Below are 55,630 nucleotides of genomic sequence, written 5' to 3' on the forward strand. Positions count from 1 at the left end.
CACCCTGGCGGCCACGGCCCTGACCTTCGTGGCGGTGGCGCGCCGGATGGCGCCGCGCGACGACCCGCGATGAAGGGGGATTTCGCCGTCTGGGTCTATCTCTCGCACACGCCGCTGCTGTGGCTGACCGTGACGCTGCTCGCCTACGGCGTGGCCGAGCGGGTCGCGCTGGCCACCGACCGGCACCCCCTCGCCAACCCGGTGCTCGTCGCCATCGTCCTCACGGCCACGGTGCTGTGGCTGACCGGCACGCCCTACGCGACCTACTTCGAGGGTGCGCAGTTCGTCCACTTCCTGCTCGGGCCGGCGACCGTCGCCCTGGCGATTCCCCTCTACGAGTACCGGGCCACGGTGATGCGCGCCCTGGTGCCGATGCTGGCCGCCCTCGTGGTCGGYTCGCTCGTGGGGATCGTCTCGGCGATGAGTCTTGGGCTCATGCTCGGCATCCCCCGCGACGTGGTGGTGGCGATGAGCCCGAAGTCGGTGACCACGGGCGTCGCCATGGGCATCGTCGAGACCTTGGGAGGCGATCCGACCCTGGCCGCCGTGCTCGTCATGCTCACCGGCATGACCGGCGGCATCCTGGTGACGCCACTGATGAACCGCCTGCGGATCGAGGACCGGCGCGCCCGCGGCTTTGCGGCGGGNCTCGTCATGCTCACCGGCATGACCGGCGGCATCCTGGTGACGCCACTGATGAACCGCCTGCGGATCGAGGACCGGCGCGCCCGCGGCTTTGCGGCGGGCCTGGCCGCCCACGGCGTCGGCACCGCCCGCGCCTTCCAGGTCAGCGCCGTGGCCGGCACCTTCGCCGGCATCGCGCTCGGCCTCAACGCCTTCCTCACCGCGATCCTGGTGCCGGTGGCCCACGGCGTCGGCACCGCCCGCGCCTTCCAGGTCAGCGCCGTGGCCGGCACCTTCGCCGGCATCGCGCTCGGCCTCAACGCCTTCCTCACCGCGATCCTGGTGCCGGTGGCGGTGGGGTTCTTGCGCTGATCCCTTGTCGACGCCGATCTAGCGCGCCGCCCGCCACCCTGCGGCCTTCGCCTCATCCCCGGTGCAAAACATCCGCTCGCCTGCCCGGTCGTTGACGCGCGTCCAATCGTAATCACGCGATCCGGGCAAGTGATAGATCCGCTGGCCGCCAGCCGAGATGTTGCCCTTGATCGTGCAGCCGCTCTTGCCGGTCGGGGGCGTAACGGTCTCTGGCCGGGTATCCTCTCCACCAGCGCGGTGGGCGCGGCGCCACTCGGATGGGTCCTGGAACGTGCCGGCCCATATGCCGGTCCGTAGCGCCTTTGCCGTCAGCTCGGCATTCACATAGTCCTCGGCATAGCGCCGGTACGCGATCGCGTGGCCTTCTCGGACCATCCAGGCGTTCAGATCCTCAGCATCTGCTCGGCACAGAGCCACCACGCGGCCGTAGCGGTCGGTGTCCCGGGGCTCACAGGTCACCATACGCTTACCGATGTGATCGGCCAGGGCCAACGCCGCGGCCTGACCGCAGCGGTAGTCCTTGCTGGTTGCGTCCTTGCAGGTCTGAGCGCTCTCGGGTGCGTCGATACCGTGAAGGCGGATACGCGTTTCGCGGATCACCAGCGTGTCACCGTCGGTGACGCTGGCCCGGCCAACGATCGGGTTGGCCACGGCTGGTGACGCGAGGAGCAGGGCAAAGGAGAAGATCCATGGACGCATTCCGCCGTTCTACCCCGCCACGCCGACCGCCGGCTATTGCTCCAATTCGACATTCTGCTCCACAACGGCACTTTCAACGAAGGTTCCGAGCTGCTGCGCCATGGAGTTGTACAGATTGCTGTTGTTTGATCCATCGCTGAGGGTCAGCACAAATGATACATCTTGCTCACCCAACTCATGGTGGCTGGCCGCGTCGAACTGGAAGAGGTCACGGGCGAACACACGAGCATGTAGGCTCATTGTGTCACCGCTGAACGTAATGCCGCCGCGCTTGCTAAAATCTCGGATATGGCGGCGGACCGGATGCCACTTGGCCAAGTCAGCCCTAGCCTCACGCTCGGGCGCTCGGTCCTCGCGCATCGAGCCTAGAAGATTGCTAGTTCCCCCTGCGCGAGTGGTGTATTGCACAGAAGCCTGCAAACGCGTCGCGAAGTAGTTAGGCCCCCCGCTAATAGAGACGATTGGATCAAGGATTGCAGTCAGACGACCCTTGCCAACGAGTTTGCCGTCCCGGATCAACTCAGGCGGGATCGGTATACCTCGCCAATAGTAATTGAAGCCTGGACGCATTTTGGCGCGCCACGCGAGAGTCACGGAACCGGGTGCGCAAGTCCAGGGAAGATGGTCGTGGTGAGGAGTCCCCCAGCCGAGCGCCGCGTGATGCTCCTCAAGCTCGGTCAAGTTGATAATCAGCGCCCGTACGAGGTCGGGCGTCGGATCGCGGAGATTGGCGAAGGTATGCGCCGCGAGAGAGGACACCAGAGGTGCGGCGAAGCTGCTGCCCATCTGCTGTCCGCCGCCAATCATGCGAAGGTTGGAGAACCACGACAGGTCTGGCTTAAGCATCCCTTCCGGCCCAGGGCCGCGCAAAGAGACAGAGCAAGCACCGCCCAGCACCCCGTCGCCTGCGTGTGCCCGGCCTCCAACCGTTAGTGCCGCCTCGCAATCGGCTGGGGCGCATAATTGATCCGTGCCGCCGGCCCGTCGATTACCAATGGAGATCACCGGCAAAATGTTGTGTTCGCGAGCGATTACTCGGATCTCGTCACCGAGGAAGCTCACTAGGTCGGCATCCGCTTCGGGCTCGACCGCATTGAGCGAGATGTTCCAGACCCGTGTCTCGGGATGTGCCCGTGCGACAGCATGCAGGTAGTCGACAAGTCGTGCGAAATCCGCCGGGTAGTTCGCACCCGAACGGGGAAGCGCGCGCACTGTGCCGATGCGGCAGTCAAGTTGCGGCAGGTTTAAGCGATTGTTCCAGGCATAGCCGTGGACCACGAGAGAGCTGACACGGTTGCCGTGCGCGTGATCGGCTTGAACCGGTGGGACGAGGTCGGGCGCTCGCCAAGCTTCTAGGCCAGCGTAGCTCTGTGCTGTCATCCCGCCATCGATTACCGCGACGATCGGTTGGGCTGCTGCATTTGGTACCGGTGGCGTCGGCTCAGCACCGATGCCGGGTGACGTTGCCTCTATGCGCGGCACGGGGTCGATGCGGAACGACGAACCGGACAGCACGATGGCCTGGAGCGCATCCCGGCTTGGCACCGTCACCACACCTCGGGCATGACCAGCTCCACGGTAGCGACGCACGGTCCGAGCAAGATTGGTTTCGTCTCTCCGGACGCTCACAATCGCCTCAGCTCCGTCCCTACGCGCAAGCGGAAATTCCACTGCTGAGAAGGTGGGAACTACGGCTCTCTCGCTCTCGAACCGCATTAGGGTCTGGACTACCGACGCCCGTGCGCTCTCATCGCGGAATGGTAGCAGCCACAGGACGAAAGCTTTGCCTCCGTCAACTTCGGTAGCTCGATCCCAAAGCGCCCCAATCTCTCTGCCGCGGAGCAGCTCGTCGGCGCCGTAAGGGCGGATGTCGCGCACCCGAGAGATAGCGACTCGCGCATCAACAGCCGAGGCCTGCCGGATATGGCGGGCGAGGGCCTGTAGGTGTGCAACTTCCGCCTCGACGAGGTAGCCGTTGCGAGCGGGTGCGACGAGCTGCACATGGTGGCCGTCCGCGAACAGGGGGCGCGGCGTCCAGCTTGGCGCGAACGAGTCCTCGAACATCTCGACTGCCAGATGGATACGCCCAGCGTGCGCGGCCGGAGCGCCGCTGCCCGCGATGGCTTCAAGCTTGTCAGCCAGGACGCGGCGTTGCGTGCTCAGTCGCTCTTGGACGACATGGGCTTCGCTTGCCCCTCGGCCCTGGACGGTCTCCGGCACCGCTTCCTTGCGGAGCGTTAGGACCGGATTGAGGGCAGGGCGTTCGCGGCGTTCCTCAGGCGGCACGACCCGTCTCCTTCAGGTAGGCGCCTACGGTTTGGCGCGTGACGCCTAGAAGCCGTGCGATGTCGATCGCTTTCACTGCGGCACCGCTTAGATGCAGTGCGAGTTCTTTTCGGTGGTCTGCTGGCACGCCTAGTCGGGTTGGCAGGGTGAGCTGACCCTTGCGTGATTGAAGAACGGCCCACACCACGGATCCCGCATCCACCGAACCTCCGGCAAGCGCCGCGTGCCTTCGCGCTGATAGTGCAATGTTCTGTATATCAGCCCCGCTCAAGCCCTCGGCGACCGCTGCCAGCGCCTGCGTGAGCTGCTCTGCGACCACATTCCCCTCAAACAGAAAATGGCGCCATAGATCCGCCCGTGCGCTGGCATCAGGAAGACCCAAGTCGACTTTGTAGGGGAAGCGCCGCCAGATAGCTGGGTCGAGAAGCTGAGGGTGATTCGTCGCGGCGAGTACCACTGCCCGATCGTCAAGGGAATCCAATCCTTGGATGACCGTGTTGACGACGCGCTTTAGCTCGCCCAGCTCGTGGCGATCATCACGGACCTTAGCGACTGCGTCCATCTCGTCGATGAACAACACGGCCTCGCGAGCCGGAACGAAGTCGAAGATGCTGCGGATGTTCTTGGCCGTGTCCCCGAGGAGAGATGAAATCACCGAGTCCAGCCGCACCGTGTAGAGCGGGCGACCGAGCTGCGCAGCGACGTGGCCGGCGAGAAGCGTCTTGCCCGTACCAGGCGGCCCAGCCAGCAGCATCGACAGGCGTGTAGAGAGCCCTTTGGATGACAAGAGGTCGGCGTTGCGCACGTCCTCCAAGAAGCTCGTGACTACCGCGCCGTTCGTATCGCTCAGGAATACAGGAGTGGTCGGCCAAGGCTGCTCCTCGATCAACGGAAGTCGCGACTTTCCATCGACGGGTAGGCTCTCCGCATAGCCGGAGGCGCGTAGCGGCACGCCCTTGCGGCGGATCAGTGCGCGCAACGCACGCGCAGCGTTCTCGTCATCAAGTTCTCCGGCGATCTTGCTTCCAGCGCGGCGTACGCGCGTGTAGTCGGCCGCAAGCGCAGCATCGACCAGTTCCAGAAGATCGTCTTGGGAAACAGTCGGCATGATTTTTTGCTTGGCACCTAGTTGATGCCCAAATGTGTGCCGACCTTCGAATTATGTCAAGAACGAAACGTGATTTGTCAGGCTGTTCCGCAAAAATGAGGGTGGAGGCAGCGGATTTGTCAGGCGGCAGGTCTTTCTTAAGGCTGGACGCAACGCTGCGGCATAGACCCGAACAGGGTTGCGACGCCTGAAAGCATCGTGTCGTTGGGGTGGTCGGTGCAGCAGGCCCGGATCGACCCAGCTATCAAATCGGCGTTCAGCCTCGCCAGGTCGCGGCCAGGGTTGTCTTGGAAAAACTCAGGAGAAGGTTAGCGCCGCTCATGAACCCGGCCGCCCATGAGATTGCCCTCGACCTACCGGCCGGCTCATTCAGCAGCGTGGCAACGTCCCAGCATGGTGTCGTTCCGACGCCCGTGACGCTGTAGGTTCCGGCCAAGATCGGCGACGGCAGCGTTGAGAAGGCGAAGCATGGGCCAGTCCAGCGTGGTCAAGAATTGACCCTCGCGGCCCTGGCACATCGACGCAAGCCATCTGCGCCACGCACCGAACGACACCGTTATGTGAGCCGTCGGTGTGAGACGAGATAAAACTTCGAGCTAAGTTACTGAAGTTGTTGGCGCGCCCACGGGGAATCGAACCCCGGTCTGATCCGTGAGAGGGACCTGTCCTAACCGCTAGACGATGGGCGCGGGGTCGGGGCCTGGGCCCCGACGCTTGTTCCGGCGCGAGACGACTTGCGTCCGGAGGGCGTTGCTATAGCGAGGGCGGCGGGCGGGAGCAAGGCCCCGGGGGGCGAGAAAAACGCGCCCCGCGCGGTTTCGTGGCCCGGCCTCGTGGAGCGAAGGGAGCAACGGTGCAGGATTCAGAGATCCGGCGTGTGACGCTGGATGCGGACGCCCCCCCGGAACGCCTCGACCGGGTTTTGGCGAGGGCGCTGCCGGACCTGTCGCGTGTCAGGCTCCAAGACCTGGTCAAGTCGGGGCAGGTGCGCCGCGAGGGCGTCGTGATCGTCGATCCCTCGATCCGGGTCGGGCGCGGATCGTCCTTCGAGGTGGTCGTCCCGCCCGCGGTGGCGGCAGAGCCGCTGGCCGAGAGCGTCGCCTTCGCCATCGTCCACGAGGACGACGACCTCATCGTCGTCGACAAGCCGGCCGGCCTCGTGGTCCACCCCGCCCCGGGGCACGAGGGCGGTACGCTCGTCAACGGCCTGATCGCCCACTGCGGGGCGAGCCTGTCTGGCATCGGCGGCGTCCGGCGTCCGGGCATCGTCCACCGCCTCGACAAGGATACGAGCGGCCTCCTGGTGGTCGCCAAGAACGACCGGGCCCATCACGGGCTCACCGCGCAATTCGCCGACCACGGCCGCACAGGACCCTTGGAGCGGGCCTATCTCGCCTTCGTCTGGGGCGCACCGGAACCGCGCAGCGGGACGATCGACGCGCCCCTGGCACGCAGCCAGCGCAACCGCGAGAAGATCGCGGTGGTCCGGCCGGAGGTGGGACGCGAGGCGATCACCCACTACCGGGTCGAGCGCATCCTCGGCTCGGCGGCCCCCGTCGCCCTGGTGCGCTGCGAACTCGAGACCGGGCGCACCCACCAGATCCGGGTGCATCTCAGCCATCGCGGACATCCACTCCTGGGCGATGCGGTCTATGGCGGTGCCTTCAAGACCAAGGCCGCACGGCTCGGACCCGGGGCGCGGGCGGCGCTGGTCGACCTCGGGCGGCAGGCGCTGCACGCCACGCTGCTGGGGTTCGCGCATCCGCGCACCGGGCAGACCCTGCGTTTCGAAAGCCCGCTCCCGCCCGACCTCGCGGCCCTCGCCGCGGCCCTGGAGGCCGATAGGTGAGGCGCCGTGGCGCCACGGCAACGGTCAAGTCCGTTCGTCGCGTCGGTGCGAAACGGCACTCGCAGGCGCGGCCATTCGTGCCACCTTCGGCCCGAGTCCGTTTCCGCGCGTTATCGCTTCGGTTCGACTCGTGAACCGGCTACCGGCCCGATCCGTTACCCACTAGAGATGGGGGCGCAGGTCGCCGGCTCAATGGGAGCGGTGTCGCGCTCCCTGAAATCCGCCCGTATCGGGGGATCGTCGAAGGAGGATTGAGACCATGGCAGGCGCATTGCCCGTGCTCGCCAACGAAGGCGGCCTATCGCGCTACCTCGACGAGATCCGCAAGTTCCCGATGCTGGAGCCGAACGAAGAGTTCACCCTGGCCAAGGACTGGCGCGAGAAAGGCGATCGCGAGGCGGCCCATCGCCTCGTGACCTCGCACCTTCGGCTCGTCGCCAAGATCGCCATGGGCTACCGCGGCTACGGCCTGCCCATCGGCGAAGTGGTGTCCGAAGGCAACGTCGGCCTCATGCAGGCGGTTAAGCGGTTCGAGCCCGACAAGGGCTTCCGCCTGGCGACCTATGCCATGTGGTGGATCAAGGCGGCGATCCAGGAGTACATCCTGCGGTCCTGGTCCCTCGTGAAGATGGGCACCACGGCCAACCAGAAGAAGCTGTTCTTCAACCTGCGCAAGGCCAAGGGCAAGATCTCGGCCCTCGACGAGGGCGACCTCAAGCCGGATCAGGTGGCGCAGATCGCCGTCAAGCTCGGTGTCCCCGAGCAAGACGTGATCGACATGAATCGTCGCCTGTCGGGAGACACCTCCCTCAACGCGCCCCTGCGCGAGGAGGGCGAGGGCGAATGGCAGGACTGGCTGGTGGACACCACGCCGAGCCAGGAGACGGTGCTGGCCCGCGAGCAGGAGGGGCAGAACCGTCTGTCCGCCCTGCGCGACGCCCTCTCGGTGCTCAATCCGCGCGAGCGGCGCATCTTCGAGGCTCGCCGTCTGGCCGACGACCCGATCACGCTCGAAGACCTCTCCGGAGAGTTCGGCGTATCCCGGGAGCGGGTGCGCCAGATCGAGGTGAGGGCGTTCGAGAAGATCCAGGAAGCGGTCAAGCGCAACCTCGCCAGCCGCGAGGCACCCCGGGCCGACGCGCACGCCTGAGCCGACGTTTCCGTGCCGGGTCCGGGTGTGACGGTCACACCCGGACCGGTCGCTCAGGGTGATTACCCCGTCAGCGACGCCACTGGTTGAAGGCGTTCTGGATCACCTGGATGCCGGACGATCCCTTCTCGAAGGTGATCACCGCACGCGGCCCGGCCGAGAACTTCAACGCGAGATCGAACCAGCCCTTGTGAAGCAGCAGGTCGGTGTTGCGCTCGACGTCGTTGCGCAGCGACGACAGCCCGATCAGGAACAGGTTCTCGCGGACCTTGACCGGCAGACCCGACAGGGGCGAACCGCGGGCGTTCTCCTCGTCCTTGGCCTGGATCAGGCCGACATCCTGCACCGCCCGCGCCGACCCGGCCGGACCGGTGTTCGTGAAAGCCAGCTCGATCGTATGCGAGGCCGGCAGCGTCGCATCGAGGTTGCGCCGCATCGTCATCGCAAGGCTCAGGCCCGCGTCCGGAAAATCGATGGTGGCGCGGACGGCGGTCTCGAGCGGCTGGCCCTGCTCGCCGTTCACGACATCCAGGCGCCAGACGGCCCTCCCCTGGGTGACCGCGGGCGCCGCGCTCGGGTTGTCGCGGTTCTCCTCGATCAGCACCGCGCGTTGCGCCACCGCGACCTCCGGCTGGGTCGGCAGGGCGGGCGGTCCCGAATTGGCGGCGGGCGCGGTGGCGGGGCGCTCGACGGGTGCGGCCTCGCCGCCGATGCGGTCGGCGAACTTCGTGTCGGCCCCGTCGGCGGGGGCACCCTGGCTGTCGCCGGCCACGGGCTGGAGATCGCTCGGGCGGTCCCGCAGCAGGTAGGCCGCCGTGGCGATCAGCCCGATGACGATGGCGAGGACGCTGCCGACGAAGACGTTGCGCAGCAGGCGGGCATTGCTGCGCCGGGGCGCGACCACGTCGATGCGCGGCCGCTGCCGGCCGTTTGCGGCATCGGCGGGCAGGGTCCCGGCCTCGCTCTCCTCGTCGAGACGGGCGGCGGGGTCGATGGCCGCGGCCGCTTCGTTCCGGGGCGCGTCGACCGGGGCAGGCTGCGGCGGCGTCCCGTCCGTATCGCGAATCGGCTCGACGGCGACCGGTGGCTTGAGGGCGCGCGGCGGCAGCGGGATGACGGGGGCCACAGCCGGGGGCAGGACCGACGGTTCCGGCAGGACCGGATCGGCCGGCGGCAGGACAGGAGCCGGCGGCTCGGGCGGCAACGGCTCCGGCATCGGATCGTCGGCGGGGACCGGAGCGGCAGGAGCGATCGCCACCTCGCCGTAGTCGACCTCGAGCCGCTCGATGGCGGCCTCCAGGGCCGACCGCTCACGGTCGATGTCAACCTCCGAGAGCGGCGGTACGATGGAACGGAGCTGGCCGATCAGGGCCCCGCGCGCGCGGTCGTACACGGCCTTGCGCAGGTCCGCGGAACGGTCGGGCAGGGCGTCGAGCGCGCGCGCCAGCAACGGGTAGTAGTCGGCCATCGTGCGTTTTCGTCCGCTTCTCCCGCGGCCACGCGAACGGGTGTGTCGCGGGGCCGGCCTTCAGCTCGTCGATGGAGCATCGGATCGTGGCCGGACCGAACGCCAGGGTCCGGGCCGGTGGTCCTAGTCAGGTTCGCGTCGGCACGCCGCCGCTTCACCCTGCCCGTCGTCTTCATGAGCCGCAGGTTTTCGAAGTGAACCCGGCGACCGCTTTTGCGAAACCCGCTCCGCGATGCGGCTAATCCTCGAAGGGATTGTGCATCAGGATGGTGTCGTTCCGCTCGGGCGAGGTCGACAGAAGGGCGACGGGCGCGCCGATCAGCTCCTCGATGCGACGGACGTATTTGATGGCCTGTGCCGGCAGGTCGGCCCAGGAGCGCGCGCCGGCGGTGGTGCCCGACCAGCCCTCGACGGTCTCGTAGATCGGCTCGACCTGGGCCTGCGCCGCCTGGTTGGCGGGAAGGTGGTCGAGGATCTCGGAGCCGAGGCGATAGCCGGTGCAGACCTTGATGCTCTCGAACCCGTCGAGGATGTCGAGCTTGGTCAGGGCGATGCCGTCGATGCCCGACGTCTTCACCGTCTGGCGCACCAGTACCGCATCGAACCAGCCGCAGCGACGCTTGCGCCCGGTGTTCACCCCGAACTCGCGGCCCTTGGTGCCGATGGTCTCGCCGATCTCGTCGAACAATTCCGTGGGGAACGGGCCTTCGCCGACGCGGGTGGTGTAGGCCTTGGCGATGCCGAGCACGTAGCCGATCGCGGAGGGACCCATGCCCGAGCCCGTCGCCGCCTGGGCCGCCACGATGTTGGACGAGGTGACGAAGGGATAGGTTCCGTGGTCGACGTCGAGGAGCGCACCCTGCGCGCCCTCGAACAGGATGCGCTTGCCCGCGCGGCGCTGCTCGTCGAGGAGCGACCACACGGCGGAGGCATAGGGAAGGATGGTCGGCGCGATGGCCTTCAGCTCGGCGAGCAGCCCCTCGGCATCGACCTCGTCGATCCCGAGGCCCCGGCGCAGGGCGTTGTGATGCGCCAGGACCCGTTCGATCTTGCCGGCAAGCGTCGATTCGTCGGCGAGGTCGACGACGCGGATCGCGCGCCGCCCGACCTTGTCCTCGTAGGCCGGGCCGATGCCGCGCTTGGTCGTGCCGATCTTGAGGCCGGGCGCCGAGGTCTCGCGGAAGTGGTCGAGCTCGCGATGGAGCGGCAGGATCAGCGTGGCGTTGTCGGCGATGCGCAGGGATTTCGGCGAGATCTCGACGCCCTGGGCCTGCAGCCGGGCGATCTCGTCCACGAGGTGCCAGGGATCGACCACGACGCCGTTGCCGATCACCGAGAGCTTGCCGCCGCGCACGACCCCCGAGGGCAGCAGCGCCAGCTTGTAGGTCACGCCGTCGACCACGAGCGTATGCCCGGCATTGTGGCCGCCCTGGAAGCGGACAACCACGTCGGCCTGCTCGGAGAGCCAGTCGACAATCTTACCCTTGCCTTCGTCGCCCCACTGGGCGCCTACGACGACGACATTCGCCATCCGTGATCAACCTGTCCTGATTCAGCCCACGCGAAAAACCCCGGGCCGGGCCGGGGCTTAATGTCGCCGCTGTCTTGGGCGATCTCATCGTCGATTGCAAGGCGACGCCCGGACCGCCCGGGATGCCCTACTTGGCCCCGCCCCTACTTGGCCTCGCCGTTGCCGGGCAGCTGGCCGGGCTTGATCACGGGCATGCCGCCCGGATCCTTCACCGGCGGCGCGACCGTCATATCGGGGCTGATGCCGGCCGGCGGCTTGATGACGCCGTCGCTCTTTTCGAGCTTGTCGCTCAAGGTCGAACCGGTGGCGTCGCCGGATTCGGGGCGGATCTTGTCGGGGATGGTCTGGTTCGGCGGCGGCAGGGCCGGGTCGGTGTCGCGACCCTTGAGGGGAGCGTCCGGGGACTGGGCAAAGGCCGCACTGCTGATCAGTCCGGCGAGAAGGAGCGTGGCGGTACGGGTCAGGCTCGGCATGGGACCTCCAGGTCTTGGAGGAGGAAACCGCCGGTTGCCGACGAGGTTCCGATGCCCGCGAGCCCCGGCCGAGGGATCGGCGGGGCCGCTACTTGCCGCCACTGGTCGCCAGGTTGCGGCGGGTGTCGGCCTGGCCGCTGACCTCGCCGAAATACTTGGAGGAATCGCCGAGCTGGACCGAGGGCTGGCAGTTCGGCGTGCAGGAATAGGATTCGCGATCGAGCCCGCGCTGCACCATCACCACCGAGGCCTGCGGGGCCTGCACGCTGATGGTGGATTCGGCCAGCATCTCGCCGGTCCCGTCGAGGGCGATCAGGTTGGTGGCCCCGAAGCTCTTGCCGGTCAGGATCAGGACGCCGTTCTTCTGGAGCGACACGTCGGCGACCATGGGATTGCCGACGATGACGGTGCGGGTCTTCTCGGGCAGCCGCATCACCTTGGCGTTGTCGACCGTCACGGTGATCACCGCGGGAACGCCCTGAGCCGCGCCGTCCCGGATATCGGCCACCGCCGACAGCGCGATCGCCCCGGCCACGACGAGGGCCGCGCGCCACGCCCGGCGGGCGGGCGAGGGGCGGGAGGTGGTAGCGAGCCGATCGGACATGGGAAACACGACTCTTGCGTCAGGAGGCGACGATCGGCCCAAGCGTGCCGGCGGCCGGATCGTCCGGGCCGGACGACCGAGACTGCTCTCGATCTCGCGGCGACCGGAACGACGGTGCCGGGCAAGAACATCATAGAAGAGTGAACGAACCGCTAAATCCGGCGGTGGCGGCGATCGGACGGCCCCGTGGGCGGTGGCGCGAGGACGACCGCACTTCATGAGTGTGCGTCGCAAAATCTCCCCCCGCGGCCCCACCGATCACGTGTTCGTGTAGCCAAAACTTGGCATGCACCCCCGCGGCGGGGTCGATAGTCTCGACCTAGCCTCCGCCCCTGCGCCGCCAGGCGATTAAGCGCAATTTTACCACAGAAACGTCCCTACCGGCCCGATCCCGTTTCGGTGACCGATTTAACCTAATCTCAAGGCGCTCCTGACAATCTGCACCTGTCACCGAATGAGCCGCGACGGTCTTCGAGGACGCATCGTAGATCGTCAAACAAGGACGCACCCCATGACCAGCATCTTCAAGCGCTTCGCTTCCGACGAGTCCGGCGCCACCGCCATCGAGTACGGCCTCATCGCCGCCCTCATCGCCGTCGTCGTGATCACCGCCGTGACCACCATCGGCACCAACCTGAACGCGACCTTCGTCAAGATCAGCACCAAGATCGGCGCTCCGTAAGCAGGACATCCGACGATCGCTTCGTGCGATCGTCCGGTCTTGGGGTGATGGATGGGGCCAGGCGACTGTCTGGTCCTTTCCTCGTTTCCGTTCTTCGTCTCCATGTCGCCCGATCCGTCGCCGACCTCCACGTCATGGGAAGACCGCCATGGGCACGCTGGGACTCCTCGTCGTATTCCCGTTCCTGATGGCCTACGCGGCCTCCAGCGATCTCCTGACGATGACGATCCCCAACCGGGTGTCGCTCATCCTGCTTGTCGGGTTCTTCGCCTTCGCGGCCGCCTGCGGCTTCACCTGGACCGAAGTCGGGCTGCACGTCGGCGCCGGCAGCCTAGTGCTCGCGGTCACCTTCACGCTGTTCGCCCTCGGCGTAATCGGCGGCGGCGATGCCAAGCTCGCGGCCGCCACCGCCCTCTGGCTCGGGTTCGACCACCTGGTCGATTATCTGATCGTGGCTTCGATCGCGGGGGGTGCCCTGACGCTGCTGCTCCTGGTGTCCCGCAGCTATCCGCTCCCCTTCATCGCCGGCCGTCTTCCCTTCGTCCTGCACCTCCACGACCGCAAGACCGGCGTTCCCTACGGCATCGCCCTGGCGGCATCGGCCCTCGTGGTGCTTCCCGAGACATTAGTCTGGTCGCGCGCCCTCGCCGCGTGAAACCATCGGTCCGGCCGCTGGCCGGGCGTGACCGTGCACCGCCCCTCCCGCGGTGATCCGGCATCCCCTGCGCGACGTCGACATCCGCATTGCGACGCCGTCGACGCGATGTCATCCACGTCCGCTCGACGGATCGCGTCCGCGCACGGGATCGGCCGGGGCCCGGTGTCAAGTCGGCATCGAAGACCCAGCAGGGATCCTACCAAGTGTTAACCGTAATTTGAGGATTCCCGGAGCATCGTCCTGATCGGCGGCGAGTGGTCGCCCTAGCAGGTTGAAGCCCGGCAATGAAACCAGCGCGCCTTGCCGTCCTCGGGATTGCCCTCGCCACGGGTGGCGCCGCCGCTTACCTCATGAGCGGTGGCGAAGCGCCCGCGCCGCAACCCATCGCCTCGGCCCCCCCGCCGCCCAGCATGCCCGTGGTCGAGGTCCTCGTGGCCGCCGCCGAGCTGCCGATGGGGCAGACCATCCGGCCGGCCGACCTGCGCTGGCAGGCCTGGCCGGAGCAGGGCGTGACCGCCGGCTACATCACCCGCACCGCCTCGCCCAAGGGCCTCGAGGAGATCGCCGGATCGGTGGTGCGCACCGCCTTCCTTCCCGGCGAGCCGGTGCGGCCGCAGAAGCTGGCGCGGTCCGACGGCGGCTTCATGGCCGCGATCCTGCCCGCGGGCATGCGCGCCGTCGCCGTGGTCATCGACACGCGCGGGTCGAGCTCGGCCGGCGGCTTCATCCTCCCCAACGATCATGTCGACCTCATCCGCACCTTCCGCGAGGAGGAACCCGGCAATTCCGGCGACGGCCAAGTCTCCGAGACCCTGCTGACCGACGTGCGGGTCCTGGCCATCGGCCAGATCGTCCAGGAGAAGAACGGCGCCACCGTCGTCACCGGCGAGACCGCGACCCTCGCCCTGACGCCCGCCCAGGCGGAACTCGTCACCCTGGCGCAGAAGGTCGGCTCCCTGTCCCTGTCGCTGCGCAGCCTCGTCGACTCCGGTCGAACCACGACGGAGGCCGAGGCGCCGGTCGAGACGCGCTCCGACGCGGCCCTCACGGTGGTGCGCTTCGGCGTCTCGAAACAGCAATCGCGGCGCTGAGCCATGTCTCACCGAAACGTCATGTCTCGCCGAAACGTCACGAAGGATTCGTCGATGACCAGCAGATCCCGTGGCCCGTCGCAGCGCGATTCCCGCGCCCCAGTCGTCATCGGCCGCGTCGCGACGGGTCACGCCCTCGTGGCGGCCGTCGCCCTGGCCGGGGCCATCGCGGCAGCCGGCCCGGCACTGGCGCGCCCCGCCGGGGTGCTCACCGCCGCACCGGTCCTCGACGTCGGCAGCGACGAATCCGCCACCTCGCGCAAGCTCGACCTGACCATCGGACGCTCGCTGATCATCGATCTGCCGCGGGACGCCAAGGAGGTGTTCGTCGCCAACCCGAAGGTCGCCAACGCGGTGGTCCGCTCCACCCGCAAGGTGTTCATCATCGGGATGGAGAACGGCGCCACCTCGATCTTCATCATGGACGCCGAGGGGCGCCAGATCACCGCCCTCGACGTCACCGTGGCGCGCGACCTCAACGTGCTGCGCCAGACCCTCAACCAGAGCATCGCCGGTGCCCGCTTCGACGTGCGCGCCGCCGGCGACTCGATCCTGCTCACGGGCACGGTCAACTCGGCGGCGGAGGCCGCCCAGGCCCTCGACATCGCCAACGCCTTCGTCGGCCTCGGCGCTGGCGGGGGAGCGGGGGGCCTGCGCGGCACGGTCGTCAACAACCTCACCATCCGCGGCAAGGACCAGGTGATGCTGCGCGTCACCGTGGTCGAGGTTTCGCGCACGGTGCTCAAGCAGTTCGGCATCAACGTCAGCGGCAGCTGGTCGGGCCTGCGCCTGGCCAACACCGCGCCGCTGGGCATCAACGGCGGCCGGTTTCCGGCCGGCAACCGGATCGGCGGCGTGATCGGCGCCACCGACGCGTTGGGAAACCTCACCGGGAACGGCATCTCCGCGACGCTGCAGGCGTTCGAGCAGGCCGGCGTCTCGCGCATCCTGGCCGAGCCGACCCTGACGGCGATCTCCGGCGAGGCGGCCAAGTTCACGGCCGGCGGCCAGCTGCCGGTGCCCGGCGCCCTCGCCTGCTCGGCGTCGACCACCGGCGTCCAGAGCTGCCAGCCCAGCATCACCTTCAAGCCCTACGGCGTCAGCCTCAGCTTCACCCCGGTGGTGCTGGCCGACAACCGCATCTCGATCCGCGTCGGGACCGACGTCACCGAGATCGACCAGCAGAACACCCTCAACATCAACTTCAGCGGCACGACGACCGCGGTGCCCGGCTTCACCGTGCGCAGTTCGGAGACGACGATCGAGCTCGCCTCCGGCGCCACGATGATGACCGCCGGCCTGATCCAGCAGAAGAACAGGGCGGCCATCACCGGCCTGCCCGGCCTCATCAACCTGCCGATCCTGGGCGCCCTGTTCCGCTCGCGCGACTACCAGCGCGACGAGACCGAACTGATGATCATGGTGACGCCCTACATCGCCAAGCCGATGGAGGCCAAGCAGGTGGCGCGCCCCGACGACGGGTTCGTCGATGCCTCCGACAGCCAGGCGATCCTGCTCGGGCGCGTCAACCGCCTCTACGGCGGCGCGGGCGCCGCGCCGCTCGGCCCGACCTATCGCGGCCGGGTCGGCTTCATCACGGACTGACGGCGGCCCCGTCCGGCTCCAGGCCCAGCGCGGCCATTCCCGTCAACGCTCCGGCGCCACCAGGATCTCGACCGATGACCTCGAAACCCGTCAAGACCGCGTTCGTCCTCACGGCCCTCGTGGCCCTGCCCGGTCTGCTGGGCGCCTGCCGCTCGGAGCGGGTGATCACCACCGGCTCGGTCGCGCCGGCGGACTACCGGGCACGCCATCCGATCGTGCTCACCGACAACCAGCGCAGCCTCGACGTCTTCGTGACGGGCACCGGCCATCTCGACCCGCGCCAGACGGCGGACCTCGACGCCTTCGTCCTCGAATTCCGCCGCTTCGGCCGCGGCGTCCTCGTCCTCGACATGCCCCGCGGCGTATCGCCGGCGGTGGGCGCGGGAGTCGAGCGCACCGCGGCGTCGATCCGCCGGGTGGCGGCCGAGGGCGGGGTGCCCCCGCGCCAGATCGTGGTCGAGAACTACGCGGTGGCCAACCCCGCGCTGTCGGCGCCGGTGCGGGTGAGCTTCCAGCGGATGGAGGCCAAGGTCGCCAGCCAGTGCGGCACCTGGCCGGGCGACCTCGGCGTCAGCGATCCCGTCACCAGCAACCGCAACGAGCCGTCTTGGAACTTCGGCTGCGCGTCCCAGACCAACTTCGCCGCCCAGGTCGCCGACCCGGTCGACCTCGTGCGCGGCCGCCCGGAGGGTCCGGTCGACTCCGTCCGGCGCACCCTGGACATCGGAAAACTGCGCCAAGGCAAGGATCCGTCAACCAGATGGAATCAAGATGGGCAGACGAGCGTGAAGTCGCAGGTCGGCAACTGAGCGAGACGCGGGTCGCGCATGTCGGGACCACCGCGAGCCTCGCCGTCTTCACCGCGGCAACCTGAACCGGATCACCGACCATGGCGGACCTGCACGAGACATCCGAGCGCCTGATCGCACCGGTGCCACGCATCACGATCCAGGCCTTCTGCGAGACCCAGGACGCGGCGGGCATGATCGAGGCCGCCTGCCTCGACAGGCGCATGCAGAAGGCCCACGTCAAGGTGCAGATGGGCGGCGGGCCGGCCGCGGTGGAAGCCTACCGCCACGCCCCCACCCCGAACGTCATCATCATCGAGACGCAAGGGGCCAAGTCGCGCCCCCTCGAATGCCTCGATTCCCTGGCCGAGGTCTGCGACGAGGGCACCAAGGTCATCGTCATCGGCCACGTCAACGACGTGCAGCTCTACCGCCAGTTCCTGCAGCGGGGGGTGAGCGAATACCTGATGGCGCCCGTCGACCCGATCACCCTGATCCAGTCGATCTCGGACCTGTTCACGGCGCCCGGCGCCAAGCCCGTGGGCCGCACCATCGCGGTGGTGGGAGCCAAGGGCGGCGTCGGCTCCTCGACCATCGCCCACAACCTCGCCTGGACCATCGCCCGCGGCCACGGCACCGCCACGGTGATCGCCGACCTCGACATCGCCTTCGGGACCGCCGGCCTCAACTTCAACCAGGACCCGCCCCAGGGCATCGCAGAGGCGGTGTTCGCGCCCGAGCGCCTCGACGGCAACCTCCTCGACCGCCTGCTCTCGAAATGCAGCGACAACCTCAGCCTGCTCTCGGCGCCCGCGATCCTCGACCGCACCACCGACCTGTCCGAGCCGGCCTTCGACAACCTCGTCGACCTGCTGCGCGCGGCGGTGCCCTGCATCATCCTCGACGTCCCCCACCAATGGTCGGCCTGGACGCGGCGGCTGCTGATCGCCGCGGACGAGATCGTCATCGTGGCGGCTCCCGAGCTCGCCTCCCTGCGCAACGCCAAGAACCTGCTGACCCTGCTCCAGCAGAACCGCCCCAACGACGCGCGCCCGCGCATCGTCCTCAACGGCGTCGGCGTGCCCAAGCGCCCCGAGATCGGCGCGGCCGACTTCGCCAAGGCCCTCGATGCGCCGCTCACGGCCAGCATCCCCTTCGATCCGGCGCTGTTCGGCACGGCCGCCAACAACGGCCAGATGATCGCCGAGATCCAGCCCGGCGCGAAGGCGTCGGAGGTCTATGCCGACCTCGCCGCCAAGCTCACCGGCCGTCCCGAGGTCAAGCGCGGCCGGGCGAACCTGCTCGAGCCGTTCCTGGCCAAGATCGCCCGGCGCAAGGCCTCGTGATGCCCGCGGTCGTCGATCCCGCGATGCCACGGCGTCGCGCCCGGGGCACACCCAACGGCGCGAAGCCGGCATCCCGCATCACGATGACCGCCCGTATCACGATGACCGCCGAGGTTTGCCGTCATGTTCGGTAGGAGAAACGGCGCGGCCGCCGCGCAGGCCCCAGCGCCGGGCCCGGCCCGCACGCAGGTGCCGGTGTCCGTGCGCGAGGAGAAGCCCCAGCCGGCGCAGCGCCAAGACGTGACGCGCCCGGACGGGTCCCGACAGGACGGCACGCGTCACGAATCCTCGCGTCGGCCCGAGCCGGTCGCGGTGCAGGAGGCGCAGAAGTCCGAGGACTACTACCGCACCAAGAGCATGATCTTCGGGGCGCTGATCGAAGCGATCGATCTCGCCCAGCTCTCGCGCCTGGACGCCGAGACCGCCCGCGAGGAAATCCGCGACATCGTCTCGGAGATCATCGGCCTCAAGAACATCGTCCTCTCGATCGCCGAGCAGGAGGAACTGCTCGACGACATCTGCAACGACGTCCTCGGCTACGGCCCCCTCGAGCCGCTGCTGGCCCGCGACGACATCGCCGACATCATGGTCAACGGCGCCAACCGCGCCTTCATCGAAGTCGGCGGCAAGATCCAGCTCACCAACGTGCGCTTCCGCGACAACCAGCAGCTGATGAACATCTGTCAGCGCATCGTCAGCCAGGTCGGCCGGCGCGTCGACGAATCCTCGCCGATCTGCGACGCGCGCCTGCCGGACGGATCGCGCGTCAACATCATCGCCCCGCCGCTGGCCCTCGACGGGCCGATCCTCACCATCCGTAAGTTCAAGAAGGACAAGCTGACCCTCGACCAGCTGGTGAAGTTCGGCGCGATCTCGCCGGAGGGCGCCAAGATCCTCCAGATCATCGGCCGGGTACGCTGCAACGTCGTGATCTCCGGCGGCACCGGCTCGGGCAAGACGACGCTCCTGAACTGCCTCACCCGCTACATCGACGAGGACGAGCGCATCATCACCTGCGAGGACGCGGCGGAGCTGCAGCTGCAGCAGTCCCACGTCGTGCGCCTCGAGACCCGCCCGGCCAACATGGAGGGCTCGGGCCAGGTCACCATGCGCGACCTCGTCAAGAACTGCCTGCGCATGCGGCCCGAACGCATCATCGTCGGCGAGGTGCGCGGACCCGAGGCCTTCGATCTGCTCCAGGCGATGAACACCGGCCACGACGGCTCGATGGGGACGCTCCACGCCAACTCCCCGCGCGAGGCCCTGGCGCGTATCGAATCGATGATCACCATGGGTGGCTTCACGCTGCCCTCGCGCACCCTGCGCGAGATGATCTGCGGCTCGATCGACGTGATCGTGCAGGCGACGCGCCTGCGGGACGGCTCGCGCCGCATCACGCACATCACCGAGGTGATGGGCATGGAAGGCGACGTGATCATCACCCAGGACCTGTTCGTCTACGACATCAGGGGCGAGGACGCGAACGGACGCCTGATCGGACGGCACCGCTCCACCGGCATCGGCCGCCCGCGCTTCTGGGAGCGCGCCCGATACTACGGCGAGGACCAGGCGCTCGCCGCCGCCCTCGACGCCGCCGCCGCCCTCGACGGAGATCCGATGTGACCCGCGCCGGTCCGCCCGACATGAGTTCCCTGCCATGAGAACCCTGCCATGAACGGGACGAACCTCGCCCTGACCGGCGCCCTCATGGCGATCGCCGCCGGCGGCGTCGCCTATGCGTTCCTCGCCCCCTACATCGCCGGCGAGAACCGGGCCGACAAGCGGCGCAAGGCCATGAGCGTGGTGACGACGCCGGCCGCCCGCGCGGCCACGGTCAACCGTCGCGACCAGGTGGCGCGCAGCCTCAAGGAGATCGACGCCAAGGCCAGCGGCGGCAAGGTCAGCCTCGATCTCAAGATCGCCCGCGCCGGCCTCGATTGGTCGAAGCAGAAGTTCTACCTCGCCTCGGCCGCGATGGGCATCGTCTTCGCCCTGCTGATCTTCCTCGTGACCAAGACGCCGATCGCCGCCCTCGGGGCGGTGTTCGCCGGCGCCCTCGGCCTGCCGCAATGGATGCTGAACCACCTGCGCAAGCGACGCATCAAGGCCTTCATCAAGGAACTGCCGACGGCGATCGACATCATCACCCGCGGCATCCGGGCCGGCATCCCCCTGGGCGACTGCTTCCGGATCATCTCCCGCGAGACGGAAGATCCGCTGCGCTCCGAATTCCGGCAGGTCGTGGAGGCCCAGACTCTCGGGTTGCCGATCGGCGAGGTGATGCAGAAGCTCTACGAGCGCGTGCCGGTGGCGGACGTGAACTTCTTCGCGATCGTCATCAGCATCCAATCGAGCTCGGGCGGAAACCTGTCTGAGGCCCTCGGCAACCTCTCGCGCGTCCTGCGCGACCGCAAGAAGATGGCCGGCAAGATCCAGGCGATGAGCATGGAGGCGAAGGCCTCGGGCGGCATCATCGCGGCCCTGCCGTTCGTGGTGGCGATCCTGACCTACCTCTCCAGCCCGGACTACATCTCGCTGCTCTGGACCACCGACATGGGCCGCGTCGCCCTGGTGGTCTCGGCGCTGTGGATGTCGCTCGGGGTCTTCACGATGAAGAAGATGATCAACTTCGACGTCTGACGCCGGCCGGGGACGGACCGCGTCGCCGCGAACCGCCCCCGTCCCGCGCCGCGCCCGGCGCAGCCCACCGACCTTCGTCCGCACGGACCGCCAGCATGATCACCGCCATCGCCGACAAACTGATCGACCCCCGCTTCATGGCGATGGTGCTCGTCGGCATCGCCTCGGCGGCGACGGTGTTCGCCCTTCTCCAGCCGATCATGGAGCCGGACCGCCTCAACAAGCGCATGAAGATGGTCGGCAACGAGCGCGAGGAGATCCGGCGGCGCGAACGCGAGAAGCTGGGGGCCAAGGCCTCCCTGCGGGTGGCGCCCAAGGCCTACATGAAACGCGTGGTGGAGCAGTTCAACCTCAGCCGCTGGCTCGGGACCGAGAGCGCCAAGCGCCAGTTGCTGACGGCCGGTTTCCGGTCGCCGGGGGCGGAGACCGGGTTCCTGTTCTTCCGCCTGATCATGCCGATCGTCCTCCTCGTCCTCAGCATCTTCTACCTGTTCGTGCTGCAGGTCCTCGACCAGCCGGTCTTGATCCGGGTGATGATCGTCATCGTGGCGGCCTTCCTCGGCATCAAGGCGCCGGAGATCTACCTGTCCAACCGGACCGCCAAGCGGCAGACCGAGATCCGGGCGGCCTGGCCGGACGCCCTCGACCTCAGCCTGATCTGCGTCGAATCCGGCATGTCGGTGGAGCACGCCTTCCGCAAGGTGAGTTCCGAGATCGCGATCCAGTCCGTCGCCCTGGCCGAGGAACTGGCGGTGATGACGGCGGAGCTGTCCTATCTGCCCGACCGGCGGGTGGCCTACGAGAACCTCGGCAACCGCATCGGGCTCGACGCCGTCAAGTCCGTGACCACGGCGCTGATCCAGGCGGAACGCTACGGCACGCCGGTGGGCCAGGCCCTGCGCGTGCTCGCCCAGGAAAGCCGCGACATGCGCATGAACGAGGCCGAGAAGAAGGCCGCCGCGCTGCCGCCCAAGCTGACGGTGCCGATGATCCTGTTCTTCCTGCCGGTGCTCTTCGTCGTGATCCTGACCCCGGCCGCGATCCAGGTCATGCGCTGACGCCGACGGCCCGACACCGCCCTGCCCTTCCACTCCGAACGGCTGGGCGCCATATTGCGGTCATGGCTGCACCCAAGACGCCCCGTACCCCATCCGCCGAGGGATCGGCAGGCAAGACGACGGCGGCCGGGAAGCCCAAATCGTCCGCTTCCAAATCGTCCGCTTCCAAGCCGTCGTACTCGAAGGCGTCGAAGCCCGAGTTGAAGCCCCTCGACCCGTTCCTGGCCGAACTCCTGAGCCCCGCCCTCAATCGCAACCGGCTGCCCGAGATCGAGGCTCCGAAAGCCGCATCCGGCAAACAGGCCCCGGCGAAGCGGAAGGCGAAGGCGCCCGAAGGGTTCGGCGAGGCGCCGCAATCGGGCTTCGTCGTCGCCGACGCGGCGGAGGTGGACCCGCGGCTCGCCCAGGCCCTCGGCCTCGGCGAGGGCGATGCGGCCGAACCCGAGACGTCCCTGGCCGCCGACGGCGTCTCGGCCACCGTCGACGCGCTGTCGCGCCTGCTCACCGAGGGCAACCCGCTCTTCAAGGACGGGAAGACCTGGGCGCCGCACCGGCCCGACCGGCCGCAGAAGTCGGAGGGCGGCGTGCCCTTCCGGCTGCAATCGGAGTTCGAGCCGGCCGGAGACCAGCCGCGCGCCATCGCCGAACTGGTGGACGGCGTGACGAAGGCGGAGCGCGACCAGGTCCTGCTCGGCGTCACCGGCTCGGGCAAGACCTTCACGATGGCCAAGGTCATCGAGGCGACCCAGCGCCCGGCCCTGATCCTGGCCCCGAACAAGACCCTGGCGGCGCAGCTCTACGGCGAGTTCAAGAGCTTCTTTCCCGACAACGCGGTCGAGTATTTCGTCTCCTACTACGACTACTACCAGCCCGAGGCCTACGTGCCGCGCTCGGACACCTTCATCGAGAAGGAATCCTCGATCAACGAGCAGATCGACCGGATGCGCCACGCCGCCACCCGCGCCCTGCTGGAGCGCGACGACGTCATCATCGTCGCCTCGGTATCGTGCATCTACGGCATCGGCTCGGTTGAGACCTACACCGCGATGTCGTTCACGGTGTCGCTGAACGAGCGCATCGAGCAGCGCCAGCTCGTGGCCGACCTCGTGGCGCTGCAGTACAAGCGCATCCAGTCCGATTTCGCCCGCGGTACCTTCCGGGTGCGCGGCGACGTCATCGAACTCTGGCCGGCCCACCTGGAAGACCGCGGCTGGCGCATCGGCCTGTTCGGCGACGAGATCGAGAAGATCACCGAGTTCGATCCGCTCACCGGCAAGACCCTCAACGAGCTCAAGTTCGTGAAGGTCTACGCCAACTCCCACTACGTCACGCCGCGCCCGACGCTGCAGCAGGCGGTCAAGGGCATCAAGTCCGAGCTCAACCAGCGCGTCGAGGAACTGACCCGGATGGGCCGCCTCATCGAGGCACAGCGCATCGAGCAGCGCTGCACCTTCGACATCGAGATGATCGAGGCCACCGGCGCCTGCAACGGCATCGAGAACTATTCGCGCTACCTCACCGGGCGCAAGCCGGGCGAGCCGCCGCCGACCCTGTTCGAATACCTGCCCGACAACGCCATCGTCTTCACCGACGAGAGCCACGTCACGGTTCCGCAGATCGGCGGCATGTACAAGGGCGACTTCCGCCGCAAGGCGACGCTGGCCGAATACGGCTTCCGGCTGCCGTCCTGCCTCGACAACCGCCCGCTGCGGTTCGAGGAATGGGACGCGATGCGCCCGCAGTCGATCCACGTCTCGGCCACACCCTCGAAATGGGAGATGGAGCAGACCGGCGGCGTCTTCGCCGAGCAGGTCATCCGCCCCACCGGCCTCGTCGACCCGGTCATCGAGATCCGCCCGGCGCGCTCCCAGGTGGACGATCTTCTGGGCGAGGTCCGCGAGGTCGCCCAGGCCGGCTATCGCACGCTGGTCACCACCCTGACCAAGCGCATGGCCGAGGACCTCACCGAATACCTGCACGAGAACAACGTCCGCGTCCGCTACATGCACTCGGACATCGACACGCTGGAGCGCATCGAGATCATTCGCGACCTGCGGCTCGGGGCCTTCGACGTGCTCATCGGCATCAACCTGCTGCGCGAGGGGCTCGACATCCCGGAATGCGCGCTGGTCGCCATCCTCGACGCTGACAAGGAGGGCTTCCTGCGCTCCGAGACGTCGCTGATCCAGACCATCGGCCGGGCGGCCCGCAACGCGGACGCCCGCTGCATCCTCTACGCCGACCACATCACCGGCTCGATGGAGCGGGCGATGGCCGAGACCGAGCGCCGCCGCACCAAGCAGGTCGCCTACAACACCGAACACGGCATCACGCCCCAGAGCGTCAAGCGCGGCATCAGCGACATCCTCGACAGCGTCTACGAGCGCGACCACGTCCAGGTGGACACGGGGCTGGCCAAGAACGCCGTCACCATCGGCCACAACCTCAAGGCGGTCATGGCCGACCTCGAGAAGCGGATGCGCACGGCCGCCGCCGACCTCGACTTCGAGGAGGCCGCGCGCCTGCGCGACGAGCTCAAGCGCCTCCAGGCCACCGAGCTCCTGGTCTCCGACGACCCGATGGCGCGCCAGGGCGACGTCGAGCGCGAGGCCGGGAAATACGGAGCCAAGCGCAGCCGCATCTCCAAGCCGAGCCTCGACGACATGGGGCCCGGCACCGATCGCGAACGGCCGGTCGACGGCGTGGCGCCGGTCTGGCAGGAGCGGCCCAAGGCCCGCTCGACCCAGGGGCTCGGTGGGCAGAAGCCGAAATACCGAGGCCGCGGCAGCGGCGGTTCACGCTCGCGTGACGGCTAGGAGGAACCGGCCGGGCAAACCGGGCTTTTCCTGTTCATCAGCGTCGCTACGCGATGAATGGAGATGTCGATGACGACCCGTCCCGGTTCCCGCCCCGCCGCCGGCCTGGCAGCCTTGGCCGTCCCCATCGTGGTGGGTCTCCTGGGCTTCGGGGGCTCCGCCCTCGCGCAGACCGTCGAGAGCCGCCGCGACCAGCCGACGCCCGCGACCCTGCCCGATCCGGAGGAGGTCCGTCAGCGGGAGGGCAATCGCCCGATCGGCCAGGTGGCGCCCCCCGAGGCCATCACCTCCTCCACGGCGGTGATGAATTCCGACCGCAAGGGCAAGGCGAGCTACACCAACCCCCTCGATTATCTGCCCGCCAAGGACCGTGCCGGCACCGGTGGCGGCCGGCGCGAGTAGGCGACACGAGACGGCGCTGGCACATCCGTGCCGGCACCGGCGGAGACGCGGCAACAGGAGCGACGGACATGGGCCTACTCGATCAGGTCATCGGCGGCGTGCTCGGCCAGATGATGGGCGGCGGCGGTTCCCAGCGCCAGGAGGGCGGACAGGGACAGGGCGGCGGCTTTCCCGGAGGCCTCGGCGGCGGCCTCCCCGGCGGCCTCGGCGGCGCGATGTCCCCGATCGTCCAGGCCCTGCTGATGCTCCTGATGCAGAAGGGGATGAGCGGCGGCCTCGGCGACATCTTCGGCGGCGGCGGCGCCCGCCAGCCGCCACAGGAGGACCGGCGCGAGCGGCAGGGCCCGCGCGACGACGGTGACCTCGGCGGGTTCGCACAGGGCGGGGATCGCGGGTCCGACCGGTACGACGAGCCCGAACGCCGCGGCGACGGCGGCGGCGAGTTCGGCGACCTTTCCGGCATGCTCGACGGACCTGGGGGAGGGGGACGCTCGTCCGATCGGATGGGACGTCACGACGGGCCGGACGGCTCCGGCGACGGGCCGGGCGGCCTCGACGGGCTGGTCGACCGGTTCCAGCGCGGCGGGCTCGGCGACGTCATGGAATCCTGGATCGGGTCCGGCCAGAACCGGCCGGTCGAGCCGAACCGGCTCGCCGACGCCCTCGGGCCTCAGACCGTCGACACCTTGGCGAGCCGGACCGGCCTCGACCGCGACACGCTGCTGTCCCAGCTCGCCCAGGCGCTGCCCGGCGTCATCGACGGGCTGACCCCCCAGGGGCGGCGGCCGACCCCGGAGGACCGGCGCGGCTGGTAGGGCCCCCTACAGCAGCGTCCCCTTCAGGATCACCATGGCGACGCTGAAGTAGATCACGAGCCCGGTCACATCCACCAGCGTCGCCACGAAGGGCGCCGAGGCGGTGGCCGGGTCGAAGCCCAGCCGCTGCAGCACGAACGGCAGCATCGATCCGGTGAGCGAGCCGAAGGTGACGATCCCGACGAGGGCCGCGCCCACGGTCGCCGCCACCAGCATCCAGTGCTCGCCGTAGTCGTAGAGGCCGGCCTTCTGCCAGACGACGATCCGGACGATGCCGATCAGGCCGAGGATGGCCCCGAGCAAGAGCCCGGTCGGCAGTTCGCGCAGCGCCACCTTCCACCAGTCGCGCAGGCGCACTTCGTGGAGGGCGAGCGCCCGGATCAGCAAGGAGGTCGCCTGCGAGCCGGAGTTGCCCCCCGAACTCATGATGAGGGGGATGAACAGGGTCAGCACGATGGCCTTTTCGAGTTCGCCTTCGAAGCCCTGCATCGCGGTGGCGGTCATCATCTCGCCGAGGAACAGGGCGCAGAGCCAGCCGGCCCGCTTCCGGATCATCGTGGGAAAGCCGATGTCCATGTAGGACTCGGGCAGCGCCTCCATGCCGCCGAACCGCTGCACGTCGCGCGTCTGCTTCTCGACCATGGCGTCGATCATGTCGTCGACGGTGACGATCCCGATCAGATGGCCGACGGCATCGATCACGGGCAGGGCAAGGAGATCGTATTTCGAGATCAGGCGGGCGGCCTCCTCGCGGCTGGCGGTGGGCGAGACCGCGAGCGGATGGCGCCCCGGCGCGACGCTGAGGACGTTGTCGTCGGGATCGCCGCTGATCAGCCGGCGCAGGGGCACCGCCTTGGTCAGGGCCTGGGTGCGCGGGTCGAGGACGAAGATCGCGTAGATGGTCTCGCGGGTCTTCTCGACCTTGCGAAGGTGGGCGAGGGTCTGGCCGATGGTCCAGGTCCCCGGGACGGCCACGAACTCGGTGGTCATCAGGGAGCCGACGCTCTCCTCGCCGTAGGCGCTGAGCCGGTCGACGGTGCCACGGGTCTCGGCGTCCAGGCGCGCGCGCAGATCCGAGCGGCCCGGCTCCTCGATCTCGCGGAACACGTCGGTGACGCGGTCGGCTGCCATGCCCGAGAGGTACGAGGCGACGCGGTCGCGCGGCAGCATCTCGATGATGTCGGCAGCGGCATCGAGCTCGGGCTGGTCCAACACCTCGACGGCCCGGTCGTGCGGCAGCCCGAGGATGATGGCGGCGGCGACCTCGGGCGCCTCCTCGTTGAGGGCCTCGACGATGTCGGGCGCGCGTTCGTCGGAGAGGCGGGCCGCCAGGACGGAGGGATCGACGGAGCCGAGCGAGTCGGCGACTTGAAGGGCGTTCATGGGCTTAACCTCGCACGGCGGGGACGCGGCCGCCGTGGGGCGCCGGTCGCCGGGGCCGCCCCGGCCCGGTGCGAGCCTTCAGGCGGCCATGGCGGCCGGGACACCGTGCGGCGGCATCGATCGACTGTGACTGTCGCTGGTCATGGGGTTCGGGTCTGGGGTCCGTATCGTCCCCGCCCGCATCGTCGGATGCGGGTGCCGGGAGCGCCGCGCCTGTGCACCCGACGGATGAAGGCGTCAAGCGGTTTCGCGCGGTGGACCTCCGGCTGGCCGACGCGACCACCCGGACCTGACACGAGGTGCCTGCGACGAACTGAAGGGACTGCGAATTTTGGGTTCGCGCGAATTTTTGGTTCGCGCGAATTCCTGATCCAAAGGACGCCGAGGTCGCGCGGGACCGGGGTGCGCCTGCGCGGACCCGCTCCCGGCACGAATGGCCGCGCTCCCGCCGATCTGGTACGCACCGGCGACGCGGCCCGGGACACCCCCGGCGTGTCCGGAGGCGAGATGTCCATTCCGCAGACCAAGATCTTCCCGAACCTGACCCGCCTGCTGATGGCCTGGGAGATCGCGGAGTTCGGCTGGGAGATCGGCGAGCATACCTACGGTCGGCCGACGGTCCTGGAAGCGGGGGCGGCGGCACTCAGGATCGGCCGCTACTGCTCGATCGCGTCCGACGTCGTGATGGTCCTGGCCAACCACCGCATGGACCTCGTCACCACCTATCCGTTCAAGACCCTGTCCCACCTCTGGCCGAGCGCGGCGGCGGGCGAGGACGACCACGCCAGCCACGGCGACATCGTCATCGGCGACGACGTCTGGATCGGCACCGGCGCCATGATCCTGTCGGGAAGCGACATCGGCACCGGCGCCGTCGTCGCGGCGCGGTCGGTGGTGCGCGGCGTGGTGCCCCCCTTCGCCATCGTGGCCGGCACCCCGGCGAGGGTCATGCGGCGGCGGTTCGACGACGACACCGTCGCCCGGCTGCTCGCGACGGCCTGGTGGTCCTGGCCGGAGGACAAGCTCGGCGCCTACCTGCCGTTGATGCTGGGGACCGACATTCACGCCTTCCTCGCCCGGGCCGAGGCGGAACGCGACGGCGGCGAACCGGCCCCGGAGGGACACCCGCCCACGCCGTGAACGGATGCGATGGCTGCCACGGAATCGCGCGACAACGTTGGCGTGACGTCGCGTATGGAACCATAGCGCAGGGCGAGACGTCACCGCCTCCGACGGAAGGCCACCGACCGCCGTCGGTCTGGTGGTATATTGCATGAACGCCGCATCAGGCTTGCATCTTATCGCCATCCTATGAGAAATATAAGTGTAGCGCCCACTTGTATTGCGCCCAACGGATCGCCTATATCAGGGTCGTTAGCGAGAAGGAGTTTCGCCATGACGTGGTCTGCCCCCATCGTTCAAGAAGTTTGCGTCGGCATGGAAGTGACGAGCTACGAGTCTGCCGAGATCGACACCTTCAACTGAGGGTCTCGCAACTGACGGTCTCGAGCTCCCGCCTGGGACGACTCGTAACGTTCGAATTCCCCAACACCCCTTCAGAGGAAAACGCCATGACTTGGTCTGCCCCCATCGTTTCGGAAGTCTGCGTCGGCATGGAAGTCACCAGCTACGAGTCCGCCGAGATCGACACCTTCAACTGAGGCGTCGACGCTCCGTGACGGAGCGTCCCGCACCGGTTCACCGTCATTCATCATCATTCCAAGGATATCATCATGACCTGGTCTGCCCCCATCGTTTCGGAAATCTGCGTCGGCATGGAAGTCACCAGCTACGAGTCCGCCGAGATCGACACCTTCAACTGAAGGTCGGTCGGCCGACAGGCCGATGGGGCGGCACCCGCGAGGGTGCCGCCCTTTTTCATGCCCGATCAATGAAACGACGAAGGGCCGGACCGCAGATGCGGTCCGGCCCTTCGTGCGTGGCGGCGCCCGCTGCCCCGGGGATTAGAGCCGGTAGCGGATCTGGTCGGTCCAGAAGCGCTCCAGGCGTCCGAGCGCGACGTTGAGACGCCCGAAGTCGTCGTCCGAGATGCCACCGATCGGCTGGATGGTGCGGGCGTGCTTGTCGTAGAGCGTCTGGATGATGTCGTGAACCTGCTTGCCCTTCTCGGTCAGGCTGATGCGCACCGAGCGGCGGTCCGTCTTCGAGCGGGCGTGGTGGAGATAGCCGGCCTCGACGAGCTTCTTGACGTTGTAGGAGACGTTGGAGCCCAGGTAGTAGCCCTTGGTGCGTAGCTCGCTCGCGGTCAGTTCCTTGTCGCCGATGTTGTAGAGCAGCAGCGCCTGGACGCTGTTGACGTCCTCGCGGTCGCGGCGCTCGAACTCGTCCTTGATGACGTCGAGGAGGCGGCGGTGCAGCCGCTCGACGAGGTGCAGGGCCTCCAGATAGGAACCCGCGGACGTGCCGGCCTCGGCGGAGGGGGTGCTGTCGACGATCTTGGCGGCCTTGGATGACATGGGTGCCTCGCGGGAGTTCGGGTGCCGGGCGCCGGCTTGATCGGCACCGCCTATGAACCCAACCTAGATCGGCCGAATGAAAAGCAGTTTAAGCGACAAGATGAATTTGCAATTTACCCGCTTGGGTAAATGCAAGATGAAACCACTACCGTAAGATTCGATTTACCGAGCCTCGTTCGCCGCTAGTGAAGACAAGATGAAGTAGATCACGACAATACTACCTTGTATCGCGATCAGCGGCATCGACATCGCCAGCAGCTGCGGCGTCAACAGCGCCAGGGTGATGGCGCTGGTGGCGGCCAGCAGCCAGACGACGCCGCCCCAGGCGCTGGTGAGCCACAGGCCGACGGCGGCCGTGAAGTCGATCACCGAGAAATAGACGATGACGGTCTGGCGGCCGAACGGCTCGTCCTCGAACGGTGCCGCGTTCGGCCAGACGTCGAGGATCCGCATCCACGACCACACCCCCTTGGCCAGCCACAGCAGGGCCACGAGGCGCATGAACCAGACCAGCACCATGTCCCAGCCGGTCTGGCTGGGGGCCGCGACGCGTTCGATCCTGTCCGCATTGCGCTCGCCGCCGCGGGCCTGGCGGGCCGAGCCCAGCTTGATCAATCCCTTCACGGTCTCGGGTCCCGTCCCATCGCCGGGCCGAAATCGGGCTCCGGACCGTCGAGCGGCGCAAAGAAGGCGGCGATCGCGGCCGGGTCGACGGCCTCCGGGGTCGCGGGCGACCAGGCCGGCGTCCCGTCCTTGTCCACGAGAACCGCGCGGACGCCCTCGAAGAAGTCGTGGCTGGCCGTGACCCGCATCGCCAGGCGGTATTCGAGGGCGAGCGCCTGCGCGACGTCGAGCCCGACGCCCCGCCGCATCTGTTCGTGGGCGATGGCCACGCTGGTGGGCGAGCGCTTGCGGATCAAAGCCGCCGTCTCGGCCGCGAAGGTCGAGTTGGCGATGCTCGAGCCGGCGGCCGCCCGGTCCAGCGCCGCGAGGACGGCGAGGACGGAATCGGCGGCGAAGGCCCCGTCGACGAGGCCGCGGGCCGCGGCCAGCGGTCCGGGCGCGGGCGGCGGCGCGGCATGGGTGGCCAGGACATCGTCCACCGGCCCGCCCTCGGCCAGGGCCGCGACCACCGCCGCGATGGCCTCGGGGGCGACATGATGGGTGGCGAGGCGGAGGGCGAGGGCGTCTCCGATCCCGATCCGCGAGCCGGTGAGAGCGAGATAGGTGCCGGCCCGGCCGGGCAGCCGGGGCAGCGCGTAGGTCATCCCGACGTCGGGAAAGAACCCGATGCCGACCTCCGGCATCGCGAACCCGTAGTTCCCGGAGGCGACGCGGTGGCTGCCGTGCAGGGAGATCCCGACGCCGCCACCCATCACGATCCCCTCGATCAGGGACACGACGGGCTTGGGGTAGCGCTTCACCGCGGCGTTCAGCCGGTATTCCGACGACCAGAACGCGCGCACCGCCTCGTCCTGCCCGGCCCGGCACTGGTCGTAGACCCGGCGGATGTCGCCCCCGGCGCAGAAGGCCCGACCGCCGGCGGCGCGGATCACCACGCGGGTGACGGCGGCGTCGCGCTCCCAGGCGTCGAGCGCGGCATGCAGCGCCGCGATCATCGCGAGGGACAGCGCGTTGAGGGCCTTGGGCCGGTTCAGGGTCACCAGACCCGCGGCACCGCGGCGCTCGAACAGGATCTCCGGCTCGGCCCCTCGCTCGGCCCCTCGCTCGGCCCCTTGCGTCATCGACCCCACTCGGACTCCCCGCGGACCCCTCTTGCCCGTCCAGGCGCCGTTAGACGAACTCTTGGCGCCCCGGTCAATCGGACCCTCGGAAAGGGCCGGTCCGCCGGCATCGGCCCCGGGTTACCGGGCGTTCGGCGGATGTGATAGGCCCCTCCGGCACAGCCCAATCGATCCGAGGCTCAGCCCATGACCGACGAGTCCCCGACCCCGCGCCCGCTTGCCGTCGAGAGCGCGCGCGCGACGAGCCCAGGGGGGCCCTTGAGTCTCACCCAGCGGCCCCGGCGCAGTCGCAAGAGCGACTGGTCGCGCCGGCTGGTGCGCGAGCACAGCCTGAGCGTGGACGACCTGATCTGGCCGCTGTTCGTCATCGCGGGCGAGAAGCGGCGCGAGCCGATCGCCTCGATGCCCGGCGTCGAGCGCCTGAGCGTCGACGAGGTGGTGCGGGAGGCCGAGCGGGCGGCGCGGCTGGGCATCCCGGCGATTTCGTTCTTTCCCTACACAGAGGCGTCGCTGCGCGATCCCACCGGCTCGGAATCGCTCAACCGCGACAACCTGGTGTGCCGGGCGGTGCGGGCGGTGAAGGCGGCGGTGCCCGAGATCGGCATCATGACCGACGTCGCCCTCGACCCCTACACCAGCCATGGCCACGACGGACTTCTGGAGGACGGCGCCATCCTCAACGACGAGACCGTGGCGCTGCTGGTGGAGCAATCCCTGATCCAGGCGGAGGCCGGCACCGACATCATCGCTCCCTCGGACATGATGGACGGGCGTGTCGGCGCCATCCGCTCGGGCCTCGACAAGGCGGGATTTCGCGACGTCCAGATCATGGCCTACGCGGCCAAGTACGCGAGCGCGTTCTACGGTCCGTTCCGCGACGCAATCGGCACCAGCGCCGCCCTGGTCGGCGACAAGCGCACCTACCAGATGGACCCCGGCAACGGCACCGAGGCCCTGCGCGAGGTCGCCCTCGACATCCAGGAGGGTGCCGATTCGGTCATGGTGAAGCCCGGCCTGCCCTACCTCGACATCATCCGGCGGGTGAAGGACGCCTTCGGGGTGCCGACCTTCGCCTACCAGGTGTCGGGCGAATACGCGATGATCGAGGCCGCCGCCCGCAACGGCTGGCTCGACGGCGAGCGTGCCATGGTCGAAAGCCTGCTGGCCTTCAAGCGGGCGGGCGCCGACGGCGTGCTCAGCTACTACGCTCCGCGGGTGGCCGAGCGGCTGCGCGACCGGGCGTGAGGCCGGCCGGCCCGCTGCTGGCCGCCCTCCTTCTGGTTCCGGCCGGCTGCTCGAGTTCGGTGGACCGGCAGCGGGCCACCACCTGCCGCAGGGCGGTGCCGGCCCTGGCCCCTCCGGAGGGGGCGGTGACCATCCTGCGCGTGGCGCAGGGGCCCGGGGCCGACAGCGTGCGCGTGGACTACGGGCTTGGCCAGCGCGACGGCCGCCAGCGCTGGCTGGTCTGCCGGTTCGGGACCGGCGCCGTGCTCGACGCCATCTCCACCGAGCAGGGTCCGGTGAGCGGAGCGGCCCTCTACCTGCTGCGCCACTACTACCTCGACACCTCCGAGGCCGTGGCGGCCGACCCGCAGCCCTGAGCGGGATCTTGAGACCGGCCGAAGCGGCTCCCATCTCAAGGCCTTCGCAATCGCCCCACGAGGGAGCGCGGTGATGCTCGACAACCCGACCGGCTATTCCGACCGCCTCGGCACCCCCGGCTACGGCCTGCCGGCGCGCCTGCCGTACGTGCGGGCGAGCCTCGGCGCCCGGTTCGTGGCCTATCTCCTCGACATCCTGTTCATCTTCGGCTTCACCGCCCTGCTGACCGTGGCGATCACGCTGATCGGCGTCATCACGTTCGGGCTCGGCTGGACGCTGTTCGCGGTGCTGCCGGCCAGCGGCATCCTCTACAGCGCCATCACGGTGGGCGGCGCCGGCCAGGCCACCTGGGGCATGCGGATGATGGGCCTGCGCGTGGTGACGCCCGAGACAGGCACCCGGGTCGACGTGATCACCGCCGGCGTCCACGCGCTCCTGTTCTACGTGGCGATCTCGACCTTCCTGCTCTGGTTCGTCGACATGCTGTTCGGCTTCATGCGCTCCGACCGCCGTCTCGGCCACGACCTGCTCCTCGGCCTCGCCGTCGTGCGCGCCCCGTGACGACATGGTGAGGACGGCGAGTCGCAAGGCCATTGAGCGCGACCGTATTGCCGTTACACTCAAGCGATCCGGTGCCTCGCGCCGGGTCCATCGAGGGCCACGGCCAGCGTGACCAGCCATCCGCGCGACACCCCGCAGTTCTACCTCACCGCGCCCTCGCCCTGCCCGTACCTGCCGGGCCAGGAGGAACGGAAGGTCTTCACCCATCTCGTCGGGCGCCGCGCCCGCGACCTCAACGAAATCCTGACGCAAGGGGGGTTTCGCCGCTCGCAGACCATCGCCTACCGGCCGGCCTGCGAGACCTGCCGGGCCTGCATCTCGGTGCGGGTGGTGGTGGCCGATTTCGTCGCCTCGGCCAGCCAGCGGCGCATCCTGCAGCGCAGCGCCGATCTCGTGGGCGCGCCCGAGCCGAACCGGCCGTCCTCGGAGCAGTACACCCTGTTCCGTCGCTACCTCGACGCCCGCCACGGCGACGGCGGCATGATCGACATGACCGTGCTCGACTACGCCATGATGATCGAGGACAGCCACGTCGACACCCATCTCGTGACCTATCGCCGGCGCGGCCCCGACACCGCCATCAACGGACGCGGCACCGGGGCGCCGCTGGCGCTGTGCCTCACCGACGTCCTCTCGGACGGGCTGTCGATGGTGTATTCGTTCTACGATCCCGCCGAGGCTGCCCGGTCGCTCGGCACCTTCATGATCCTCGACCACATCCGCCGGGCGGCCGCGCTCGGCCTGCCGTATCTCTACCTCGGCTATTGGGTCGATGGCTCGCGCAAGATGGATTACAAGGCCCGCTTCAAGCCGCAGGAGCGCCTGTTCGGGCCGGGCTGGCAGCGGGTAGAATAGGCCTCACGGTTCGGGCTGGCGGGACAGGGCCTGCCTCAGGGCATCCGGCAGCCGGACCGCGCGACCATTGCGGACGGCGGCCACGACGACCTCGGCCCTCACCAGGACCTCGCCGCCGCGCCGGACCTCCTGGGTCATCGGCATCGAGGCGCCGCGCAGCTCCCCCGGCATCGTCACCACGTCGAGCACATCGTCCATGCGGGCGGGCTTGAGGAAGTCGAGCCCCATCCGGCGCACCACGAAGACGAGGTCGGCCTCGCGCTGGAGGTCGGCCTGCTCCATGGCCAGCGCCCGCAGGAGTTCGGTCCGCCCGCGCTCCATGTAGCGCAGATAGTTGGCGTGGTAGACGAAGCCGGAGAAGTCGGTGTCCTCGTAGTAGACGCGGACGGACAGGCGGTGCGCGCTCATGCCGGCGCCTGCGAGGACAGGTCCACCACGACGATCTCCGGGGGGATGCCGAAGCGCACCGGGGCGATGCTCATGCCGAGACCGCCCGAGACCACGAGGTCGCCCTGCTCGCGGACATGGCCGTAGGCGTAGCGCCCGCGGTAGCGCGACGGCACCACCGGGGCGTAGCCGAACATGCGGATCTGACCGCCGTGGGTATGGCCGGACAGGGTCAGCGCGACGCGGGCCGGTACCTCGGGAAAGATGTCGGGCTCGTGCGCCAGCAGGATCGCCGGCTTGTCCTGCGGGATCTGCGCCAGGGTCGCGCCGAGGTCGTCGACGCCGACGCGGGGATGCCCGCGCCGCCGGCTCGGCAGGAAGGCGAGCTGGTCGCCCAGGCCCGCGAGCCAGACCTCGTGCCCGCCGGCCCGCAGGGCCACCGCCTCGTTCTGCAGCACGCGGATGCCGGCGGCCCGTAGCGCATCTCCGGCGATGGTCGGGCCGGCCCCGCGCCGTTGGGCGGATGTGTCCTCCCACCAGTCGTGATTGCCGAGGATAGCGTAGGTGCCCAGCGGCGCACGCAGCCCGCCCAGCACGGGCCCCCATTCGGCGGCATCGACGTAGCGGGTGACGAGGCGCATGCCCGAGACGTAATCCCCGAGCAGCACGATGACGTCGCCGCCGAGCCCGTTGGCGGTCTCGACGATGGCGCGGATGCGCGCCACGCTCATCCAGGGCTCGCAGGCATGGAGGTCGGCCAGGGCGACGATGCGCAGGCTCAAGCCCTCCGGCCAGGGCCCGAGCGGCTTGATCCGGTAGCGGGTGACGGCGAGCCGGAACGGCTCGATCCCCGTCGCGTAGGCCGCCGTCCCGCCGCCGGCCAGCGCCACGGTTCCGAGGCCGGCGAGCAGGGTGCGGCGGGTGATCCGGACCGGGGCCCCCTCAGGCATCCGGCTCCCCGCCCCCGAACAGGCCGAACTGCGTGCCCGGATCGCGCCTGGGTTCGGCGAAGCCCATGTGCTTGAAGGCGTGGGGCGTCAGCATGCGGCCGCGCGGGGTACGCTGGACGAAGCCCTTCTGGATCAGGAACGGCTCGATGATGTCCTCGATGGCGTCGCGGGGCTCGGACAGCGCCGCCGCGATGGTCTCGATCCCCACCGGACCGCCACCGAACGAGGTGGCGATCATGGTGAGGTACTTGCGGTCCATCACGTCGAGGCCGACCGGATCGACGTCGAGGAGTTGCAGCGCGCGGTCCGCGATGGCCCGCGTCACGGTGGGCGCATCGGCCACGATGGCGAAATCGCGCACCCGGCGCAGCAGCCGCCCGGCGATGCGCGGGGTACCGCGCGCGCGCTTGGCGATCTCGTTGGCGCCCTCGGCCGACATGCCCAGGCCCAGCACCCGCGCCCCGCGCGACACGATCAGCTCGAGTTCGTCGACGTCGTAGAATTCGAGCCGGATCGGGATGCCGAAACGGTCGCGCAGCGGCGTCGTGAGGAGGCCGGCACGGGTGGTGGCGCCCACCAGCGTGAACTTCGGCAGCTCGATCTTCACCGAGCGCGCCGCCGGCCCCTCGCCGATGATGAGGTCGAGTTGGTAGTCCTCCATCGCCGGATAGAGGATCTCCTCCACCGCCGGATTGAGACGGTGGATCTCGTCGATGAAGAGCACGTCGCGCTCTTCAAGGTTGGTGAGCTGGGCGGCCAGATCCCCCGCCTTGGCGATCACCGGCCCCGAGGTCGAGCGGAAATTGACGCCGAGTTCGCGCGCCACGATCTGCGCCAGCGTGGTCTTGCCGAGACCCGGCGGGCCGACGAACAGGACGTGATCGAGGGCCGAGCCGGTTTTCTTCGCCGATTCAATGAAGATGCCCATGTTCGCCCGCGCCGCGCGCTGGCCGACGAACTCGGACAGGCTGAGCGGCCGGATCGACGTCTCGGCGTCGTCCGCCATCTGGCGCTCGGGGGTGAGGAGGGCCTTGGGGGTGAGAAGGGCCTTGGGCTTGGTCAAGCGGGCTCGCGCGGCCTCGATCGAGGGGGGACAGGCCGCCGGATGTCGCACACCCGCGAGGATCGCGCTACACTTGCGGCCGCCGGGGTGCGAGCCCGGCGCCGCTCGCTTGCGAGGTCCGCCATGGGTGACGCGTCACAGCTTTTCGAGACGATGAGCCTCGACGATTTCGAGGAGATGCTGGCGGACAAGCCGCGCAACGAGCGCTGGGAGCTCATCGGCGGCCGGGTCGTGCGGATGATGGTCGGCGCCCGCTGGGAGCATGGCCGCATCGTCCAGAACATCGCGCGGCACCTCGAAAACGGGTTCGTGGCGGCGGGCTCGTCCTGCCAGACCTTCACCGAGACCTTCTTCATGAAGAACCGTGCGCTCGACGCGGCGATGCTGCCCGACGTCCTCGTGGTCTGCGGCGACCTCGAACCGGGCGCCACATCGGTCGATGACGCCACCGTGCTGTTCGAGGTGCTCTCGCCCGGTACCGAGGCACGCGACCGTTTCGAGAAATGGCGCGTCTACCAGCGGCTCGCATCGCTGCAGCACTACGTGCTCGTCACCCGCGACCGGGCGAGGGTGGAGGCGTTCGATCGCACCGACGGCAGCTGGAGCGGCTACCGCGCCCTGGAGGGGCTCGACGCCACCCTCGACCTGCCGGCGATCGGTGCGTCTCTTACCCTGCGGGACATCTACCGCCGGGTCATCGTCGATTGAACCCGCGGCGCCGGGGCGCCGCGGGCCGTGATGCCAAAGCTCAGTCGGCTTCCGGGGCGATCGGCTCGAGGCCGCCGATGTGCTTCTGGGCGTAGAGCGGCAGGCCGATCTGGGAGATCAGGGTCTGCTGCGTCTCGAGGAAGTCGATGTGGCCTTCCTCGTCCGCGGCCAGCGCCTCGAACAGCTGCTTGGAGACGCGGTCGTTGATCGAATCGCAGTACTGCGCGGCCTCGAGGTAGAGGGCGCGGGCCTCGGTCTCGGCGGCGAGATCGCAGGCGATGATCTCCTCGACGTTCTGGCCGATGCGCAGGGGATCGAGTTCCTGCAGGTTGGGGAAGCCGTCGAGGAACAGGATGCGATCGACGAAGCGATCGGCATGGTTCATCTCTTCGATCGACTCCTTGCGCCAGAACTTGGCGAGGTCGATGTAGCCCCAGTCGTTCAGCATGCGGAAGTGCAGCCAGTACTGGCTGACCGCCGTCAACTCGCTGCGCAGGCCGCGGTTGAGGTACTCGACGACCTTGGTATCACCCTTCATGTGCCCGTCTCCCTGAGCGTCACGCCTACGAGGCGTGACATCGCCGCGAGAGCCGGGCCCGGCTCACGCGGCGATGTCCGCCTCCGCTGGTGCGACCTTGACCAGAGAGCAGCCGGTTGCGCAACCCGTCGCGCAGGTATGCGCGGCCTCCGCGAGGGCCGTCTGCATGATCGCCCGGATGGTGCGGGCGCATCGGCCGCACTTGGGGCTGCAGCCGAGGCAGGCGTGGACCTGGGCCGGCGTGCGCGGGCAGTCGGCACCCCGGTCGAGGCAGGCGCGCACGGCGCCGTCGGACAGGACGTTGCAGGAACACACGATCATATGCGGCCCCTCAAGCGAGACGCACGGGGGAGGACACCCCTACGGACCGGCCTTTTCTGAGCACCGACATTCACTTGCCCGTCTTTTTAGAACGATTGAAATCTACTGTTCTTTCAACAACTTAGCGGGTCTCTGCGCGGCCCGCAAGCCGATTGGGGGCCCTCATGCCGAGCCATGAGCCGCACGCAGGGTCCGCATCGGTGTGGACGCAGGACGAAGGGATACCGGCGCGGGCACAACCCGGCCGACGCCGGCCGGCGACAATCCGTCAGCGGGCGAGTTCGCGCAGGCCGAGGCGGATCAGCACCTTGGTCTCGGCGCCCTCCCCGGCCTCGCGCAGGGCGGCGGCGATGGCGGAGGAGGCCTGGACCGGGGCGTAGCCGAGGTTGACCAGGGCCGAGACCGCATCGGCCGCCGGTTGCGGCGCGGTCCGGTCCTCGACGGCGCCGGCGAGGGCGAGGACGGCGGGGTCGAGGGACGCGAAGGCCGGCGCCTTGTCCTTGAGTTCGGCGACGAGGCGGGCGGCGAGGCGCGGTCCGACGCCGGGTGCCCGGCTGATGCCGGTCTTGTCGCCCGTGGCGATGGCAGTGGCTAGCGCCGGCGGCTCGAGGACGGACAGCACCGCGAGCGCCACCTTGGCCCCCACCCCCTGCACGCCCTGGAGCAGGCGGAACCACTCGCGCTCGGCGTCGGACCGGAAGCCGTAGAGGCGGATCATGTCCTCGCGGACATGGGTCTCGATGGACAGGGCGGCGGCCTCGCCGACGGCGGGCAGGCGCTGGAGCGTGCGGGCGGAGCAATGCACCACGTAGCCGACCCCGTTCACGTCGAGGATCACCACGTCCTCGCCGAGCGAATCCACCACGCCCTTCAGCTTGCCGATCATGCGTTGTCCCTTACCCTCGCCGCACGTTCCTGTAGATGACCCCCACAGGACTTCCAGCCACACTCAGACACGCTCTTCGAGGATGCCCGCATGATGCGCCTGCCCGTGATCGCCCTCGTCCTGCTCGCCACGGCGGGCGCCCGCGCGCAGGAGGACGCCGCTCCGAGCGCCGACCCCACCAAGGTCCGTGCCGGGGCCTACGTCCTCGATCCGGCGCACGGCAAGATCACCTGGTCGGTCAGCCACCTGGGGTATTCCACCTATTACGGCCAGATCACAGACGTGGCCGCCAAGCTCGACCTCGACCCGAAGGAGCCCGCCAGGAGCCGCCTCACCGCCACCATCGGCATGGCCAGCATCAGCGGCATCAACGCGGCGCTGGACGCCCACCTGCGCGGGCCCGACTTCTTCGCCGTCGCGGGCTTTCCCGCCGCCACCTTCACCGGCACCGGCATCGAGCCCACCAGCCCCACCACCGCGCGCGTCACGGGAGATCTCACCCTGAAGGGCGTCACCAGGCCCGTCGCCTTCGACGCCACCTTCAACCAGTCCGGCGTCAACCCGATCGACCGGCGCTACACGGTGGGCTTCGACGGACGCGCGGTGATCAAGCGGTCGGAGTTCGGCATCACCGCCTTCCTGCCGGCGGTGGGCGACGAGGTGACCCTGCGTCTCGAGGGCGAGTTCAAGGCCGCGACCCCGACGCCCTGACCTCGGCGCCCGTCAGCCTTTCGCCACCGCCTTGGCCAGGGCCGCCGCGATGCGCGCCGCCCCCGGCCCGGCCACCGCGCCGGGCGCGTGCCGCCGCCGGATCGCATGCGCGCCGCGATGGCTGGCGTGGGTCACGGCGATGGCGAGGGCGTCGGCGGCGTCGGCGGTCTTGAACTCCGCCTTGGGCATCAGGAACATCACCATCGCCTGGATCTGCGCCTTGTCGGCGTGGCCCGAGCCGACCACGGTCTTCTTCACGAGGTTGGCGGCGTATTCGAACACCGGCAGGCCGGCCAGGGCCGGCACCAGCAGGGCGATGGCCCGCGCGTGCCCGAGCTTGAGCGTCGCCTGAGCGTCCTTGTTGACGAAGGTCTCCTCCACCGCGACCTCGTCGGGGGCGAACCCCTGGACGATCCGGCTGATCCCCTCGTGCAACTCGCGCAGGCGCAGGGCCAGCGGCAGGTCGCCGTCCGAGGTCACGACCCCGCAGTCGACGTAGGCGAGCTTGGTCCCGACCACCGAGATCAGGCCCCAGCCGGTTCGGCGCAGGCCCGGGTCGATGCCGAGGATACGGGTCGGGGCCTGGCTGGTCATCACACTCTCCCTGCCACGCGGACCCTGCCGCTGTCTTTCGAAACATATCATGAACGGATGCGGATCCCTGAGTCGACCGGGGTGATACGCGAATGTCACGGCGGGCCGCCCCGAACCGGACGCCTGAGCGACGCGGCTTGCCTTCGGTGCGGTGCATACATAAAACGCGATTCGAAAATGCCTTTTAAAACAGTACTTTAGTTTCATTCAAAAGAACGGAGCCCGAGCCCCTCGCCGATCGCGCGAGCCCGTTCGGCTGCCGAATGCGGAGCCTTCCCATGCCATCCCACCCCCTCGTGCGACGTGCGGCCCTCGGCGCCCTGCGCCGGTCGGCCCTGGCGGCGTCGATCCCGCTGGCCGTCGGCGTCGCGCAGGCGCAGGAGGCCCGCGCGCCTGCTGGCGGCAGCGTCACCCTCGACGAGTTGCGCATCGAAGGCGACGGCCGCGGCGGGGCGGGGATCGGCACACCGGGCACGCCACGGGGCATCGAGACGGCCAAGGGTCCGGTCAGCGGCTACGTCGCCACCACCAGCGCCACCGCCACGAAAACCGACACGCCGCTGATCCGCACGCCCCAGTCGATCAGCGTGGTCGGCACCGAGCAGATCCGCGCCCAGGCCGCCCAGACGGTCTCGGAGGCGGTGCGCTACACGCCCGGCATCTTCGCCAACCAGTTCGGCCAGGACCCGCGGGTGGACTGGTTCATCATCCGCGGCTTCTCGGCCACCGAGGGTGGGCTGTACCGGGACGGGCTGCAGCTCTTCCAGACGGGGTTCGCCAACTACAAGGTCGACGCCTTCGGCGCCGAGCGCATCGAGGTGCTGCGCGGCCCCTCCGCCACCCTGTTCGGCGGCAGCCCGGTGGGCGGCCTTGTCAACATCGTTTCGAAGCGCCCGCCCCTCGACCCGCTCCGCTACGTCGAGGTCGGCGGCGGCTCGTTCAACCAGGTCTACGCGGCGTTCGACGTCGGCGGCCCGGTCGATCAGTCGGGTCATTGGTTCTACCGGGTCACCGGCCGGGTGCAGAAGGCCGACGCCCCCGTCGCCCTGGCGGGGGACGACCGCTACTACATCGCGCCCAGCCTCACCTATAAGCCGGACGGGGCGACCACCTTCACCCTGCTCACGAGCTTCCAGCGCGACGAGGCCGGCGGTATCGCGCAGTTCTTGCCCTACCTCGGCACCGTCCGGCCCCAGGCGCTCGGCATCCGGATCGACCGCCGCTTCAACTCCAGCGACCCCCTCGTCGACGGCTACAGCCGCAATCAAGCCAACGTCGGCTACGAGTTCGAGACCCATCTGAGCGACGTCTGGACCGTTCGCCAGAACCTTCGCTATTCGTTCACCGAGGTTCAGGACCAGCGCTACGTCGGCAACGGCTACGCCAATACCGCGCAGACCGAGCTCGCCCGCTACGGCTTCCTGACCACCCCGCACGCCGGCACCTTCGCGGTGGACAACCAGGCCGAGGCGCGCTTCTCGGACGGGCTGTTCGGCCACACCGTGCTGATGGGCATCGACTACAAGAACTACAGCCTGTTCGACAACCAGGCTTCGACGTTCCCGGTGCCCTCGATCAACATCCTGTCGCCGCGCTACTTCCAGGCCTCGGCCCGGCCGCTGCCCTACCTCGTCGCCAACCAGAACCTGCAGCAGCTCGGCCTCTACGCCCAGGACCAGATCCGCCTCACCGAGCGGCTGACCTTCCTGATCGGCGGCCGGCAGGATTTCGTCACCAACGACGTGGTGAACAAGCTGGCGGGCACGGCGGTGCGCGGCGACGACAGCGCCTTCACCGGCCGCCTCGGCCTGATCTACAATTTCGACAACGGGCTGGCGCCCTACGTCACCTACGGAACCTCGTTCAACCCGACAGTGGGCACCGACGCTTCCGGCAACCCGTTCAAGCCCGATCGCGGCGACCAGATCGAGGTCGGCGCCAAGTTCCAGCCGGTGGGGTGGAACAGCTTCTTCACGGTGGCGGCCTTCGACCTGCAGCGCTCGAACGTGCTGACGCCCAACCCGGCCAACGTCTTCACCAACCTCCAGATCGGCGCGGTGCGCTCGCGCGGCGTCGAGGCCTCTTTCACCGCCAACCTCGTCGAGGGCCTGAACGTCGTGGCGGCGGTGACGAGCTACGACCTCAAGACGGTGGAGGGCACCACCCTCGACCTCGGGAAGGTGCCGGTGGGCATCCCGCAGACCTTCGCCTCGCTGTGGGGCGACTACACGATCCCCTTCGGCGAGTGGAAGGGCTTCGGCTTCGGCGGCGGCGTGCGCTACGTCGGCGAGTCCTTCGCCGATGTCGCCAACACCCTGCGGGTGTCCGAATACGTGCTGTTCGACGCCGCGGTCCATTACGAGCGCGACGGCTGGCGGGCGGCGCTGAACATCCAGAACGCCGGCGACCGCCGCTTCGTCTCGTCCTGCTCCACCGCCACCGCCTGCTTCTACGGCGAGCAGCGGCGCATCACGGCCAGCCTCGGCTACCGCTGGTGAGAGGGTGAGCAGAGAAAAGGATCCGGTGGTCTGGCTCGCGCCGCTCTTCTCCTCCTGGTGGGGAGGGGAGCGCCTTCCGCGTGAACACACTAGGCGGATATCGGTGACCGCATGAAACCAGCCACCACCCGTGCCTGGGCCGTCGTCCATACCTGGACGAGCCTCGTCTCGACCGTGTTCATGCTGCTCCTGTGTCTCACCGGGCTGCCGCTGATCTTCCACCACGAGATCGACGGCTGGCTCGGGGTGGCCGCGCCGGCGCCGCTCACGGCGGGCGCCCCGGCCTCCGTCGACACCCTGGCGGCCAGAGCGCTCGCCGATCATCCGGGCCGGGTGATCCAGTACATCGGCTGGGACGAGCACGAGCCGGGCCTCGCCTTCGTCATCCTCAACGCGACCGCCGGCAGCCACCCCAACGACTCGATCACCGTGAACTACGACGCGGCGCGGGCGGAAAAGCTCGGGCCGGCGTCGAGCGCGCTGATGCAGGTGGTGCTGCGCCTCCACGTCGACCTGTTCGCCGGCCTACCCGGCAAGCTCTTCCTCGGCGCGATGGGCGCTTTGCTCGTGGCGGCGATCGTGTCGGGGGTGGTGCTGTACTGGCCGTTCACCCGGCGGCTGGCCTTCGGCACCATCCGGCCGCGGCGGCGCACCGCCTGGCTCGACGTCCACAACCTCATGGGCATCGTCACCGCGACCTGGCTCGCGGTGGTGGGGCTCACCGGCGTCATCAACACCCTGTCCGAACCGCTGATCGGGCGCTGGAAGGCCACCGAACTCGATGCGATGACGCAGGCCCACCGCGGCGAGCCGGCGGTGGCGGCCAACACTTCCCTCGACCGCGTGCTCGCCACCGCGCGGGAGGCGGCACCGGGCATGGAGGCGGCCTTCATCGCCTTCCCCGGCAGCGGCTTCAGCACTGCCCGCCACTACGGCGTGTTCCTGAAGGGCTCGACGCCGCTGACCTCGAAGCTGCTCCAGCCGGTGCTCCTCGATGCCGGTACCGGGGCCGTGGCCGACACCCGGACCCTGCCGTGGTATCTCACCGCGATCCTGGTGTCGCAGCCGCTGCACTTCGGCGACTACGGCGGGATGCCCCTCAAGCTGATCTGGGCGGCCCTCGACATCGTCGCGATCGTCGTGCTGGGCAGCGGCCTCTACCTCTGGTGGACCCGCCGGCGTAGCGCCGGGGCCGCCGCCTTCGCCCTGGCGGAGGCGAGGTGAGGCGCGTCTTCGCGATCCCGGCCCTCGTCGCAGTCCTCACCGTGGCGGGCCTCCTGAGTGCGCTGCTGTTCGAGGAGGCCGGTCCGCCGATCTCCTGGCTGGCCCTGGGCGTGCCGCTGCTGCTCCTGGCGTGGCACCTCCTGCGCTTCGCGAGGCGCCGCCGCCCCGGCTGAGTTGCCGTTCAGTGGGCGGCGATGCGCCGGCTCGGGGCGATGTCGTTGGCCATGACCTCGCCGAACGGGCCGTCGTTGCGCGCGCCGCTGGCGGGCACGCCGGTGGTGGCGCGCAGGGGGAGCTTGGGGAAGACCAGTTCGGCGAAACGATAGGCTTCCTCCAGGTGGGGATAGCCCGACAGGATGAAGCGATCGATCCCCAGATCGATGTACTCCTTCATCCGGTCGGCGACCTGATCGGCCGAGCCGACCAGCGCCGTGCCGGCGCCGCCGCGCACGAGCCCGACCCCTGCCCAGAGGTTGGGCGAGACCTCGAGCTTGGTGCGGTCGCCGCCGTGCAGGGCCATCATCCGGCTCTGGCCCACCGAATCCTGCCGCTTGAGGGTCGCCTGCGCCTTGGCGATCGTGGCGTCGTCGAGGCGCGAGATCAGGTTCTCGGCGGCATTCCAGGCCTCGCCCTCGGTCTCGCGCACGATGACGTGGAGGCGGATGCCGTAGGAGAAGGTTTTTCCTTTCCGGTCCGCCGCCTCACGCGCCTTCGCGATCTTCTCCGCCACACCGGTGGGGGGCTCGCCCCAGGTGAGGTAGACCTCGCAATGCTCGGCGGCGACCGCGATGCCGGCCGGCGAGGAACCGCCGAAGTACAGCGGCGGATACGGCTTCTGCACGGGCGGGAAGATCACCCGGCCCTCCTCCACCTTGAGGTGCTTGCCCTCGAAGGAGACCGTCTCGCCCGCCATCAGCCCGCGCCAGATGTGCAGGAACTCGTCGGTGACGACGTAGCGCTCGTCGTGGTCGAGGAAGACGCCGTCGCCGCGCAGCTCGACCGGATCGCCGCCGGTGACCACGTTGATGAGGAGGCGCCCGTCCGAGATCCGGTCGAGGGTCGCGGCCATGCGCGCGGCCATGGCGGGCTCCTGCAGGCCCGGGCGCACGGCCACGAGGAAGCGCAGGCGCTTGGTCAGCGGTACCAGGGACGAGGCCACCACCCAGGAGTCCTCGCACGAGCGGCCGGTGGGCAGGAGCACGCCGTAGTAGCCGAGCTCGTCGGCCGCCTGCGCGATCTGCCGGAGGTAGGACTGCGTGACGGCGCGCGCCCCCTCCTGGGCTCCGAGGTAGCGGCCGTCGCCGTGGGTGGGCAGGAACCAGAGGACGTCGGTCTCGGCGGTCATGGGGATTCTCCGTTGGGGTGGCCGGGAACGCGCGGCGAGCTCAGGTGCGAGCCGGCGCGCGCTCACGCAGCAAGTGATCGAGGATGCGGCCCTCCAGCGCCGCCAGGGCGGCGTCGCCCCGCCGCCGCGGACGGGGGACGTCCACCGTGAGGTCGAGGGCGATGCGGCCGTCCTCGACGACGAGGATGCGGTCGGCCATCGCCACGGACTCGGCGACGTCGTGGGTCACGAGGATCGCGGTGAAGCCCTGCGCCCGCCAGATCCGCTCGATCATGTCCTGCATGTCGATGCGGGTGAGGGCGTCCAGCGCCCCGAGCGGCTCGTCGAGGGCCAGCAGGCCGGGCCGGCTGACGAGGGCCCGGGCCAGGGCGACGCGCTGGCGCTGGCCGCCGGACAGGGTGGCGGGCCAGTTGCCCGCCTTCTCGGTCAGGCCGACCTCGGCCAGGGCCGCCTGCGCCCGAGTGCGGCGCTCGGCCCGCGGGACGCCTTCGCCGAGGCCCACCGCGACGTTGTCGACCACCTTGGCCCAGGGCAGCAGGCGCGGCTCCTGGAACATGATGCGTTTGGTGGGTGCGCGCAGGGCCCCGGCGGTGTCGAACGCGATGCGGCCGGCGCTGGGCTGCTCCAGGCCGAGGACGAGACGCAGCAGGGTGCTCTTGCCGCAGCCCGAGCGCCCGACGACGGCCACGAACTGCCCGGCCGGAATGTGCAGGTCGAGCCCTTCGATCACCCGGTGCCCGCCGAAGGATTTGGCGAGGCCCCGCAGGGTGACGGCGACGCCGGTGGCCGACGCCGCGGGCCCGGTCTCCTGCGGACGGGGGGCCGTGCGGACGGTCGGTGCGTCGATCGTGCGCGACAGGGTCGTTGCGGTCATGGACGGGGTCCGGCTGTTGGTCGAGGCGAGGAGAAGGGGGCTTGTGTCGGCTGGGGCGGGCACGCGCCGCCCGGCATCGCGTCGTCAGATCGTCCGGTAGGCCGGGTTCCAGGCGAGGAAGGTGCGCTCGAGGACCCGCGTCAGGGTGTCGGCGATCTTGCCGAGCAGGGCGTAGATCACGATGGCCAGCACCACGACGTCCACGAGCATGAACTCGCGCGCCTGCATCGCCATGTAGCCCAGCCCCGAGGAGGCCGAGATCGTCTCGGCCACGATCAGCGTCAGCCACATGATGCCGAGCGCGTAGCGCAGGCCCACGAAGATCGACGGCAGGGCGCCGGGCAGCACCACGCGCCGGAACAGGGTCAGGGGCGACATGCCGTAGGTCCGCCCCATCTCCACCAGCTGCGGGTCCACCGAGCGGATGCCGTGCAGGGTGTTGGCGTAGATCGGGAAGAACACGCCAATGGCCACGAGGAAGAGCTTGGCCTCCTCGTCGATGCCGAACCACAGGATGACCAGCGGGATCAGCGACAGGTGCGGGATGTTGCGCACCATCTGCAGGGTGGTGTCGGTGAGCTTTTCGGAGAGCTGCGACAGGCCGTTGGCGAGGCCCAGGGCGAACCCGATCGTCCCGCCGACGAGGAAGCCGCTCGCCGCGCGCAGGAAGCTGACCCAGAGGTTGGTCCAGAGCTCGCCGCTGCGTCCCGCCTGCCAGCCGGCCGCGACGACGTCGGTGGGGGCGGGCATGAACCGGGTCGAGACGAGCCCGGTCGAGGCCGCGGCCTGCCAGCCGAGGATGATCGCCGCCGGCACCAGCCAAGGTACGAAGCGGGCCGCGTGAACGCGCAGGCGAGGGAACGACACGGCGCTCATCCTCGGCCGAACCTGGCGTCGGCGGGTGGAGTCCAGACCGCGTCCGCGACGCGGACGGGCCTGGCGATGAGCCCGAGGCCGTGGAAGCGGTCGGCCACCCGCTGCTGGTCGGCGATCGTTCCCGGCGCCATCGGCGCGATGGTGAAGCGGATGCGCTCGACCGCGCGCTGCGAGGCGTCGAGGGGCACGTTCGTCACCTTGGAAAGGGCGGCGGCGACCTCGGAGCGGTTGGCCTCGCACCAGGAAGCGACCTCCGCCAGCACGTCGAGGACGGCGGCGAGGACCGCCGGCTGCTGCCGGGCGGTGTCGGCGTTGGCCAGGAAGTAGTTGTGCGTTTCCATCAGGTCCGAGACGCGCTGGAGGATGCGGGTGGTCGGAGCCCGCTCGGCGATGGCGAAATACGGGTCCCACACGGTCCAGGCGTCGACGGCGCCGCGACTGAAGGCGGCCGCCCCGTCGGCGGGGGTGAGATGGACCGGCTCGATGTCGCCGTAGCCGAGCCCCGCCTTCTCGAGGGCGACGACGATGAAGTTGTGGGCGCTCGACCCCTTGGCGAAGGCGACGCGCTTGCCCTTGAGGTCGGCGACCGTGCGGATCGGCGAAGCGGCGGCCACCAGGATCGCCGAACCCGAGCCGCCGCCGGGCTGTGCGGCGGCATAGACGAGGTTGGCGCCGGCGGCCTGCGCGAAGACCGGCGGGGCGTCGCCGGTCTGGCCCAGATCGATGCTGCCGAGCCCGAGCGCCTCGAGGAGCGGCGGCCCGGCGGAGAACTCCGACCAGCGCACGGTGACCCCGAGCGGCTTCAGGCGGGCCTCGATCACCCCCTGCTGCTTGGCGACGACGAGGATGCCGTTCTTCTGGTAGCCGATGCGGAGGACGCCGGTCTCGGCGGCCCGCAGGGGCGAGGCCGCGGCCGCCGACAGGCCCATGGCGAGGAGGAGGCGCCGGTCGATCATCGCGCGGCGCTCCGGAGCGCGAGGCTGTCCTCGACGGAGGCGGACCGGCTCAGGATGGCGCGGGCGAGTTGCCCGCCCGCGTCCGCGACGCGCTGGATCACGCCGTCGTCGCGCAGCACGCCGTCCTGGAAGTCCGCGTCGCTGGCATAGACGGCGGTGGGGATCGTCTGGGCGCCGAAGAAGCCGAACAGCGGACGGAAGGCGTGCTCGACGACGAGGGCGTGGCGGGGGCCGCCGCCGGTGGCCGCGATCGCCACGGGCGTGTCGATCAAGGCGTCCGGCCCGACGAGGTCGAACAGGTGCTTGAACAAGCCGGTGTAGGCGCCCTTGTAGACCGGCGAGGCGACCACGAGGGCATCGGCCTCCTCGATGGCCTCGACGATCCTCCGGGCGGGCAGGGACAGGGCGTCGCGCGACCAGGCCGATCCCAGCGCGGGGCCGGCATCGACCATGTCGAAGAGGCGGACGTCGAGGGCGACCTCCCCCGCCGCGCGGTCGGCGATCGCCTCGACCATGGCGCGCGTCTTGGAGGGCCGTTGGATGTTGGCACTGAAGCCGACGAGTCTGGGACGGGCCACGGGGCGTGCCTTTCGGACTGGAACGGGACGACGTCGGGACGGACCGGGGCGTCGGCGACGCCGCCGCTCGCCCGCGTCTCGATGGCCCCGATTGTCGCGAGGTCCCGCTTCACCGTCAATGAAACGTCCTTTCGAAAGAACGCCGTTTGGGAGAGCGCTGATATCCCGGGCGGCGATCCGCCAGAACTTTCTCCCGAAACCGAGGAAAACGTGACGCCATCCCGGTCATCGGCCACAGCACCGACGAAAACCACCGTCTGATCCAAGGGCATAGCGTTCGCTAAAAAGAACGCGGTGGAGGCGAATCCGCAGCGCGCTGTCGCTTCGGTCAGTGGATTCCCAGGATGGCCAGAAGCCCGAGGCTGAGGGCGACGAGCACGAGGAGCGAGCCGACAACGGCGAGCGTCACCCTTGGCCCGGCGCCGGCCACGACGCGGATGTCGACGCCGAGCCCCAGGGCCGCCATGGCGACCACGGTCAGATAGGCCGCACCGTCGGCGATCGGCGGCAGCGCCGGCTCGGGGATCGCCCCGGCCGAGCGCAGGCCCGCCAGGGCGAGGAAGCCCAGGATGAACCAAGGCACGAGGGGGCGGATCGGGAGGCCGTTCGGCCGGCCCTTGCCGCCGGTGCGCAGGGACAGAGCCAGCACCACCGGGCCGAGCATCAGCACGCGCACCAGCTTCACGAGGGTGCCGATGTGGACGCTCGCCAGCGAGACCGGCGCCGTGGCGGCCAGGACCTGGGGCACGGCGTAGACGGTGAGACCGGCCAGGGCGCCATAGGCCTCCGGCGACAGGTCGAGCAGCGGCACCAGCACGGGGAGGCCGAGCACGGCCAGGACGCCGAACACCGCCGTGAAGGCGATGGCGGCGGCCACGTCGTCCGCGTCCGCGCCGATCACCGGCGCCACGGCGGCGATGGCGGAGTTGCCGCAGATCGCGTTGCCGCAGGCGATCAGCGTGGCCATGCGGTGCGGCAGGCCGAGCGCCCGGCCGATGGCGTAGCCCGACGCGATCGCCACGGCGACGACCCCGGCGATGCCGACGAGCAGCCCCGGCCCCGCCGCCGTCAGCGTCCCCAGGCTGAGGGAGGCGCCGAGCAGCACCACGGCGATCTCCAGCACCGTCCTGGCGCAGACGTCGATCCCCGCCTGCCACCGCGCCGACGGCGTCCGGAGCGACCGCAAGGCCGTTCCCAGCAGGATGGCCAGCACGACCGCGTCGAGCCAGGGGCGCCCCCACAGCCGGACCTGGAGCGCGGCCGCCGCCGAGGCCGCGGCGGCCACCGCGAGGCACAGGCCGAGCCCGGGGGCGATGGCACCGAGGGCGGCGAACGGGCGCAGCCGCAACGGTGGCGCGGAGGGGACTACGAGCATCGGGCGCGGCATCGTCATGGACGTTCCTTTCGGAACGCCACGATGGCACCGCGCACTCATGCACTCCAATGGAACGTTGCGATGCTTTCGATCGCGTAGATCGATCGATCGGGCCGGCGAGGCGCCGGTCTCAGGCCCCGCGGGGCGGCACCGTTTCGACCTCCACGAGGCTGAGCGCCCGCAGCACCGCCAGGGCGACGAGCTCGGCGTCGGTCTCGCCGGCCTCGGTCGCCGGCAGGATCGCGACGGTGCTGACCTCCATGCCCGTGGTCAGCCCGACGGCGACCTTGAGCACGTCGCCCTCCGGGGCGTCGTCGCCCCGCACGAGGCAGACCCGGTAGCCGTGGGCCTCGCCGTAGACCCGCTCCGTGGTGACCTGGATGCGCGGCTCGGGACGCTGTGGTTCGGGGCGCGGCGCTCCGAACGTGGGGCGGATGATGTTGTCCATGGCCCCATTATACCCGAACGGCCGGGTTTTGCAGCCGCAAGCCCCGGCCGCGAGGCAATTCGCGGCCCGCGAGCCCCCGGTCCGCCACCGCATCGCGGGGTGGGCCGAACCGGCATGATACCGACAAGACGACGCTTTTCCCGCGCCATTCCTTAAATGCACGGGTGACATGCTGAGGATCAGACGCGACAGGATCCTCGACATGCTCGACCGCCGCCAGTCCCCGCGCTCCCGTTTCGACGAGGTCGGTTCGATCGCCGTCGACGAACACACCTCCCTGCCCTGCATCGTCTACGACCTTTCCCAGTCGGGGGTTCGCCTGACGCTGCCGGGTACCGACGCGGTGCCGCAGACCTTCGTCCTCACCGCGCCCTGCATCGAGGGCGCCCGGATCTGCATGGTGGCGTGGCGGGACGACGAGACCATCGGCGCGCACTTCCGCCAGCGACCGCTCTGACCGGCCCGCGCGGGTCGTCCGCCCGGCCCGAGCCTCGGGAACCGGATGCTTAAGACCCCTTAAACCTGCCGCATTTACCACTGCGTCTGCGGGTCCATTCGGCGCGCGATGCGGCATCGGGGGGCTCGCGCCCCGGCCCGTCGCGGCGCCGATCCGGCCGAACCTTTCGAGGCGAGACCTGTCGGGGCGAGACCTTTCGGGGGGACGACGAAGGCGCATGGCGAATGGACGCGGACGCGGCGACAGGGGCGAACCGAATTTCGACGTGCCGGAGGGACGCCATCCCGGTTCGTCGCGGCTCGACCTGCGCCTGTCGCGGGACGATCGCGCCGGCGGGGCCGGGCGCAGGGATAAGCCGGACATGAAGCCTTCCCCGCGCCGGACCCCGGCCATCAAGAAGGGGCGGCGCCGTCGCTCCTTCCTCGGGCGGATCGTCTATGCCGGCGTCGTACTGGGGCTGTGGGGCGTGATCGGGCTGGCCGGGCTCATCGCCTACCACGCCTCGCGCCTGCCGCCGATCGACCAGCTCAAGGTGCCCAAGCGCCCGCCCAACATCGCGATCCTGGCCAGCGACGGCTCGCTGCTGGCCAACCGGGGCGAGACCGGCGGCCGGGTGGTGAGCATCAAGGAACTGCCCCCCACCCTGCCCCGCGCCTTCGTGGCGATCGAGGACCGGCGGTTCTACTCGCATCTGGGCGTCGACCCCGTCGGCATCGCCCGCGCCATGGCGCAGAACGTCACCCGCCGCGGCGTCTCGCAGGGCGGCTCGACCCTCACCCAGCAGCTCGCCAAGAACCTGTTCCTGACCCCGGAACGCTCCGCCTCGCGAAAGATCCAGGAGGCGATCCTGGCGCTCTGGCTGGAGCACACCTACACCAAGGATGAGATCCTCGAACTCTACCTCAACCGGGTCTACTTCGGGGCCGGCGCCTACGGCGTCGAGGCGGCGGCGCAGCGCTACTTCGGCAAGCCGGCCAAGGCCGTCACTTTGGCGGAAGCCGCCATGCTCGGCGGCCTCGTGCAGGCGCCCTCGCGGCTCGCACCCAACCGCAACCTGCCCGCCGCCCAGGCGCGGGCCGCCCAGGTGCTCGCCGCCATGGAGGACCTGGGTTTCGCCAAGCCCGCCGACGTGAAGCTGGCCCTGGCGAACCCGGCCCGGCCGGCGCGCTCGGGCGGGGGCGGCTCGGCCAACTACGTCGCCGACCTCGTGATCGACGTCCTCGACGACTACGTGCCGAAGTTCGAGAGCGACATCGTCGTCCAGACCACCGTCGACACCGGCCTCCAGGGGGCGGCCGAGAAGGCCCTGGTGGACGAGCTCACCCTCAAGGGCGCACGCTACAACGTCGCCCAGGGCGCCTTGGTCTCGATGAAGCCCGACGGGGCGATCCGCGCGCTGATCGGCGGGCGCGACTACGCCCTGAGCCAGTTCAACCGCGCCACCACCGCCAAGCGCCAGCCGGGGTCGGCGTTCAAGCCGTTCGTGTACCTCGCGGCGGTGGAGCGCGGCCTCTCCCCCGACAGCGTGCGCGACGATTCGCCCGTCAGCATCAAGGGCTGGTCGCCCGAGAACTATTCTCGCGACTATCGCGGTCCGGTGTCCCTGCGCGAGGCGCTGGCCCTCTCCCTCAACACCGTGGCGGTGCGCCTCGGCCAGGAGGTCGGCCCGAAGGCGGTGGTGCAGACGGCCCAACGCCTCGGCATCGCCTCACCGCTCCAGGCCAATGGCTCCATCGCGCTGGGCACCTCCGAGGTGACGCCGCTCGAACTCGTGGGCGCCTACGCCGCCTTCGCCAACGGCGGCACCGGCGTCATTCCCTACGTGGTGTCGAGCGTGAAATCGGCCGAGGGCAAGGTGCTGTACAAGCGCCCCGAGGGCGGCCTCGGCCGGGTGATCGAGCCCAACGCCGTCTCGATGATGAACGCGATGATGCACGAGACCTTCGTCTCGGGCACCGCCAGGAAGTCCGAGATCCCCGGCTGGGATCTCGCCGGCAAGACCGGCACCAGCCAGGATTTTCGCGATGCCTGGTTCATCGGCTATTCCGCGACCCTGGTGACCGGCGTCTGGCTCGGCAACGACGACGGCGAGCCAACGAAGAAGGTCTCGGGCGGCAATTTGCCCGGCGAGGTCTGGAAGACCTACATGACCACCGCCCTCAAGGGCCAGAGCCCGACGATGCTGCCGGGCGCCGGCCGCTGGCGCCAGCGCGGCCCGGCCGAGGCGCCCGCCGTCACCGGCAGCACGCCGGGCGGCCTCATCGGCGCCCTGCTCGGCGAACAGCCCCCCGCCCCGGCCAAGGTCGCCGCCGCCAACCAGCGCGCCCGCGGCCCGAGCCAGGACGACCGCAACTTTTTGGAGAAGCTTTTCGGGGTGGGGGAGTAGCGGCGGGGCGATGCGCTTCTACGCAGTAATACCACTTCCGGTTGATCACTTCGTGATGCGGACATGGGCTTCGCTCAGGCGCCGCGCGGGCTCGGTGATGCGGTTCCCGCTCGATCCAAGCGGAAACCGTATAAGCCATCCCGTCGAAGCGGAAGGGCGGCGGCGCAGCGCCTGAGGATCTGACCTCGATCAGGTTGCCTCTGCGATGGCTGCTTGCGACCCTTCGCAGACCATCGGAAGGTCCGCTTCGCGGCGGCTTGGTGGGGATGAGCTACGTCCGGGTCGGGTGGAAAGCCAACATTGAGGATTGGCTTCCGCGCCATCTACTGAGCGGGGATCCCCTGGATGTTCAGCGCCGCGAAGATTTGCTTGGCGAGGGTGAGCCGCACGGCTGTCGAATGGTTGCGGTTCGCCAGCAGCACAAGCCCGATCTTGCGGCCTGGGATGAAGGCCACGTAGGCCCCGAACCCGTTGGTGGCTCCCGTCTTCGTGACGAGACTGTCGGCAGGCGGTGCCTGCGGCGGGCTGAGGCGCGTGACCGGAGTGGGCTTCAGCACCATCGCGTCACCGTTGCCGACCATGAGGTCATCATCCGAGACCGGGAGTGGATACCACTCCCAGATCAGCGCCTGCGTCATCGGTCCGGCCTGGAACTGACCGACCTGAGTCGCCGAGAGCGCACGTCGCATCGTGGGGCTCATCTCGATCCGCCCGAGATGCGCTTCCACGAATCGCAGCAGATCATGCGCTGTCGTGCGAACGCCGTAGGCTTCGGTGGCGAGAGGAGCCATCGAGACCCTGACCAACTTGCCGTCTCGCGTGTAGCCCTGGGCGTGGTTTGCCTGTTCGCCCTCGGGAATGTCGTGGAAGGTGTGCTGAAGTCCGAGCGGGCCCGTGATGTGCTCTCGCACGAGCGCGGCGAACTGGCCCTTCATCGCGCTGGCCGTCACCACGCCGAGCAGACCGATGCTGGGATTGGCGTAGGTGCGCACGCTCCCCGGCGGCGACGGCGGTGTCCACGTGCGGAAGTAGGCAATGAGATCGGCGTCGGTCCTCACGTCATCGGGTAATTGTAGCGGCATACCCCCGGTCGTGTGGGTCGCGAGGTTGAGGAGAGACACCCGGTCGAGGGCGCTATCCTTCAATTCGGGGATGTATCGGCCGGGTGCGGCATCCCATTGAAGTGCCCCGATCTCCGCGGCGTAGGAGGCCAGCGCCACGGTGAAGGTCTTGCTGATTGACCCGACCTCGAACAGTGTGCGTTCGTCCACGGGCGTATCAGTCTCTATCGAGGCGACGCCATAGGAGAACACCTTCGCGCCATCTGGTGTCACGATGCCGACAGCTAGTCCGGGCGCACTGGTGCGTTCCATGAAGGTGCGGGCCGCGGCGTCGATGCGGCTCTTGTCCAGCCCTTCCGCTAGCGCAGAAGCTGAACCCAGAAGCAAGAGGGGGAGCGCAAGCAGGCGCAGATACCTGCGTGCCGTCAGCACCATCGATCGATCCGCGTTCAAGGTGGGCCCTCCTTCACGAGCAGGCCGCGTATGCCCGGTCTGAAGAGGCACCACAAAGGGCGATTTCTCGACCCTGACCTGAACGTCTTTGGCCCTGGCGTGGATGGAAGAACGACCAGCACCAAGGGGCCAAGGTCTGCTCAGGGTCGGGACCCGTCCGTTTGCTCGATGGCCGGGTTAGGTGGGGAGCGGACCCCGACCCTTCACCCTGAAACGGACGTTCCGCCTCCGACCCTTCCTTGAAGTCAGGACA

General features: G+C 69.2%; 56 protein-coding genes, 1 tRNA gene and 1 pseudogene. 31 read left to right on the top strand and 27 right to left on the bottom strand.

The window, feature by feature from the left end:
* Nucleotides 1-69 precede the first annotated feature (69 nt).
* Together ASG59_RS21265 and ASG59_RS21270 are read left to right on the top strand one after the other, a co-directional pair.
* On the top strand, nt 70-647 hold a 578-nt coding region (locus ASG59_RS21265), incomplete at its 3' end, for an LrgB family protein (RefSeq protein WP_244475688.1).
* A 1-nt stretch (nt 648) separates the two neighbouring features.
* Nucleotides 649-996 (top strand): annotated as a pseudogene (locus ASG59_RS21270) (LrgB family protein); the annotation flags it as partial.
* An 18-nt stretch (nt 997-1,014) separates the two neighbouring features.
* Here ASG59_RS21270 and ASG59_RS09650 read toward each other — a convergent pair.
* From ASG59_RS09650 to ASG59_RS09665, 4 genes are all read right to left on the bottom strand, one after another.
* Nucleotides 1,015-1,695, bottom strand: a complete 681-nt coding sequence (locus tag ASG59_RS09650; RefSeq protein ID WP_056408611.1) for a thermonuclease family protein — start codon at nt 1,693-1,695, stop codon at nt 1,015-1,017.
* Nucleotides 1,696-1,728: 33 nt separating this feature from the next.
* Nucleotides 1,729-3,981: a S8 family peptidase gene (locus ASG59_RS09655; RefSeq protein WP_056408613.1), complete on the bottom strand. Its 2,253-nt coding sequence runs from the start codon at nt 3,979-3,981 to the stop codon at nt 1,729-1,731.
* Nucleotides 3,971-5,089, bottom strand: coding sequence for an AAA family ATPase (locus ASG59_RS09660; RefSeq protein WP_056408615.1), 1,119 nt, complete (start codon nt 5,087-5,089; stop codon nt 3,971-3,973). The genes ASG59_RS09655 and ASG59_RS09660 overlap by 11 nt, the downstream gene beginning before the upstream one ends.
* A gap of 614 nt (nt 5,090-5,703) precedes the next feature.
* Nucleotides 5,704-5,778, bottom strand: a tRNA-Glu gene (locus ASG59_RS09665).
* 164 nt (nt 5,779-5,942) lie between these two features.
* Between ASG59_RS09665 and ASG59_RS09670 the strand changes: the two genes are divergently transcribed.
* Together ASG59_RS09670 and rpoH are read left to right on the top strand one after the other, a co-directional pair.
* Nucleotides 5,943-6,938: an RluA family pseudouridine synthase gene (locus tag ASG59_RS09670; protein WP_056408617.1), complete on the top strand. Its 996-nt coding sequence runs from the start codon at nt 5,943-5,945 to the stop codon at nt 6,936-6,938.
* A 259-nt stretch (nt 6,939-7,197) separates the two neighbouring features.
* Nucleotides 7,198-8,088, top strand: a complete 891-nt coding sequence (gene rpoH, locus ASG59_RS09675) for an RNA polymerase sigma factor RpoH (RefSeq protein WP_055879259.1) — start codon at nt 7,198-7,200, stop codon at nt 8,086-8,088.
* Nucleotides 8,089-8,158: 70 nt separating this feature from the next.
* On the opposite strand, the gene ASG59_RS09680 is transcribed toward rpoH, so the two are convergent.
* From ASG59_RS09680 to ASG59_RS09695, 4 genes are all read right to left on the bottom strand, one after another.
* Complete coding sequence (locus ASG59_RS09680; protein ID WP_056408623.1) at nt 8,159-9,556, bottom strand: hypothetical protein; 1,398 nt, start codon at nt 9,554-9,556, stop codon at nt 8,159-8,161.
* 238 nt (nt 9,557-9,794) lie between these two features.
* Nucleotides 9,795-11,087: an adenylosuccinate synthase gene (locus ASG59_RS09685; protein ID WP_055879266.1), complete on the bottom strand. Its 1,293-nt coding sequence runs from the start codon at nt 11,085-11,087 to the stop codon at nt 9,795-9,797.
* A 143-nt stretch (nt 11,088-11,230) separates the two neighbouring features.
* The gene (locus tag ASG59_RS09690) at nt 11,231-11,560 is read right to left on the bottom strand and encodes a hypothetical protein (protein WP_056280530.1); all 330 of its coding nucleotides are present in this window, start codon (nt 11,558-11,560) and stop codon (nt 11,231-11,233) included.
* Nucleotides 11,561-11,648: 88 nt separating this feature from the next.
* The gene (locus tag ASG59_RS09695) at nt 11,649-12,164 is read right to left on the bottom strand and encodes a pilus assembly protein N-terminal domain-containing protein (RefSeq protein WP_082494278.1); all 516 of its coding nucleotides are present in this window, start codon (nt 12,162-12,164) and stop codon (nt 11,649-11,651) included.
* A gap of 511 nt (nt 12,165-12,675) precedes the next feature.
* On the opposite strand from ASG59_RS09695, the gene ASG59_RS19905 reads away from it, so the two are divergent.
* From ASG59_RS19905 to ASG59_RS09750, 12 genes are all read left to right on the top strand, one after another.
* Nucleotides 12,676-12,846 (top strand): Flp family type IVb pilin, encoded by a 171-nt coding sequence (locus ASG59_RS19905; protein WP_082528714.1) that lies wholly within the window; start codon nt 12,676-12,678, stop codon nt 12,844-12,846.
* A 148-nt stretch (nt 12,847-12,994) separates the two neighbouring features.
* Nucleotides 12,995-13,501: a prepilin peptidase gene (locus ASG59_RS09700; protein ID WP_056408626.1), complete on the top strand. Its 507-nt coding sequence runs from the start codon at nt 12,995-12,997 to the stop codon at nt 13,499-13,501.
* 287 nt (nt 13,502-13,788) lie between these two features.
* The gene (gene cpaB / locus ASG59_RS09705; protein WP_055879276.1) at nt 13,789-14,595 is read left to right on the top strand and encodes a Flp pilus assembly protein CpaB; all 807 of its coding nucleotides are present in this window, start codon (nt 13,789-13,791) and stop codon (nt 14,593-14,595) included.
* A 54-nt stretch (nt 14,596-14,649) separates the two neighbouring features.
* The gene (locus ASG59_RS09710; protein ID WP_082494280.1) at nt 14,650-16,200 is read left to right on the top strand and encodes a type II and III secretion system protein family protein; all 1,551 of its coding nucleotides are present in this window, start codon (nt 14,650-14,652) and stop codon (nt 16,198-16,200) included.
* Between the two features lie 74 nt (nt 16,201-16,274).
* Entirely contained in the window at nt 16,275-17,009 is a 735-nt protein-coding gene (locus tag ASG59_RS09715; protein WP_055879278.1) for a CpaD family pilus assembly protein, read from the top strand.
* An 80-nt stretch (nt 17,010-17,089) separates the two neighbouring features.
* Complete coding sequence (locus tag ASG59_RS09720; RefSeq protein WP_055879283.1) at nt 17,090-18,334, top strand: AAA family ATPase; 1,245 nt, start codon at nt 17,090-17,092, stop codon at nt 18,332-18,334.
* Nucleotides 18,335-18,457: 123 nt separating this feature from the next.
* Nucleotides 18,458-19,957, top strand: coding sequence for a CpaF family protein (locus tag ASG59_RS09725; protein ID WP_056408628.1), 1,500 nt, complete (start codon nt 18,458-18,460; stop codon nt 19,955-19,957).
* Between the two features lie 48 nt (nt 19,958-20,005).
* Nucleotides 20,006-20,974, top strand: a complete 969-nt coding sequence (locus ASG59_RS09730) for a type II secretion system F family protein (RefSeq protein ID WP_056408632.1) — start codon at nt 20,006-20,008, stop codon at nt 20,972-20,974.
* A gap of 95 nt (nt 20,975-21,069) precedes the next feature.
* Nucleotides 21,070-22,032: a type II secretion system F family protein gene (locus ASG59_RS09735; RefSeq protein ID WP_055879292.1), complete on the top strand. Its 963-nt coding sequence runs from the start codon at nt 21,070-21,072 to the stop codon at nt 22,030-22,032.
* Nucleotides 22,033-22,094: 62 nt separating this feature from the next.
* Entirely contained in the window at nt 22,095-24,848 is a 2,754-nt protein-coding gene (gene uvrB / locus ASG59_RS09740) for an excinuclease ABC subunit UvrB (RefSeq protein WP_055879294.1), read from the top strand.
* Between the two features lie 69 nt (nt 24,849-24,917).
* Nucleotides 24,918-25,250, top strand: a complete 333-nt coding sequence (locus tag ASG59_RS09745; protein ID WP_156399201.1) for a hypothetical protein — start codon at nt 24,918-24,920, stop codon at nt 25,248-25,250.
* Nucleotides 25,251-25,318: 68 nt separating this feature from the next.
* Nucleotides 25,319-26,065 carry a YidB family protein gene (locus ASG59_RS09750; RefSeq protein WP_056408635.1) on the top strand — a complete coding sequence of 249 codons (747 nt, stop codon included), beginning with the start codon at nt 25,319-25,321 and terminating at the stop codon, nt 26,063-26,065.
* 6 nt (nt 26,066-26,071) lie between these two features.
* Here ASG59_RS09750 and mgtE read toward each other — a convergent pair whose 3' ends face one another.
* Nucleotides 26,072-27,448: a magnesium transporter gene (gene mgtE, locus ASG59_RS09755; RefSeq protein ID WP_056408638.1), complete on the bottom strand. Its 1,377-nt coding sequence runs from the start codon at nt 27,446-27,448 to the stop codon at nt 26,072-26,074.
* Nucleotides 27,449-27,955: 507 nt separating this feature from the next.
* Between mgtE and ASG59_RS09760 the strand changes: the two genes are divergently transcribed.
* The 4 genes from ASG59_RS09760 (at nt 27,956) to pqqA (ASG59_RS09775) (ending at nt 29,271) form a co-directional block, all read left to right on the top strand.
* Nucleotides 27,956-28,588: a CatB-related O-acetyltransferase gene (locus tag ASG59_RS09760; protein WP_056408883.1), complete on the top strand. Its 633-nt coding sequence runs from the start codon at nt 27,956-27,958 to the stop codon at nt 28,586-28,588.
* A gap of 255 nt (nt 28,589-28,843) precedes the next feature.
* Nucleotides 28,844-28,933 (top strand): pyrroloquinoline quinone precursor peptide PqqA, encoded by a 90-nt coding sequence (pqqA, locus tag ASG59_RS09765; protein ID WP_018042171.1) that lies wholly within the window; start codon nt 28,844-28,846, stop codon nt 28,931-28,933.
* An 86-nt stretch (nt 28,934-29,019) separates the two neighbouring features.
* Entirely contained in the window at nt 29,020-29,109 is a 90-nt protein-coding gene (pqqA, locus tag ASG59_RS09770) for a pyrroloquinoline quinone precursor peptide PqqA (RefSeq protein ID WP_055879303.1), read from the top strand.
* A 72-nt stretch (nt 29,110-29,181) separates the two neighbouring features.
* Nucleotides 29,182-29,271, top strand: a complete 90-nt coding sequence (pqqA, locus tag ASG59_RS09775; protein WP_055879306.1) for a pyrroloquinoline quinone precursor peptide PqqA — start codon at nt 29,182-29,184, stop codon at nt 29,269-29,271.
* A gap of 141 nt (nt 29,272-29,412) precedes the next feature.
* Here the strand turns inward: pqqA (ASG59_RS09775) and ASG59_RS09780 are convergent, their stop codons facing one another.
* From ASG59_RS09780 to ASG59_RS09790, 3 genes are all read right to left on the bottom strand, one after another.
* Nucleotides 29,413-29,925, bottom strand: a complete 513-nt coding sequence (locus tag ASG59_RS09780) for a winged helix DNA-binding protein (protein WP_055879309.1) — start codon at nt 29,923-29,925, stop codon at nt 29,413-29,415.
* Nucleotides 29,926-30,087: 162 nt separating this feature from the next.
* On the bottom strand, nt 30,088-30,549 hold the full coding sequence (locus ASG59_RS09785) for a DUF6163 family protein (protein ID WP_055879314.1): 462 nt from the start codon (nt 30,547-30,549) through the stop codon (nt 30,088-30,090).
* Nucleotides 30,546-31,670, bottom strand: a complete 1,125-nt coding sequence (locus tag ASG59_RS09790; protein WP_056408640.1) for an enoyl-CoA hydratase/isomerase family protein — start codon at nt 31,668-31,670, stop codon at nt 30,546-30,548. The genes ASG59_RS09785 and ASG59_RS09790 overlap by 4 nt, the downstream gene beginning before the upstream one ends.
* A gap of 186 nt (nt 31,671-31,856) precedes the next feature.
* Between ASG59_RS09790 and hemB the strand changes: the two genes are divergently transcribed.
* The 4 genes from hemB to ASG59_RS09810 all read left to right on the top strand — a co-directional run bounded on the left by hemB (nt 31,857) and on the right by ASG59_RS09810 (nt 34,688).
* Nucleotides 31,857-32,915: a porphobilinogen synthase gene (gene hemB / locus ASG59_RS09795; RefSeq protein ID WP_055879320.1), complete on the top strand. Its 1,059-nt coding sequence runs from the start codon at nt 31,857-31,859 to the stop codon at nt 32,913-32,915.
* On the top strand, nt 32,912-33,271 hold the full coding sequence (locus tag ASG59_RS09800) for a hypothetical protein (RefSeq protein WP_055879324.1): 360 nt from the start codon (nt 32,912-32,914) through the stop codon (nt 33,269-33,271). The genes hemB and ASG59_RS09800 overlap by 4 nt, the downstream gene beginning before the upstream one ends.
* Nucleotides 33,272-33,344: 73 nt before the next feature.
* A complete protein-coding gene (locus tag ASG59_RS09805) occupies nt 33,345-33,833 on the top strand; it encodes an RDD family protein (protein WP_056408643.1) in 489 nt (162 codons plus the stop codon).
* Between the two features lie 108 nt (nt 33,834-33,941).
* Nucleotides 33,942-34,688, top strand: a complete 747-nt coding sequence (locus ASG59_RS09810; RefSeq protein ID WP_055879329.1) for an arginyltransferase — start codon at nt 33,942-33,944, stop codon at nt 34,686-34,688.
* Nucleotides 34,689-34,691: 3 nt separating this feature from the next.
* Here the strand turns inward: ASG59_RS09810 and ybgC are convergent, their stop codons facing one another.
* From ybgC to ruvB, 3 genes are read right to left on the bottom strand one after another with little or no spacing between them, the layout of a single operon-like run.
* Complete coding sequence (ybgC, locus tag ASG59_RS09815) at nt 34,692-35,096, bottom strand: tol-pal system-associated acyl-CoA thioesterase (RefSeq protein WP_056408646.1); 405 nt, start codon at nt 35,094-35,096, stop codon at nt 34,692-34,694.
* Nucleotides 35,093-36,025, bottom strand: coding sequence for a metallophosphoesterase (locus tag ASG59_RS09820; protein ID WP_056408649.1), 933 nt, complete (start codon nt 36,023-36,025; stop codon nt 35,093-35,095). The genes ybgC and ASG59_RS09820 overlap by 4 nt, the downstream gene beginning before the upstream one ends.
* Nucleotides 36,018-37,031: a Holliday junction branch migration DNA helicase RuvB gene (gene ruvB / locus ASG59_RS09825; RefSeq protein ID WP_156387539.1), complete on the bottom strand. Its 1,014-nt coding sequence runs from the start codon at nt 37,029-37,031 to the stop codon at nt 36,018-36,020. The genes ASG59_RS09820 and ruvB overlap by 8 nt, the downstream gene beginning before the upstream one ends.
* A 180-nt stretch (nt 37,032-37,211) precedes the next feature.
* Between ruvB and ASG59_RS09830 the strand changes: the two genes are divergently transcribed.
* Nucleotides 37,212-37,796: a Uma2 family endonuclease gene (locus ASG59_RS09830; RefSeq protein ID WP_055879342.1), complete on the top strand. Its 585-nt coding sequence runs from the start codon at nt 37,212-37,214 to the stop codon at nt 37,794-37,796.
* A gap of 40 nt (nt 37,797-37,836) precedes the next feature.
* Here ASG59_RS09830 and bfr read toward each other — a convergent pair whose 3' ends face one another.
* From bfr to ruvA, 3 genes are all read right to left on the bottom strand, one after another.
* Nucleotides 37,837-38,334: a bacterioferritin gene (gene bfr, locus ASG59_RS09835; protein WP_055879346.1), complete on the bottom strand. Its 498-nt coding sequence runs from the start codon at nt 38,332-38,334 to the stop codon at nt 37,837-37,839.
* 63 nt (nt 38,335-38,397) lie between these two features.
* The gene (locus tag ASG59_RS09840) at nt 38,398-38,655 is read right to left on the bottom strand and encodes a (2Fe-2S)-binding protein (protein ID WP_055879349.1); all 258 of its coding nucleotides are present in this window, start codon (nt 38,653-38,655) and stop codon (nt 38,398-38,400) included.
* Between the two features lie 268 nt (nt 38,656-38,923).
* On the bottom strand, nt 38,924-39,541 hold the full coding sequence (gene ruvA, locus ASG59_RS09845; protein WP_056280564.1) for a Holliday junction branch migration protein RuvA: 618 nt from the start codon (nt 39,539-39,541) through the stop codon (nt 38,924-38,926).
* 90 nt (nt 39,542-39,631) lie between these two features.
* Here ruvA and ASG59_RS09850 point away from each other — a divergent pair, with 90 nt between their 5' ends.
* Entirely contained in the window at nt 39,632-40,252 is a 621-nt protein-coding gene (locus ASG59_RS09850; RefSeq protein WP_055879355.1) for a YceI family protein, read from the top strand.
* A gap of 12 nt (nt 40,253-40,264) precedes the next feature.
* Here ASG59_RS09850 and ruvC read toward each other — a convergent pair whose 3' ends face one another.
* On the bottom strand, nt 40,265-40,846 hold the full coding sequence (gene ruvC / locus ASG59_RS09855; protein ID WP_055879358.1) for a crossover junction endodeoxyribonuclease RuvC: 582 nt from the start codon (nt 40,844-40,846) through the stop codon (nt 40,265-40,267).
* A 278-nt stretch (nt 40,847-41,124) separates the two neighbouring features.
* On the opposite strand from ruvC, the gene ASG59_RS09860 reads away from it, so the two are divergent.
* From ASG59_RS09860 to ASG59_RS20905, 3 genes are all read left to right on the top strand, one after another.
* Nucleotides 41,125-43,344, top strand: a complete 2,220-nt coding sequence (locus ASG59_RS09860; protein WP_056408885.1) for a TonB-dependent siderophore receptor — start codon at nt 41,125-41,127, stop codon at nt 43,342-43,344.
* A gap of 111 nt (nt 43,345-43,455) precedes the next feature.
* On the top strand, nt 43,456-44,568 hold the full coding sequence (locus ASG59_RS09865) for a PepSY-associated TM helix domain-containing protein (RefSeq protein ID WP_056408652.1): 1,113 nt from the start codon (nt 43,456-43,458) through the stop codon (nt 44,566-44,568).
* A complete protein-coding gene (locus ASG59_RS20905; protein ID WP_165700231.1) occupies nt 44,565-44,741 on the top strand; it encodes a hypothetical protein in 177 nt (58 codons plus the stop codon). Before ASG59_RS09865 ends, ASG59_RS20905 begins: the two co-directional genes overlap by 4 nt.
* A gap of 8 nt (nt 44,742-44,749) precedes the next feature.
* Here the strand turns inward: ASG59_RS20905 and ssuD are convergent, their stop codons facing one another.
* From ssuD to ASG59_RS09900, 7 genes are all read right to left on the bottom strand, one after another.
* Nucleotides 44,750-45,913 (bottom strand): FMNH2-dependent alkanesulfonate monooxygenase, encoded by a 1,164-nt coding sequence (gene ssuD / locus ASG59_RS09870; protein ID WP_056408654.1) that lies wholly within the window; start codon nt 45,911-45,913, stop codon nt 44,750-44,752.
* Between the two features lie 40 nt (nt 45,914-45,953).
* Nucleotides 45,954-46,787, bottom strand: a complete 834-nt coding sequence (locus tag ASG59_RS09875; RefSeq protein ID WP_056408655.1) for an ATP-binding cassette domain-containing protein — start codon at nt 46,785-46,787, stop codon at nt 45,954-45,956.
* Nucleotides 46,788-46,871: 84 nt separating this feature from the next.
* Nucleotides 46,872-47,663: an aliphatic sulfonate ABC transporter permease SsuC gene (gene ssuC / locus ASG59_RS09880; RefSeq protein ID WP_056280580.1), complete on the bottom strand. Its 792-nt coding sequence runs from the start codon at nt 47,661-47,663 to the stop codon at nt 46,872-46,874.
* Entirely contained in the window at nt 47,660-48,619 is a 960-nt protein-coding gene (locus ASG59_RS09885; protein ID WP_056408657.1) for a sulfonate ABC transporter substrate-binding protein, read from the bottom strand. The genes ssuC and ASG59_RS09885 overlap by 4 nt, the downstream gene beginning before the upstream one ends.
* Nucleotides 48,616-49,197, bottom strand: coding sequence for an FMN reductase (gene msuE, locus ASG59_RS09890; RefSeq protein ID WP_056408659.1), 582 nt, complete (start codon nt 49,195-49,197; stop codon nt 48,616-48,618). Before msuE ends, ASG59_RS09885 begins: the two co-directional genes overlap by 4 nt.
* A gap of 328 nt (nt 49,198-49,525) precedes the next feature.
* A complete protein-coding gene (locus tag ASG59_RS09895) occupies nt 49,526-50,572 on the bottom strand; it encodes a putative sulfate exporter family transporter (protein ID WP_056408887.1) in 1,047 nt (348 codons plus the stop codon).
* A 130-nt stretch (nt 50,573-50,702) separates the two neighbouring features.
* Nucleotides 50,703-51,020: a hypothetical protein gene (locus tag ASG59_RS09900; RefSeq protein ID WP_055879378.1), complete on the bottom strand. Its 318-nt coding sequence runs from the start codon at nt 51,018-51,020 to the stop codon at nt 50,703-50,705.
* 202 nt (nt 51,021-51,222) lie between these two features.
* On the opposite strand from ASG59_RS09900, the gene ASG59_RS09905 reads away from it, so the two are divergent.
* A complete protein-coding gene (locus ASG59_RS09905; RefSeq protein ID WP_055879381.1) occupies nt 51,223-51,477 on the top strand; it encodes a PilZ domain-containing protein in 255 nt (84 codons plus the stop codon).
* 217 nt (nt 51,478-51,694) lie between these two features.
* Nucleotides 51,695-53,863, top strand: a complete 2,169-nt coding sequence (locus ASG59_RS09910) for a transglycosylase domain-containing protein (RefSeq protein ID WP_056408662.1) — start codon at nt 51,695-51,697, stop codon at nt 53,861-53,863.
* Nucleotides 53,864-54,186: 323 nt separating this feature from the next.
* Here the strand turns inward: ASG59_RS09910 and ampC are convergent, their stop codons facing one another.
* Nucleotides 54,187-55,359, bottom strand: coding sequence for a class C beta-lactamase (gene ampC / locus ASG59_RS09915; protein ID WP_056281423.1), 1,173 nt, complete (start codon nt 55,357-55,359; stop codon nt 54,187-54,189).
* Nucleotides 55,360-55,630 lie beyond the last annotated feature (271 nt).

The sequence above is a fragment of the Methylobacterium sp. Leaf466 genome (genome assembly GCF_001425565.1).
GTDB lineage: Bacteria > Pseudomonadota > Alphaproteobacteria > Rhizobiales > Beijerinckiaceae > Methylobacterium.

Bases quoted from the DNA above. Each gene is read 5' to 3' on its own strand.
- ssuD (WP_056408654.1), bottom strand. From the start codon at position 45,913: ATGACCGCCGAGACCGACGTCCTCTGGTTCCTGCCCACCCACGGCGAC.
- ruvA (WP_056280564.1), bottom strand. From the start codon at position 39,541: ATGATCGGCAAGCTGAAGGGCGTGGTGGATTCGCTCGGCGAGGACGTG.
- ASG59_RS09690 (WP_056280530.1), bottom strand. From the start codon at position 11,560: ATGCCGAGCCTGACCCGTACCGCCACGCTCCTTCTCGCCGGACTGATC.
- ASG59_RS09650 (WP_056408611.1), bottom strand. From the start codon at position 1,695: ATGCGTCCATGGATCTTCTCCTTTGCCCTGCTCCTCGCGTCACCAGCC.
- ASG59_RS19905 (WP_082528714.1), top strand. From the start codon at position 12,676: ATGACCAGCATCTTCAAGCGCTTCGCTTCCGACGAGTCCGGCGCCACC.
- pqqA (WP_055879306.1), top strand. From the start codon at position 29,182: ATGACCTGGTCTGCCCCCATCGTTTCGGAAATCTGCGTCGGCATGGAA.
- ASG59_RS09895 (WP_056408887.1), bottom strand. From the start codon at position 50,572: ATGCTCGTAGTCCCCTCCGCGCCACCGTTGCGGCTGCGCCCGTTCGCC.
- ASG59_RS09700 (WP_056408626.1), top strand. From the start codon at position 12,995: ATGGGCACGCTGGGACTCCTCGTCGTATTCCCGTTCCTGATGGCCTAC.
- ASG59_RS09760 (WP_056408883.1), top strand. From the start codon at position 27,956: ATGTCCATTCCGCAGACCAAGATCTTCCCGAACCTGACCCGCCTGCTG.
- ASG59_RS09710 (WP_082494280.1), top strand. From the start codon at position 14,650: ATGACCAGCAGATCCCGTGGCCCGTCGCAGCGCGATTCCCGCGCCCCA.
- ASG59_RS09730 (WP_056408632.1), top strand. From the start codon at position 20,006: ATGAACGGGACGAACCTCGCCCTGACCGGCGCCCTCATGGCGATCGCC.
- ASG59_RS09875 (WP_056408655.1), bottom strand. From the start codon at position 46,787: ATGACCGCAACGACCCTGTCGCGCACGATCGACGCACCGACCGTCCGC.
- ssuC (WP_056280580.1), bottom strand. From the start codon at position 47,663: ATGAGCGCCGTGTCGTTCCCTCGCCTGCGCGTTCACGCGGCCCGCTTC.
- ASG59_RS09750 (WP_056408635.1), top strand. From the start codon at position 25,319: ATGGGCCTACTCGATCAGGTCATCGGCGGCGTGCTCGGCCAGATGATG.
- ASG59_RS09860 (WP_056408885.1), top strand. From the start codon at position 41,125: ATGCCATCCCACCCCCTCGTGCGACGTGCGGCCCTCGGCGCCCTGCGC.
- ampC (WP_056281423.1), bottom strand. From the start codon at position 55,359: ATGGTGCTGACGGCACGCAGGTATCTGCGCCTGCTTGCGCTCCCCCTC.
- ASG59_RS09780 (WP_055879309.1), bottom strand. From the start codon at position 29,925: ATGTCATCCAAGGCCGCCAAGATCGTCGACAGCACCCCCTCCGCCGAG.
- mgtE (WP_056408638.1), bottom strand. From the start codon at position 27,448: ATGAACGCCCTTCAAGTCGCCGACTCGCTCGGCTCCGTCGATCCCTCC.
- uvrB (WP_055879294.1), top strand. From the start codon at position 22,095: ATGGCTGCACCCAAGACGCCCCGTACCCCATCCGCCGAGGGATCGGCA.
- ASG59_RS09680 (WP_056408623.1), bottom strand. From the start codon at position 9,556: ATGGCCGACTACTACCCGTTGCTGGCGCGCGCGCTCGACGCCCTGCCC.
- rpoH (WP_055879259.1), top strand. From the start codon at position 7,198: ATGGCAGGCGCATTGCCCGTGCTCGCCAACGAAGGCGGCCTATCGCGC.
- ASG59_RS09885 (WP_056408657.1), bottom strand. From the start codon at position 48,619: ATGATCGACCGGCGCCTCCTCCTCGCCATGGGCCTGTCGGCGGCCGCG.
- ASG59_RS09735 (WP_055879292.1), top strand. From the start codon at position 21,070: ATGATCACCGCCATCGCCGACAAACTGATCGACCCCCGCTTCATGGCG.
- ASG59_RS09805 (WP_056408643.1), top strand. From the start codon at position 33,345: ATGCTCGACAACCCGACCGGCTATTCCGACCGCCTCGGCACCCCCGGC.
- ruvB (WP_156387539.1), bottom strand. From the start codon at position 37,031: ATGGCGGACGACGCCGAGACGTCGATCCGGCCGCTCAGCCTGTCCGAG.
- bfr (WP_055879346.1), bottom strand. From the start codon at position 38,334: ATGAAGGGTGATACCAAGGTCGTCGAGTACCTCAACCGCGGCCTGCGC.
- ruvC (WP_055879358.1), bottom strand. From the start codon at position 40,846: ATGACCAGCCAGGCCCCGACCCGTATCCTCGGCATCGACCCGGGCCTG.
- ASG59_RS09685 (WP_055879266.1), bottom strand. From the start codon at position 11,087: ATGGCGAATGTCGTCGTCGTAGGCGCCCAGTGGGGCGACGAAGGCAAG.
- ASG59_RS09695 (WP_082494278.1), bottom strand. From the start codon at position 12,164: ATGTCCGATCGGCTCGCTACCACCTCCCGCCCCTCGCCCGCCCGCCGG.
- ASG59_RS09720 (WP_055879283.1), top strand. From the start codon at position 17,090: ATGGCGGACCTGCACGAGACATCCGAGCGCCTGATCGCACCGGTGCCA.
- ASG59_RS09745 (WP_156399201.1), top strand. From the start codon at position 24,918: ATGACGACCCGTCCCGGTTCCCGCCCCGCCGCCGGCCTGGCAGCCTTG.
- pqqA (WP_018042171.1), top strand. From the start codon at position 28,844: ATGACGTGGTCTGCCCCCATCGTTCAAGAAGTTTGCGTCGGCATGGAA.
- ASG59_RS09790 (WP_056408640.1), bottom strand. From the start codon at position 31,670: ATGACGCAAGGGGCCGAGCGAGGGGCCGAGCGAGGGGCCGAGCCGGAG.
- ASG59_RS09905 (WP_055879381.1), top strand. From the start codon at position 51,223: ATGCTCGACCGCCGCCAGTCCCCGCGCTCCCGTTTCGACGAGGTCGGT.
- pqqA (WP_055879303.1), top strand. From the start codon at position 29,020: ATGACTTGGTCTGCCCCCATCGTTTCGGAAGTCTGCGTCGGCATGGAA.
- ASG59_RS09840 (WP_055879349.1), bottom strand. From the start codon at position 38,655: ATGATCGTGTGTTCCTGCAACGTCCTGTCCGACGGCGCCGTGCGCGCC.
- ASG59_RS09900 (WP_055879378.1), bottom strand. From the start codon at position 51,020: ATGGACAACATCATCCGCCCCACGTTCGGAGCGCCGCGCCCCGAACCA.
- ASG59_RS09715 (WP_055879278.1), top strand. From the start codon at position 16,275: ATGACCTCGAAACCCGTCAAGACCGCGTTCGTCCTCACGGCCCTCGTG.
- ASG59_RS09820 (WP_056408649.1), bottom strand. From the start codon at position 36,025: ATGCCTGAGGGGGCCCCGGTCCGGATCACCCGCCGCACCCTGCTCGCC.
- ASG59_RS09725 (WP_056408628.1), top strand. From the start codon at position 18,458: ATGTTCGGTAGGAGAAACGGCGCGGCCGCCGCGCAGGCCCCAGCGCCG.
- hemB (WP_055879320.1), top strand. From the start codon at position 31,857: ATGACCGACGAGTCCCCGACCCCGCGCCCGCTTGCCGTCGAGAGCGCG.
- ybgC (WP_056408646.1), bottom strand. From the start codon at position 35,096: ATGAGCGCGCACCGCCTGTCCGTCCGCGTCTACTACGAGGACACCGAC.
- cpaB (WP_055879276.1), top strand. From the start codon at position 13,789: ATGAAACCAGCGCGCCTTGCCGTCCTCGGGATTGCCCTCGCCACGGGT.
- ASG59_RS09865 (WP_056408652.1), top strand. From the start codon at position 43,456: ATGAAACCAGCCACCACCCGTGCCTGGGCCGTCGTCCATACCTGGACG.
- ASG59_RS09910 (WP_056408662.1), top strand. From the start codon at position 51,695: ATGGCGAATGGACGCGGACGCGGCGACAGGGGCGAACCGAATTTCGAC.
- ASG59_RS09830 (WP_055879342.1), top strand. From the start codon at position 37,212: ATGGGTGACGCGTCACAGCTTTTCGAGACGATGAGCCTCGACGATTTC.
- ASG59_RS09850 (WP_055879355.1), top strand. From the start codon at position 39,632: ATGATGCGCCTGCCCGTGATCGCCCTCGTCCTGCTCGCCACGGCGGGC.
- ASG59_RS09660 (WP_056408615.1), bottom strand. From the start codon at position 5,089: ATGCCGACTGTTTCCCAAGACGATCTTCTGGAACTGGTCGATGCTGCG.